The organism is Catenovulum agarivorans DS-2, assembly GCF_000568405.1.
GTDB classification, from domain to species: domain Bacteria; phylum Pseudomonadota; class Gammaproteobacteria; order Enterobacterales; family Alteromonadaceae; genus Catenovulum; species Catenovulum agarivorans_A.
In genome coordinates, this window is the sequence record NZ_ARZY01000038.1 from 1 (window position 1) to 44,666 (window position 44,666).

A 44,666-nucleotide genomic window follows, 5' to 3' on the forward strand; every position below is an offset into this window, starting at 1 on the left:
TATCGCTATTTATATTGATTTAGCTCTATTGTGTTGGATATAGTGTTTTTAACATTTATAATCCTGCACCAACTACCGGACATATTTTAATAAAATTCAAAGCAAAAGGGATTTATGACGTACTCTTCGCGCCTGCATTTTATTGCCCTATCTATTGTATGCATTTTATATAGCAACCTGGCCCTAACAAATAACATTACTAGCCAACTGCGTGGTGTAGTTGATGATGCCAATTGCCCATGTGAGCTGATATTAACTAACTCACAGCAACAGCTTAAATTACAAAAAAATGTTAATGGCCAACAAGTTTTCAGCTTTAACAACCTAGCTGCGGGGCAAGAATATCAACTGACCGTACGCAACCAACAGCATGTAATCTTCGAAGAAAGTTTTACCCTAGAACTTAATCAGGATAAGTGGTTAACCATAGCCCCTTCTAACAAGAAAGAAGTCATTCAAGTAGTGGGCCGGCAAACAACCAATCCAAACCAATTTAATGCTCAGCAGCTACACAATTTAAGTGTATTTAATCGCGATATTAAACAAGCATTAAATCAGTCTGCTTATGTTATTAAACAACTTGGGGCAGATGCGCCTTTGTCTATTGCAGGGCAACATCCTAACATGAATCAGTTCTCGGTTGATGGTTTAGCGCAAAATGACAATTTTGGTTTAAATTCTAACGGCTACCCAACCCAAAGATTGCCAATACCATTTGCAGCACTGGCCAATGTCAGCGTCAGCCCTGCACCATTTGATGTACATTTTAATAATTTCACTGGCGGTGATATTAATGTCACCACCAAATCAGGCGCTGAAGACTTTTCTGCAGGGGTATTTTATCAATATGGCAATGAACAATTATCAGGTAAATTAATTAAAGACAATGGCAGCAAAGCTGAATTAGATGATTTCGCCCACACATTTTTTGGGTTTGATTTCAGTGGCTCATTGTCCGAGCAATTATATTACTTTGTCGCTTTTGAGGCTTTTAATAGCCCAAAAACTGCAACTTGGGCACCCACAGGAGCATATGGCGCAAACAATGCAGATATAACACTCGAAGATGTACAAAAAATTCAGCAAATTGCATTAAATACCTACCAGATAGATATTGGTGATTGGCACTCACAACCGCAAGAACAAGATGAAAAATGGCTTATCAAACTTGATTGGTTTGCCAACCAACAACATAAACTATCCACAACGTTACAATATAACGAAGGCAACTTAACCCGCAATTCAGGTTGGAGCGCAAGTGATTTGTATTTAAGCAGCCACTGGTACGATAAAATTGAAACGCTCAAATCAGCCACCAGTTACTGGCATGCTGACTGGTCAGATAATTTAAGCAGTGAATTTAAACTAGCTTATAAAGATGTCACCACAGAGCAGAAATCCTTATCAGATTTTGCTGATGTTACCGTTTATAGCCAAATAAATAATAACCGCCCAACTGCAGCAGTTTCTTTTGGCTCAGACATTTATCGCCATGCTAATCAATTATCCAATCAAACATTTATTAGCCAATTTAGTTTTGACTACCAGTGGTTTGAACACTCATTGTTAGCTGGTATCGAATGGCAGCAACAGCAAACTAAAAACTTATTTGCGCCAAATTCTAAAGGGAGTTGGCAGTTTAATTCGATTGAACATTTTGCTAATCAGCAAGCGAGCAAATTTAGCTATGCCAATGCTTATACTAACAATCCAGCAGATGCGGCAGTGGATATAAAACTAGATACCCTCAGTTTATTCTTGGCCGATAACTTGCAAATAAACCAAGCACTCAATGTAGAATTGGGTTTGCGTTATCAAAAAATGTATATGGCGAATGCACCCAAATTAAACCAAAAATTTGTCCAAAGATTTGGCTTTAATAACAACCACACACTTGATGGCCTTGACGTGTTATTACCGCGTGTTCAACTCATTTGGCAAATTAACCCTCAACACAAATTGAGTTTAGGCGCAGGTTATTTTAGTGGTGGCCAACCTTTGGTTTGGCTGGCAAATAATTTCAGCAACGATGGCATCACTTATACCCAATTTGATCCAGCAAGTGTCGATAGCGAAATTTATCTAACCGATGTCAATTTACAAGTACCTAACCAAGTAAAAGCCAGCTTACAGCAAGCGGATGGCTACACAAATTCACTATCACCTAACTTTAAATTACCTTACAGCGTAAAAAGTTCAGCAACTTACCAATACACACCACAAAACACTTGGTTAGGTGCGAATTGGCAACATCAACTAGAGTTTCTCTACCAACAAAATCGCCATGATGTTATTTGGCAAGAATTGATCCGCACACCCCAAACAAATACGGATGGCTCGGTAAAAACCACTCAAGATGGTGGTCGAATTTTGTATCAAACTTTAGATCCATTAACCGGCGAACACACCAGTAGATACGATATTGTGCTGACAAATTCAGTGCAAAATACCCATAGCCAGATATGGAGTTTATCTAGCCAAGCGAACTGGATGGATAAAATAAAACTGTCTATACAATATGCCAATCAAAACATTGATGAAATTCAACCAGGTTACGGCTCAACCGCAGGCTACAACTATACAACGGCGGCAACGATCAACCGTAATAATCCATCTGTTGGTACCAGCACATATCAAGTTAAACATAAATTCGCGGTTAATCTAACCTATCAATTTAACTGGTTAAAACACTATGCCAGCGAACTTAGCTTACAGTTTGAACGCCGCAGCGGCACGCCATATAGCTGGACGTTAGAAAGTTACTATTCAACAGACTTTGGCGACCAAAATGATCTGTCGTATTACTCAAGTTACCTAGCCTATATTCCAACAAAAAACGATGCCAATGTTGTTTATCAAGACTTGAATTATGCTGAGTTAGCTGAATACATGCAGCAATTTAATCTTGAGCAATATGCTGGCGGCTACACAGCTAAAAACCAACATTTTGCGCCGTGGCAAAGTTATTTAGATTTAAATTTTCGCCAGCAACTGCCAGCCTTTAGCAGCAACCACCTAGCTGAAGTTTATCTGACTATCAAAAATCTACTTAATTTTTTCAACTCTGATTGGGGCAAAATAAAGAATAGAGGAGATTCCGACAGGCCATTAGTTGCATTTAATGTAGATGAGCAAGGGCGATATGTTTATCGTAAACCTTATTATGGATTTAGTGACAACTCATGGTTTTATGCCGACCTCAACGCATCCGTTTGGCAAATGCAAATTGGCCTAAGTTATAGGTTTTAAACTATGTTAGCCAATAAACAAGCCGTTACCAGAAAACTGCTTATCTCAACTTGTTGGTTGATGATAATTATTGGAGTAGTTGAAACATTGCAGGGTAGAGTATTTTACCATACTCTGCGGCCTCACTTAGAAATAATCTCTTTTTTAACTCAACCCTGTTACGCAATACTCTGTTATTGGATTATGCCGCGTGTATTTTGGCCTCAGCAGCAAAAATTACTGCATAAACTCGCGACACTAAAACAAAACTTATTATCGAAATACACCTTAACAGCAGTCATTAAACAAATTGTGGTTTGTGTGCTGTACACAGCAAGCTTTTACCTACTGTATTTTTTTGCCAAAAATTGGTTTAGCTTTGAACACAAAATTACTTGGTTTTTTCCAACCGGTTTACAATTTATTGCACTACTTTTATTGCCATATAGATACTGGTTTGCCGTTTATCTTGGTACTTGGGCAGGCTACCAACAAGTACATTATTTTTACCAAGGTGAATATTGGCCTTGGTATTCGTTACTTTACAACTTAGTCAATAACTTTGTATTCATCTATCTACCCATGTATATAGGTCGCAGAATAATAGCGCACAATTGGTTATGGTCGGTGCGTGGTTTATTAGTATTTTTTCTATTCGTAATTAACTATCGCTGTATAGACGCAGCTAAATACGTTTTTTGGGACAATTACAATGTAGAAATAGTTACTTTAGGCTTTTATTTATCCGCAGTCGTGGGTGGATTAGTGGCTATTTTGTTAATTACCCCAAGCAGTTTTTTAGTTATCTATCTTGTGCAGTTATGGCGTACCAATAAAAGTGCGCTTAAATACGTTAATTTTCAATCAATAAAAGTACCCCTCTTGGTTGTAGCTAGCCTAGTTGTTGCCTCTAGTATTATCTACAAATTGCAACCTAACTTAGTCAGCTTTTTATATTGTTTGTCGTTTTTACCCATAATTTGGTTTAGCTATCGTTATGCTTGGGTGGGCGCAGTTGTTACCACCAGCTTAGCCAATGTGCTTATCTTAGTTAGCACCTACCAACAAGCGCCTGAAGTTTTACAAAACGCGCAGTTTTATTTGTTGGCGGTTAACCTAACAGGTTTGTTTATCGGAGCGGTTATCACAGAACACAAACGTGTAACCAATGTCCTAACCCATAAACACTCACAACTATTGCAACACAGTGAAGACTTAAAAAAACTCGCAAGAAGCAATGCAAAACTGGCTGGCAAAGTAGTTGCAGTACAAGAGCAAGAGCGCAAACAATTATCGCAAGAATTACATGACGAAGTTGGTCAAAGTTTAATCGCACTAAAAACGGAACTAGAAATTATGGACAGACAATACAAACGTGGATTAATCCAACCCGAGCAAGTAAAAGAGCTAAACAGCAGCGCAGATAAAATTTATCAGTCAGTTTATCAACTCATGCATTGGTTGCGCCCTCGAGTGCTTGACGACTTAGGTTTGCATAAAACCATTGAAGGCAATTATTTTGCAGGCCGACTTCACAAACAGAATGTGCAATATTGCCCAAATGTGGTTGGCGATATCAATCAACTAGCTGAGAAATATCAAATAGCGGTATTTCGCATAGTGCAAGAGGCCATCAACAACTGTATTAAATACGCCAACGCCAAACGAGTGCAAGTATTTATCTGTTTGGAAAATAACCAACTACATTTGCAAATTCGCGATGACGGTGTTGGATTCAACCTAGATAATCAATCAGCGGGTTTTGGCCTAGAGGGCATAAAGGACCGAGTAGCTAGTTTGCAAGGTAGTTGCGACATCAGTAGTAACAGCCAAGGCACCCAAATTATTGTCCATTTTGATTTAGTAAAAGGGAACAACTGAACATGAATATCGCGATAGTGGAAGATCACCAATTGGTTTTAGATGGCTTCAGTCGATTATTAACCAGCGAGGGTTATAAGGTAATTGCAGGCTTTATCGACTTTCATAGCGCCTTAGCACAATTGCCGAAAACACCAGCTGATATTTGCATTGTGGATATTTCACTACCTGATGGTAATGGCATTAATTTAGTTAAACAGCTCAGTGCTAAAATGCCAAACTGCCAATTTATTATGGTGAGCATGTACGACTACAACCCATATATAAGTGATGCACTAGCCGCAGGAGTTGCTGGTTATTTATCTAAACGTGTTGCCGCGGCTACTTTAATTGATGCAATTGAATCGGTTGCCAATGGCGATAATTATTTAAGCGCCGACATCCAAAACAAATTAGAAATATCCAGTCAACAACGCCCAACTCAGCTAACTAGCCTAACCGAGCGAGAATTTGAAGCTTTTATATGTTTTGCCCGCGGCTTCAACCCAAAACAAGTTGCCAGCCAGCTAGACATGATGCCTAAAACCGCGCATGTGCATCGCGCCAACATAATGCAAAAACTCAAGTTGAGAAATCAATTCTCTATGCTCAAAATAGCTTTAGAAGCAGGGTTAATTAGTTGCAATGAAATAGCTATGAGTTGATAAATAACAGAATAAACGCAACCACACCACATTTAGATCACATGTTTGCCTTGATTAAACATTTTGGGAGTGCAAAAATAGTCTCGTTAAATTTAATACAACAAGGATTTTTATGAAAAAGGCGCTATTAGTTTCAGCTATTATTTCAACTCTAACAGCATGTGGAAGCTCAGGAAATTCCGCCACTTCAATAAACAATTACCAGTCAGTCAAAATAACCAGCTCTAACTCAGCGGAGGTCGCTTCAGCAAGCGCAGCTATTGTATTTGATAGCTTGGCATCAGAGTTTGCTGACATAGTAACAGCGGTCAAGCAAAGTAAAAAAGTTAACTATCAAAGCTTTGTTAACACTAACAATATTATTCACTTAACAAAAACAGCATTTGAGCAGCAAAATAGTGACTTTGTCTCAGGCATAAAAAGATCAGACACATTAACGTGCAGATTATCAGGCTCAATGGACATTGAAGCATCAATAGCCTCTCCCTACAAAATAACGAAAGGCGACTACATCACAACGAAGATGAGTAACTGCAACCAAGGTTTTGGAACAAGTTCGGGTTTAATGACCATGACCTTTCTGTCTGACTCATCTCAAAATTTTTTTATAGGGTCGGGTGATTTTAATACAAAGATTCAAATATCATTTGACCAATTTACTATGTCTGAAAGCGGTGCAAATGCTGTTGCAAACGGAGAATTTGTATTGGAACTTAACCAGCAAAGCCAAGGATATAGCTCAAAAATGACCACAAATCAATTCAGTGTCACTTCGATTGATAGTGGAATAGAACAGGTATTGGCCGATTTTACCACTGTAACCAATTTAGATTTAATACGACCGTTAGTACAATGAGTACCACAGGGGAAGTTGCTGACTCAACTCTTGATGGCAAAGTACATTTAGATACAGTTACAAAATTCAATTTGTTTGAAAATCAATCCATTAATCCTTACTCTGGCAAGTTAAAAATTACAGGGCAAAGCTCTATACTTTGGTTAACCGCACAGTCAGAGACAAACGTATTAATTGAGTTAGATACGAATGCTGATGGCACTATCGACAGCAGCGAAACATTAAGCTGGAGCGAACTTTATTAAGCCGTTTAATGCTCCGTCAATCTCAAAAGAGCTATCGATTATTAGCTCTTTTTTGTTGATTTCATTCCTCTATCTACCAACTCAATTATTAGCCAAAACCAATAATTACCTAGGTTTAAGTGCATCCCTAACCAACAGCCGGTTTTCCGAAAAAGATAACCAAAAGACCTTAAATACTGAACAAGGCCAGTTTACTGGTTTGGGCTTAGACTGGGGTTATGTAATACCGGGTAACTGGCTAATATCAGGAAAAATAACCCAACAAAACACCAAACTGAATTACCAAGGTTTTAGCCAAAATGGTTTGGCGATTAACAGCCACACTCAATATCAGCAACAAGAATTTGCAGTAGCAGTACGTTATACATACCTGCCATATTTTGCATCTATTGGTATGAGCCATAACCAACACCAACGAGATATTAAAAGCGTGGGTGAAATATCTGGCTTAAACGAAAATTATCAGTTCAATTATGCAATGCTCGGGCTTGGTTTTCAGTATAATTTAACTCAACATCTGCAACTCGAACTTTCGGTAGACTATGCCTATTCAATAAAATCTAACCTAAGTGTCGATTTTTTTAATTTATACGACTCAAACCAAAAACCTCTCAACAAGGTTACACGCACGCAACTTTTCTCCCAATTAGCCTATACCCTATCGCAATCGCACCAGCTCTTATTTTCACACTTCAACATCAAGAAACCTATATAGCAACAAGCGACCACTTTGCTTTAACCGAGCATGGCAAACATAAAGGCTTTTTTTATCAACCTGAACGACAGCTAAAACAAAATTCTGCGATATTCAGCTATCGCATTAACTGGTAAAAGTAACTTGTTGAATACGTATTCATATGATTGCTGCCAAAAGCTCTGGTGATTAAACTCCATACCGAATTAACGTCCATAAAATTACACACAAAATAAAGGTAAAGGAAATCATGTTTAAAAAATCTCTTTTGGCACTTGCGTTGTCATTCACTAGCATTGGTGCGAGCGCAAATTGGGTGGGTGGAGTCAACTATGCATCTTTTAATGAAGACGTAGGTATTGGAGATGTTAATGTAAAAACACTCAACCTTGAACTTGGCTATAAATACAACACTTCGGAGCAGTTCAAGTTTATACCTAGCCTCAGATTTGGCTTTGGCATTGATAACGACAACATAGACACCTATTGGGGTAGCTTTGAGTTTGCGGTTGATCAGTATTATGTATTGACTATACGCGGCCAATACGAATACAACAGCGGTATTTATTTATACGCAGCACCTAGCTTTGGCAGTTACAAACTAAGCTTAAATGACCACAGCGAGAATAAAGATGAATTTGCCTATGGTGCAGGCATTGGTTTTAAAGCCAACGATACTATGGCTTTTGAATTGAGTTTAGAAAGAGTTGACGATGCAGATCTGGTCAGTGCTGGTATTAAGTTCGGTTTCTAAAACCACTGCAAAATTATAATTTATAGCGCGGCACAGCTGCGCTAATGCTCCACCTAATCGACAGCCAAAAAATTTCCATTTTTATGCAATTTTTTATTTGTATTTTGCAAAAATTGCGATAAATTTCGCTTCGCTAACGTGTGCAAAATCAGCCCTTCTGCATTTCTCTGGCCCTCCACTTTAGCTTCCAATTAACACTTTGTTTGTATTTACATTTTGGAGATTTAGCGGTTGAACGATTCAGTTGCTTTATTACAGCTGCGTGGGCTGGAAAAGTCTTACGCTGGGCACTCGATCCTGTCTGGCTTCGATTTAACTATTTTTGATGGTGAATTTTTTACTTTATTAGGCCCGTCTGGTTGTGGCAAAACCACTATTTTGAACATGATCGCCGGCATGGAAATGCCTGATGCGGGCAGTATAGTATTGCTCGGTAATGATATCAGCCAAGTGCCTGCCGAAAAACGCCCAATCAATACTGTATTTCAAAGTTACGCACTATTCCCGCATATGACGGTATTCGACAATGTTGCATTTGGTTTGCGTATGCAAGGTGTGGAGAAAAAACAAATTAAACCACGTGTGCTTGAAGCATTAGAAATGGTACAACTCGCCCATTTGGCGGATAGAAAACCAGCTCAACTATCTGGCGGTCAGCAGCAACGTGTAGCTATTGCCCGTGCAGTGGTTAATCAACCTAAGGTGTTGTTATTAGACGAATCTTTATCTGCACTCGATTATAAATTGCGTCAACAAATGCAGTTAGAGCTTAAGCGTTTACAACGCAAACTCGGTATTACTTTTATTTATGTAACACACGACCAAGAAGAAGCTTTATCTATGTCTGATCGCATTTTAGTTATGCATCAAGGCAAAGTGCAGCAACTTGGGACACCTAGACAAATTTACGAAAACCCAGCCAACCTGTTTGTCGCGCGCTTTATTGGTGAGATTAATCAGCTCGATGGTGAAATTGTTAGTGTTGATGGTGACCACACTTACGATGTTAAAGTTGAAGGTTTGCAATGGACATTAAAAGCACAGCACAACTTCACAGCCGGTGATAAGGTGCATGTGTTGTTGCGCCCAGAAGATTTACGTGTTGAATATATTGACGATTTTCATGCTAGTCAGTACCTAGTCGGCACTGTGGTTGAGCGTAACTACAAAGGCAAAACCCTAGATTCATTAATTCGTTTAGGCTCAGGTATAGAGGTACTTGCCAGTGAGTTTTTCAACGAAGATGATCCATCATTTGATTACAGGCCAAATCAAAAAGTCGCGTTAAAATGGGTGCCCGGTTGGGAAGTAGTTATGCCAGCTGAAAAAAGTGAAGTTGCAGCATGAAGCTGAATAACTTCACCTTCAACTGCGGCATCTTTAAATGCTTAGCTATTGGTTTAGCCAGTTTATGGTTAACCCTGTTTGTGTTTTTTCCAAGTGTATTGGTGATGATCACCAGTTTTTTAACCCGTGATCCACAAAACACAGTCGCACTACCAGTTAATATCGCCAACTACCAAAAAGCTTTTGATCCTCTGTATCTACAAGTGTTTCTCGACTCACTGACTATGTCGGTACTGGCGACTATCTGCTGTTTGTTAATAGCCTATCCGTTTGCTTTAGCAATCAGTAAGTTAGATAAACGTTTGCAAGCCATAGCACTGTTTTTAATGATAGTACCGTTTTGGACCAATTCTCTAGTGCGCACTTATGCCATTCAATTTATTTTGGGCAAACAAGGGTTAATCAACAAAGCTTTATTAGCACTTGATGCGATTGATAAACCTTTGCAACTTATGTACACCCAAGGCGCTGTGATAATTGGCCTGTGTTATATCTTGCTGCCCTTTATGGTGTTGCCACTGTTTTCATCATTAGAAAAACTCGACAGCAAGTTACAGTTAGCTGCTCAAGATTTAGGTGCAAATGCTTGGCAAAGGTTTTGGCACATCACTATTCCACTGACTATGCCTGGCATAGTCGCGGGCTGTCTAATGGTGTTATTGCCTTCTATGGGCATGTACTACATAGCTGATTTATTGGGTGGGGCGAAAAATTTATTGCTCGGCAACGTAATTAAAACCCAGTTTTTAAATACGCGCGATTGGCCATTCGGCTCTGCCTTTAGCGTATTACTTATGTTGTTATTGGCCTTTATGTTGTGGCTGTATTTTAGAGCGGCGAAGTTTGCCAACAAACAAGGAGGTTTAGGTGATGCGAATTTTTAGCAAATTGTATATCGCGCTCATTTTAAGCCTAATTTATCTACCTATGTTTGTTTTGGTGATCAACTCATTTAACCAATCTAAATACGGGATTAAGTGGGGTGGCTTTACTACCAGCTGGTATACAAAACTATTTAATAACGATGGGCTTATTCAAGCAGCGCTAAATTCATTAACCGTGTCAGTTATTGCAGCGACAGCCGCAACTGTTATTGGCACCTTAGCCGCGGTTGCTTTGCATAGGTATCAATTTAAAGGCAAAGCATTATTGTCGTCTATGGTGTTTGTCGCCATGTTAACGCCTGAAATAGTTATGGCGATTGCACTGTTAATTGTCTTTATCAGCTTAGGTATCACTTTAGGTTTTATCTCGCTGGTCATCGCGCATATTACCTTTTGCCTACCTTTTGTCATTGTAGCTGTGTACGCGCGCCTTAAAGAATTTGATATGCGCATGCTCAATGCAGCCAAAGATTTAGGCGCAAGCGAGCTGCGTATATTTATTGAAATTATCCTGCCATTAATTTTACCTGCGGTGATTTCTGGTTGGTTGCTAAGTTTTACCCTGTCGCTAGACGATGTGATAGTCAGCGCATTTGTCACAGGGCCGGGCTATGAAATATTGCCGTTAAAGGTGTATTCCATGGTAAAAGTGGGTGTCTCACCCGAAGTTAACGCCATTTCAACGCTACTGTTGGTGGTGTCACTGACTATTGTCATTATTTCTCAACTACTTATTCGTAAGGATAAAACCCAATGAAAAAATTACTTTCAGTAATGATGGCAGCAGTTATCGGTGCAACAGCTTGCTCTGAAAAACCGGCTTCTGAACAAACTGCAGCTGCTAAAGCTAAACCACAAGAAAAAGTGGTTATTTACAACTGGACTGAATACATTCCGGCAGATGTATTGGCTCAATTTACCGAGGAAACAGGCATTGAAGTTGAGTATGCTACATACGAAAGCAACGAAGCTATGTATGCCAAAATCAAGTTGTTAAAGGGTGAAGGTTACGACATCGCTGTGCCTTCTACTTTTTACGTGGAAAAAATGCGTGAAGAAGGTTTATTACAGCCAATTCAAACAGCTAAGTTAAGCAACTATGCAAACTTAGATGAAAACATGTTGAACAAAGATTATGACCCAAATAATCAATTCAGCATTCCTTATTTATGGGGCAGCACAGCTATTGCTGTAAACAGTGAAGTAATCGACCCAGCGTTAATTACTAGCTGGCAAGATTTATGGCGTCCTGAAGTCGCTGGCGAATTAATGTTAATGGACGACGTGCGTGACATTATGGGTGTTGGTTTAGCGGTTAAAGGTTTTGATGACAACACCACCAACGAAGCTGAAATTGAAGCAGCTTACATGGCGTTACAGTCGTTGTGGTCAGGTGTAAAAATGATCAACTCTGATTCACCAAAAACACCGTTAATTCAAGGTAACGTGAATATTGGTGTTATGTGGAATGGTGAAGCTTATATGGCGCAACAAGAAATGCCGAGCATTGAGTTTATTTACCCGTCTGAAGGTGCAATAGTGTGGGTTGACAGCTTTGTTATTCCTAAAGGTGCGGCAAATGTTGAAAACGCACATAAATTTATCGACTTTATGTTACGTGCAGAAAGTGCAAAAGCCGCTATTGAAGAGTTAGGTTATGCTGCACCAAACAAAGCAGCTATGGAGCTATTAGCACCTGAGTTGCGTAACAATAAGATCATCTTCCCTGATGCTGAAGATATTCAAAAAGGTCGTATTCACAAAGATTTAGGTGAATCGATTTTAGTATTTGAAAAATACTGGGAAAAATTAAAAGCGGGTGTTTAATACTCGGTTTTCTACAAGGTGGCTGAGGGTTTAACCTGAGCCACCTTTTATTTTATCGCTGCTACTGGGTGCTCTGTGGGTCGAAGCTAAATGGGGTATTACTCACAAAAACGCTTCAAGGCTGTCCCTAGCTCGCTCGCACAATATATCCCTATCTTGTGAAGTTTTGTTCGCAACACACCCATTCACCTTCTCGGCTGTTGAGTCGCTGCATTGGTTTTAGTTTTCTTAAAATGAGTAAAGCAATAAAGCTGTCGGGAGAGATGATTAGGATTGTTTTTCGCAAAACTTCCAATCGGTAGGGATACCGTTTGAGAGCGGGTCAGGATGACCTTGAAGCGATTTTGCGAAAAATAGCCTAATCAGCGTGACCTTCTCTGCCACAAACCTTGCAGCGTTTGTAAATTATATGTAAACCCACTCCTACCCCAATATGCAACCACCAATTTCAGTGGTATAAATCGCACCAATAACCAAGCGCGATCACATCAATTCTGGTTAGATTTTTAATACCACACAAATAGGTAAATCTAATGAAAAAAGTAATTTCTAGTTTAATCGTGTTAACTGCTTTATTTAGTCAAACAGCTTTCGCTGGTGAAAAAATTAGCAAAGAAGAGCGTCAAGCATTATCAAAAGAATGCCGTGCTGAATTAAAAGCAGCAGGCAGTGACATGTCTGACAAAGAAGCGATAAAAGCCCAAGTTAAAGAATGTGTAAAAGGCAAAATTAAAGCAAAACAGCAGTAAATTGATTTTACTAACGGTTTATTTCAGCCCAGAAAACTGGGCTGAACACCCCAACAAAACTCACCCAATTCAAACCAACCACTAACAAGCATTTAAACATCCGAGGTTAGCTCCACCTTCTCAAACTTGACAGAATCAATTCAACTCAAGATAATTTTGTCTACATTTAACAAAATAAAGAATAAATAATGACTAAAGGATTAATTTCAACTATTGCGGCAAGCCTAATTGCACTGATTACTTCTGGTTGTGGATCAGACACTTCAATTGAAACCGAGACACCAGCTAATACACAAAGGTCTAGCCAACAACTAGCACTGAAAAACATTGAAGATGCGGCATTAGCTAACGTTGATAAACAAACAATGCAACAAACCTTCAGCTTGTTTGAGCAACAAATAACACTTAGAAGCCTGCATCAATTAGTCTATAGCGCAGCAAATATAGCGGTTAAACAACAAGCAGATAAATTGATAACTGCAGATAACAACACTCAGGCAAACGATTATTTAACCGACCAACGCAACACAGCAAGCCAAACAGAATTACCATTTAACACGGCAAATGATTGGTGGAGCATTCCACCATCAGAGGTAACAGGAATTGAATTGCAGTGTGCTTTTAAAAACTTACATTCATCATTTCAATACGATTATGGTGTTTGGGGTTCAAGCCAAACAGAAGATATTGATTTAACTGTTTGTGAGCAAAACCAAACGCTACCGAAATTAAATTTAGACGTTGCGTTAGCATGCGACAACTACGGCACGGTGCAAATTAAAGGCCAATGGGATCTGTCAGCACCATATAACAATAAACTCGAATATGTTATTAACAACTGTAGTGCCGATATTCAAGCAAGTGGAGGATTAAGGCTAGCAAAAGAAACGACCCAACAATTAGCACTCACAAGCTTATCAACAATATTAGATATAAAAAGTTTGAGTTTAATAACTGATACACAAGATATATCTATTGTTGGTCAATACGCACTTGGCAATCATAGTGAGCACAATCAAACCGTTATAACTGACAACAATAGTCAAATTGCCACGAGTTTCGACTTGAGTTGGGAATATGAAGATCAGTACACAACCGCAGTGCCAACATGGATTTCTTATAAGAGTAAAAAAGTGTTCGCGAGTGGTTGGATTAACCCGCACAACAGCAAATATCAGCTCAAAGTATCCAACCTTTACCCGAATCAAATTAAATCTGACGATTCAGCATCAATAGAGTTAATTGGGCAAAACAGCGTAAAACTAGATTTTCGACCTATTGGTTGTTCATCAGAGGCAATCAGACAATTTCAAACGACAGACACTGGACAAGACGAATTTTGGCAAGCTCTAGGCTACACTAAAGAGACGGACACAAGTTCGTATTATTGGCGAACGACAGATGGAAGCAGATTGGTACAAACAACGGATTTAGTGCAACCAACGGACTGCAACACAGCCCCTACAGGCGACAATGCCAAGGCTATCGTCTTTTGGCCAAAATCAGCTGGTGACACCGACTACAGCAACCCAGTTTATTTTGATTCACTTGCTGACTTTTTAAATGACGACGATAACTAAATTTCATCGACAAATTTGCTGCAAAAAGCAACTATTTCTTGTCTGAGGGTCGATTGTATGGTATTTATACGCCCTCAAATGCAAATCGTCTCTTTTGCAGGTATCGAATTAAGATGAATTTCCGAATTATGATTAAATTAGTCGTCGTCAGCGTGGTGGTGCTTCTCACTTCACCGCGGGGGTATGGCTCGGTTTAATTATAATTAACCAGACTAACATAAACCCTCGCGTCGCAAGACTCGGGGGTTTTTTGTTTTAGTCGTTATTTAAAAGATAAAGGGTAAGTTATGACCGGCGCTGAACTGGTTTTAAAAGTTTTACAACAACATGGCGTTAAACACGTATTTGGTTACCCAGGTGGTGCCATCATGCCAATCTATGACGCTTTGTACGACTCAGACGTACAACACTTTTTATGTCGTCACGAACAAGGTGCGGCATTCTCAGCTATTGGTTATGCACGGTCTACCGGTAAAGTAGGTGTCTGTATGGCGACTTCAGGCCCAGGCGCAACCAACCTAGTAACTGGTTTGGCCGATGCTATGATGGATTCAGTTCCAGTTGTCGCCATTACAGGTCAGGTATTCAGCAGCCTGATCGGCACTGATGCCTTCCAAGAAATGGATGTTTTGGGCATGTCGTTGTCTATAACCAAACACAGCTTCTTAGTACAAAGCTTAGATGAGTTGGCTGATGTGTTGCATCAGGCGTTTGAATTGGCTCAGTCTGGCCGCCCAGGACCTGTGTTAGTCGATATTCCTAAAGACATTCAAATTGGCAGTGTTGATTTTGAACCTTACCCAATTAATGAAAAACAATTCCCAGCAATTGACCAAAATGCAGTAACGGCCGCACGCGATTTAATTGGCGCAGCGAAAAAACCACTATTCTATATTGGCGGTGGTGTAGGTTTAGCCGATGCGATTGACGAGTTACAAGACGTATTGGAATATAGCCAAATCCCGGCAATTTCAACCTTGAAAGCTTTGGGTACAGTACCGGGTGATTATGCCTACAACTTAGGTTTTGTTGGTATGCACGGCAACCAAGCAGCTAACCATGCGGTACAAGAATGTGATTTGTTAATTTGTACTGGCGCGCGTTTTGATGACAGGGTAACAGGTAAGTTAGATACCTTTGCGCCCAATGCTAAAGTTATTCATTTAGATATAGATCCAGCAGAAATTAGCAAATTGCGTACCGCTGATGTAGCGATTTTAGGTGATTTCAAACAAATACTACCTCAGTTAAAAGTTGCACCTCATACACCGGAATGGTTAGCGCGTGTTAGCAGTTTAATCACTGAATTTGCTTGGCGTTACGACTATCCTGGCGAGAATATTTATGCGCCTAAACTATTAAACCAATTAAGCAAAGCGTTACCAGAAGATCATGTCGTCAGCTGTGATGTTGGCCAACACCAGATGTGGGTTGCACAACATATGTTATTTAGCTCACCGCGCAATCACTTATCTAGCGGTGGTGCTGGTACTATGGGCTTTGGTTTACCTTCTGCTATTGGTGCACAAGTAGCGCGCCCAGATGCAACTTCAGTTGTGGTATCAGGCGACGGTTCATTTATGATGAACGTGCAAGAATTAGGTACAATTAAGCGCTTTAACTTGCCAGTTAAAATTGTGTTATTAGACAATCAACGTTTAGGTATGGTTAAACAGTGGCAAGAATTATTTTTCGAAGAGCGTTACTCAGAAACAAATTTAAGCGATAATCCAGACTTTATAACACTGGCTAAAGCTTTTGACATACCAGCGATTAGCATAAGTAAAGGTGATGAAGTTGACCAAGCTATCGAGCAATTTGTTCAAAGCAAAGGGCCAATTTTATTACATGTACAAATTGATGATAAAGATAACGTTTGGCCGTTAGTTCCGCCAGGTAAAGCAAACCACGATATGATAGAGGGCAACTAAGATGACACATACCATTAATTTGATCGCACAATCTCGACCAGAAACAATGGAACGCGTGTTACGAGTCGTCCGTCACCGTGGTTTTGCGCTAAACGCAGTTGAAATGAAAAACTGCGACCAAAGCAATACAGTCAACATTCAATTGACAGTATCGGGCGAGCGTCCTATCAGCAATTTAGAACATCAATTGAAAAAATTATACGATGTGACTGAGTTAGAATTAAACTCTGCACTTTCACAATCAGCCGTAGCAATGAATGCGTAATTTTCAGGACATTAACAATGAGCAAATCTAATTATCCAGAACTAATTTGGTACAATGGCAAGGTTATTCCATGGCAAGAAGCAACTGTGCATATTGTTTGTCATGCAATTCATTACGGTTCATCTGTATTTGAAGGTGTACGCTGTTACGACACACCAAAAGGTCCAGCGATTTTCCGTTTGAAAGAGCATACACGTCGCTTGTTCGATTCAGCTAAAATTTACCGCTTTGAAATTCCTTTTACTGAAGAAGAAATTAACCAAGGCTGTAAAGACATAGTCAAAGAGAATGGTTTAAAAAGCGCTTATTTACGTCCATTTGCATTTATGGGCGCGCATGGCTTAGGTTTAAATCCACCAAAAGTACCATTAGAAACATCCATTATGGCGCTGAACTGGGGTTCATATTTAGGTGACGAAAGTTTAGAAAACGGTGTAGATGCTGCAATTACTTCTTGGAATCGTCTAGCACCTAACACTATGCCAACAGGTGCAAAAGCCGGTGGTAACTACTTATCTTCAATCTTAATCACTACTGAAGCAAAACGTCATGGTTATGTTGAAGGCATAGGTTTAGACCAAAATGGCTGCATTTCTGAAGGTGCAGGTGAAAATATATTCGTAGTCCGTGATGGTGTAATTAGCACACCACCATTAACCAGTGGCATTTTGCCAGGTATCACGCGTAACACCCTAATCACATTAGCCAACGAGTTTGGTTACACTGTGCGTGAACAAGCAATCCCACGTGAAGCTTTATATTTAGCGGATGAAGTCTTTATGTGTGGTACAGCGGCAGAAGTTGTCCCTGTACGTAGCGTCGACCAAATTACAGTAGGCAATGGTAAGCGCGGTCCAATTACTGAAAAGATTCAAAAAGCTTACTTCGACCTAGTTAAAGGCGTCGGTGATGACAAGTGGGGTTGGTTAGATTACGTAAACGAATAATCGTTTACTGCTAGCTTAACAACCCACTTATCAAGCAGGCACGCGCCTGCTTTTGCATATTTAAATACCCAACCAATAATGGGAGACAGAACAATGCCAAAATTAAGATCAGCCACTACAACTCAAGGCCGTAATATGGCAGGTGCTCGTGCGTTATGGCGCGCAACCGGTATGAAAGACGAAGATTTCAACAAACCAATTATTGCCGTAGCAAACTCTTTTACTCAATTTGTACCAGGTCACGTACATTTAAAAGACATGGGCCAATTAGTTGCCCGTAGCATTGAAGCAGCAGGTGGTGTTGCCAAAGAATTTAATACAATCGCAGTAGATGATGGTATTGCTATGGGCCACGGTGGTATGTTGTATAGCTTGCCTTCTCGCGACTTAATCGCGGATTCTGTTGAATATATGGTTAACGCGCATTGTGCTGATGCATTAGTCTGTATTTCCAACTGTGACAAAATCACCCCGGGCATGCTGATGGCGGCGATGCGCTTAAACATTCCAGTGATCTTTGTATCTGGTGGCCCAATGGAAGCGGGTAAAACTAAGCTTTCAGACCAAATCATCAAACTCGATTTAGTTGATGCGATGATCCAAGGTGCCGACCCAACTGTTTCCGACGAACAAAGTAACGAAGTTGAGCGTTCAGCATGCCCTACTTGTGGTTCATGTTCAGGTATGTTCACTGCAAACTCAATGAACTGTTTAACTGAAGCTCTAGGTCTATCTTTGCCAGGCAATGGTTCAATGTTAGCAACTCACGCTGATCGTGAACATTTATTCAAACAAGCGGGTTCACGCATCGTTAAATTATGTGAGCAATATTACAAAAATGATGATGACTCAATTTTGCCACGCAACATTGCAACTTTCGAAGCATTTGAAAATGCCATTGCATTAGATATTGCTATGGGTGGCTCAACCAATACAGTTTTACACTTATTGGCGGCTGCGCAAGAAGGTGATGTTAACTTTACTATGGCCGACATCGACCGTATGTCGCGCAAAGTGCCAAACCTAAGTAAAGTTGCACCAGCAACTCAAAAATACCATATGGAAGACGTACACCGTGCAGGTGGCGTTATTGGTTTATTAGGTGAATTAAACCGTGCCGGCTTACTGCATGCTGATACCAACCACGTTTTAGGTGGCAAGTTAGCAGACGTACTAGCTAAATGGGATATTATGGTAACCGAAGACGAAGCGGTTAAAACTTTCTACCAAGCTGGCCCTGCAGGTATTCGTACCACTAAAGCCTTCTCGCAAGACTGCCGCTGGCCTTCGTTAGACAACGACCGTGCAAATGGTTGTATTCGCAGCAAAGAAAACGCCTATAGCCAAGACGGTGGTTTAGCCGTATTAGAAGGCAATATTGCTGTTGATGGTTGTATTGTAAAAACGGCGGGTGTAGACGAAAGCATCTTAAAATTCTCAGGCCCAGCAATTGTATTTGAAAGCCAAGAAGATGCAGTAGACGGCATTTTAGGTGACAAAGTTAAAGCCGGTGACGTGGTAGTCATTCGTTACGAAGGCCCCAAAGGTGGTCCGGGCATGCAAGAAATGTTGTACCCAACCACTTTCTTAAAATCTAAGGGTTTAGGTAAAGCTTGTGCATTAATCACTGACGGTCGATTCTCTGGCGGTACATCTGGTTTATCTATTGGTCACGTTTCGCCTGAAGCGGCAAGCGGCGGTACTATTGGTTTAGTAAAAGATGGCGACATCATTGAAATTGATATCCCGAACCGAGGCATCTCATTAAAAGTCGATGAAGCTGAACTTGCAGAGCGTCGTAAACAACAAGATGCAGCTGGCTGGAAACCTGTTAGCCGTGAGCGTGAAGTTTCTTTTGCATTAAAAACTTTTGCTATGTTTGCAACCAGTGCCGACAAAGGTGCTGTGCGTGATCGCAGCAAATTAGAAGACTAATAAAATGAGTGACAACCAAACTAAACATTTATCTGCGCAGGATTACCTGCGCAAAATCTTAGTCGCCCCTGTATATGATGTGGCCAAAAATACCGACCTCAATTACATGGGTGGGTTGTCGCAACGTGTGCACCAGGATATTTGGTTAAAACGCGAAGACCAACAACCGGTAAAATCGTTCAAGTTACGTGGTGCATACAATAAAATTGCCAACCTCAGTGACAATGCCAAAGCCCGTGGTGTTATAACCGCATCTGCGGGTAATCATGCGCAAGGCGTAGCGCTTTCTGCCAATCGCATGAAAGTAAAAGCGACCATAGTCATGCCAGAAACCACCCCTGATATTAAAGTGGAAGCGGTGCGTAACTTTGGCGGCGACTGGGCGGATATTATTTTAATTGGTCGCAGTTTTGATGTTGCCAGCAACCATGCGCAAGAGCTAGCAAAATCAGAAGGTTACACTTATGTACCACCTTTTGATGATGAAGATGTTATTGCAGGTCAAGGCACAATCGCTAAAGAATTATTTGATGCTAAACGCGATTTAGACGTGGTATTTGTTGCAGTTGGTGGTGGTGGTTTAGCTGCAGGTATCGCGGTTTATCTAAAACAGCTAAAACCTAATATTAAAATTGTTGCGGTTGAGTCAGACGAATCAGCCTGTTTAAAAGCGGCTATGGAGCACAACCAACGCGTGATGCTCGACCAAGTTGGCATATTTGCTGATGGTGTTGCCGTTAAAATTATTGGCGAAGAAACCTTCAGACTATGTCAGCAATATGTTGATGAAATTATCACTGTGAACAGTGATGAAATATGCGCGGCGATTAAAGACATTTTTGATGATACCCGTGCAATTGCTGAACCTGCTGGTGCTTTGTCTGTCGCTGGTATAAAAAAATGGTTAGCGGCCAATAAACCAACTGAAAAACTGCAACTTGCGGGTATTTTATGTGGTGCCAATATTAACTTTCATACACTTAGGTATGTGTCTGAGCGTGCTGAGTTAGGCGAGAAAAAAGAAGCAATTATTGCTGCGACTATCCCAGAAGAAAAAGGCGCATTCCGTAAATTCTGTGAAATTTTAGGTGGCCGCGCCATCACAGAATTTAACTATAGATATGCACCCAGCTCAGCTGCCCATATATATGTGGGGTTAAAACTTCGCCGCGGTGAAGACGAGCTACAAGAAGTGTTAGCAGAGCTTAAACAAAACAATATAGATTGGTTTGATTTATCTGATAACGAAATTGCCAAACAACATGTCCGTCATATGGTCGGGGGTCGAGCACCTGAGTTAACCAATGAAAGACTGTTTAGTTTTGACTTCCCTGAATACCCAGGCGCGTTACTTAACTTCTTACAAACATTAGGTCAGCGTTGGAATATCACCTTATTCCACTACCGCAACCACAGTGCCGCCAGTGGTATGGTGCTAGCTGGTTTTGATGTTAGCGAAGCCGAATTAACCGAATTCACTAGCCACTTAGACAAAATTGGTTATCGCTATAAAGACGAAAGTAATAACCCTGCTTATCAATTCTTTTTGAAAAGTTAGAGTTGAAATTTTAAACATAAAAGTGCGGATTCTTTTGTTTTCTGGCCAATTATCTTCTACTCTTAACAGGTAGGCATGCAAACTTGGCTCAGGGATAAGATGACCGCACTTCCTCTAAAGACAATTGCTCGAACACTCCATACCTGGCAGCAACGCTTGGCGGTAACCATTAGCTTATTTGTAATATTTTTCGCAGCGATCTGGGGTTTTACTATCGCACAAAGTGCCAAACAGCATAGTGATGAGCTAGTCACCAGTATTTTGCAATCTAAACCTGATGTGAAACTAACTCAGCTGCCAAAACTATTAACTGCCAGCAATTCTATCGTCGCTGTTGTCAACATAAAACTAGCAACACCAACTTATATCAGACCCAACGTATGGCTCAATTGGACTGGCACTACACGCACTTTCCGACTGCAAGACGGGCAAACATTTAAAATCAAATACCTTATTTTAAGTGGTAAGCATATCATCTTGTTGATAACCATTACTGGGCTATTTTGGTTGTGCGCCCTGCTGCTTGCTTGGGCGGCCAGTAAAAACATTGAAAAGAAACTTTACCAGACAGAGCGCAAAGCGCGTCGATTATTTCAAAGTAATCGCAACCAAAACAACAATAAACATCCCAACCTATTTGATGTGCTCGACGTTTTGTTAGATGAATTAGCCATCGCGAGAACTGAACAAAATCGCGTTGATAAGTTTATTCGTGCGCAAACTTTTTTAGACCCAGAGCTAGGTATAGGCAATCGAGTATTCTTCGAAAACAGGTTAGAAGCTTTGCTTAATATTGAAGAGCAAGTGGAGCAAGGATTTGTTATTGGCCTACGAATAGATGATTTTGATCAGCTGGTTGAGCGCAACAAAAAATCAGCCAACGAAATGCTCGGCCAATTTACTCAAATACTAGAGCAGAGTTTAAAACGCCACCCAACGGCATTGTTAGCTCGGTATTCACAGCGTGATCTAGCAATTTTATTAACCAATGTCTCGGTCAAAGATATTGAGCTATTGTGCAAGCATATTTTACGGGCGTTAGCTCATGTACGTGTGCCACCTCCACTCGATCCCGAAAGTTTGTACCATATGGGGGTCGCGAGTTTTCGTTCAGGTGATCAGCTAACTCAAGTTTTGCTCGAGGCTGATATGGCAATTCGAGCTGCACAATTGCAAGGCGGTATCAACTGGTTTATGTACCAAGAACAAGATAAAGTTAAAACTGTCACTATGGGCTCTTTGCAATGGCGTACACTATTAGAAAGAACTCTGATGCAGAATGGCTTTATTCTTTATTTTCAGTCAGTTATCCAACACCAACCCAGAACAGTTCATCACCAAGAAGTTTTAGTTCGGGTAAAAGACAATGATGGCAAAATTCTCAAAGCCAGCTTATTTATGCCGATGGCGCAAAAATGCGGTTTAATCACCCAAATAGACAAACAAGTTGTGCTAAAGCTAATTCGGTTATTCGAACAAGATACCACCAGCGAAGCTAGGTACAGCATTAATTTGGCACAAGAGTCTCTACTTGACCATAAATTCAAGCAGTGGTTTTTAAACGAGCTATCACAAAACCCTAAACATGCTCAGCGTCTGATGATAGAAGTATCTGAATATACCATAGTAGAACACTCGGAAGAGCTATCACTGTTTTTACAACAACTAGATAAATTACATGTTGGCATTTTAGTCGATCAAGTGGGTCAATACGTATTAAGCTCTGAGTACATTAAACATCATCCAATTTCTTACCTAAAATTGCACAGCAGCATAGTGCGCAATATTCAAAGCAAAAGTGAGAATCAATTGTTTATTCGCAGCTTGCAAGGCACTTGCGCCGACACCTCGGTTAAGATTTTTGCGTTTGGATTAGAAACCGAAGCAGAATGGCAAACGCTGAAACAACTCAATTTAGCTGGTGCACAAGGACAATATTTTAACTTACCTGAGGCAAACCTATCTCTGTCAAATACGCCTGGGTGACTTTATTTTGCTGCAAGTACCCTCGCCAACCTTGTACTCCGCCTGTATGCAATAACAAAACTTTTCCGCCCTTGGGAAAATAGCCCTTGTCCACAAGAGCGTGAAACGCAAGGCTCATTTTGCTGGTATACACAGGATCTAGTGTTATTTGATGATGTGTAAAAAACTGCTGAGCTTGCAGTAACACCGACTCAGTTAATTTGCCAAAACCTCCACAATGAAATTCAGTCAGCAATTGCCAGTTTTTGCTTTTAGCTTGCTCACCAATTAAGCTATGTACTCGCTCACGTAAATAGTCTGCCTGCTTCAACGCTGCAATGCCAATAACACATTGGTTTGGGGCTGCCGCGGCAACTAAACCAGCCAATGTGGTAGCAGAGCCCACAGGGCAAACTATATAGTCAAAGTCATTGGTTTGTTCAGACAATATCTCTGCGACACCTTTTAGCGCGATCTGATCACAGCCACCCTCAGCAACCCATAAAGTCCGATTGGGATAGTTAGCTAAAATTTGCTGTTTAAACTCAGCGTCATCTTTTAACCGATAGGTTTTTCGGTCTAAAAAATTTAACATTGCTTGATTTTGCATGCAGTCACGCAATGTCGGGCTTAACTGCTGAGGCTTGTCTAGCCAGCTTGCTTCCCCCCTGATATACAGGCTCAGTGGGATATCGTAATAATTCGCCACATAGCTCAACGCATGTATATGATTGCTATAAGCACCACCAAAACTAACCATATGTTTAGGCATGTCTGCATCGTTAAAAAAATATTTAAGTTTGCGCCATTTGTTGCCACTTACAATGGGATGAATTAAATCATCTCGTTTAATAAATACATCTAGCTCGGCATCTGCAAACGATGAGTGCGATAATTGTTGAATCGGTGAAGGTAAATTGAACATTAAAGTTGGAAAATACACAATCTTAGTTGATAATTAAGTATCTGATTTTACTAAACCGTCGGGTTGTCTTCTATAATTTATAGTAAAGCGGTGGTGTAAACACACTTGATAAATGAGACCAATGCTTAGTCTAAAATCAATACAACAAAAATTCTCCAAAAACAAACAGAGCCGCTATCATGCATCTTTAATGATGACCAGCACAGCAGCTTACCTGTTGATCTATCAGCCAGGACAAAAAACACCGCTGCATACAGCAGATCAACCGCTCGAAAGCAATGAAAACTGGCACAATTGCATTAAGCAACTTCTTGAAACTTCACCTCTGATTAAACAAGCCAGCTTAAATATTGTATTACCTGGCTCGCAATACCAACTTTTTGTTGCCGACAAGCCAGATGTAACAGAAGATGAACTCGCATCTGCAATAAAATATGCCGCGGCAGACTATATCAATGTACCTTTAGATGACGTGGTCACTGAGTACTTTGATATCCCAGTGCAGCAGCATGGCCAAAATAAAATCAATTTAGTGGTGGCAAATAAACGTTTTGTGCAAATGGTTATCAAAGAGTGTAATCAAAAATGTAACTTGCTCAATAGAATAACCATTGACGAACTGGCTTACGAAGACTTATTTTTGAGCGACAACGATGCATCACTGTTAGTTGTTCACCACCCAGATGAACAACTACTGCTACAAATTGTCAAAGAAGGCAAAATATACTTTTTCCGCCGAGTTAGAGGCTATGACAAGATTGACACATTCGCCGAGCTCGAAATCAAACATGGCGCGGCCGATGGTTTAAGCTTAGAAATCCAGCGCTCGCTTGATTATTTTGAAAGCCAACTTCGCCAACCTCCAGTTAAAAGAATTTATATTTCTATTCAAAATAAACACGAAAAACAATTAATTGACCAAATTGGTGAAAACTTTGACGTGCCTGTTTTGCCATTAAAGAATCGTTTGGCTGACGAATTACCAGATTCAGATAATCACGCCTATTTCCCTGCAATTGGTGCAGTGCAAGAGTTATTGAATCCGCAACCGCAAGGTAACGGAGTGGCGAAATGAAACGTGACATCAACCTCTACCTCGAAGAGTTTCATCCAAAACCAGATCCGTTGAGTCTAGGCAAAATTTCGAGTGTTTGGCTGATTTTACTGCTGAGCTTGTCGGCAATCGCTTGGTGGGTTAATTCACTTGCCGCAACAACCTCAGCTGAATACAACAAAGTCAGTCAAGCAATTGCGCTGCAGCAAAGTTTGGTAGACGAATTCGAGTCAGCACTAGCCAATCGCGCTGAAGATCCAGCGCTCAAAGACACTATTGTCAATCTCAGCCGTGAGATTTCACAAAAACAAGCAGTTAAGAACCTGGTTGAATCACGCCAACAAACAGGCTTTCAATTTTCACCATTAATGGCTGATCTCGCTAACTATCACCATACAGGCATCTGGTTGGAAACCATTGTTTATCAAAATAAACAAATTGTGCTAAAAGGCGGGTCGAGTAAAGTTTCAACTATTCCACAATGGCTCGCTGGTTTGAGTCAATCAGATTATTTTATCGGTAAAACCTTTAAAGATTTAACCTTGAATGCTTCCGCCAATGGCTTATACACACAATTCAGCGTTGCGACCAACAAACTCAGTGAAACAGACTCTTTGGCAGGGCAATTATGAAGCAGCAGTGGCAACAACTTGAAGATAGATATAGTCAGATAACAAAACGCGAAAAGCTAATCATCTTTTTTAGTGGCTGCGGTGTATTAATCTATGTATTTGTTATGTTATTTATTGAACCCGCCTGGTCACAATATTCTCAACAACAGCAAGAGTTAGACATATTAAAAACACAAATTGTTGAGTTAGAACAAAGTTCAACCGAGCTTAAACAAGCACTTAGAATCGATATTAACTTGCCATTAAATGAGCAAATTAGCCAACTCAAACAAAGACTAGAGTCGGTAGATGCTAACTTAGAGCAAATTTCGGCTGAGCTTGTCAATACCGAGCAAATGACACAGCTGCTGCAAGACATGCTAGCACAAAGTGACAGAGTAAAACTGGTTAGTCTACACGCGATGCCAGCCGTTGATTTAATGGCGGTCAATCAAGCTGCTGCAGACAAACATCCAGCGATGAACGTTAGCCTATACCAACAGAATTTACATATGGTGATAGAAGGTCGCTACCAAGATATATACGAGTTTTTACACAGTGTTGAATCATTGCCATGGCAATTTAACTGGCAAAACTTTCAATATCAGGTAAAACAGTACCCAAGTGCCCAACTAAGCATTGAAATTGCAACCTTGAGTTTAACCGAGGATGTATTAAAACTATGAAAAAATACATCAACTATTTAATAGGGTTTACCTGCATTATTATCAGCACAATTTGTAGTGCATTACCTACAGATCCGACTCGACCTAATTTTAGTTTGCTCGGCACAGCTGCTGTCACCGCAACAACCAAAACGGCCAGTAGTCAAATCAATCTGCAAGCAATTATGTTTAATAATCAGCAAAAGTTTGCCATTATTAATAACAAGTCATATAAAGAGCAGCAATGGCTTAACGCAGACACTCAAGTTATAAAAATCACACCGCAAGCCGTTACTCTGAATAAAAGCGGTGAAAAACAAACCATTAATCTGCAATCAGTTCAGGTTAAAACAGCAAGTAAATTGGATGGCCATTAACCTATGCGCATAAAACTCAGCTTCAGCTTTGTTGTCACATTATTCCTTTTGGTCGGATGCCAGTCTCGTCAATTGTCACCAGACATTGAAAAGGCACTTAACAGCCCAAAAAAAGCAGCCCCCGAAAAAATTCCAGATGAAGTTTGGGCAGATCTCACACCACAATTAAGTCAACTCAGCCAAAACCCATTAGATGATGACAAAAGATACGACATTGAAGCACAAGCTGTCGCGATAGAACCCTTTTTCCGCAATTTAGTTGCAGGGACCGCACTCAATTTAGTGGTTCACCCAAGCGTAACTGGTGAGCTAACACTTGCGCTAAAAGGCGTTACGCTGGCTGAAGTGGTTGAAATCGTCAAAGATATTTATGGCTACGATATACGTTTAAAAGGGCGTTTGTTGCAAATATTCCCAGCGGGCATGCGTACTGAAACTATATCTGTTGATTATTTAGCCATGCAGCGTTTTGGCGCGTCCTTCACTTCAATCACCTCTGGAGGTGTCAGTAACTCACGAGATGCAAACAGTGGCGGCAATAACTCAAATTTAGGTTTAGCAGGACAAGAAGCCAACCAAAATTCAGCCAGTGGTTTGTCTAGTAACACAGCCAATGGCACCACTATCGTATCCAATACACAAAATGATTTTTGGACCGAATTAAAAAGTGCGTTAAATACACTGTTAACCGCGCAGGAAGGCCGCAGCATTATCGTCAATCCACAAGCTGGGTTAGTTACTGTACGTGCTTTTCCAGATGAAATTCGTAGCATTCGCCAATTTTTATCGGCTACAGAACAACAAATGCAACGCCAAGTGATACTCGAAGCCAAAGTAATCGAGGTCAGTTTAAACGATGGTTACCAACAAGGTATAGAGTGGGAAACCGTACTCGGAACCGTTGACACAACAACAATAGGCTCAATTCGTACAGGTGGTTCAATTGGCGATACCATCACCAATGTCCTTGGCGGCATTACTAGCTTATCTTTTAACAATGGTGATTTTGCTGGGCTCATTCGTTTGCTCGAAACCCAAGGCAATGTACAAGTATTATCAAGCCCAAGACTAACCGCAGCAAATAACCAAAAAGCCGTCATTAAAGTGGGTACCGATGAATATTTTGTAACTGAAGTTTCAACCACAACAGTTACAGGTACAGCTACGACATCCACACCAAATATTGAGCTTGAGCCTTTTTTCTCAGGCATAGCGTTAGATGTAACACCACAAATTAATGCAGATGGCCAAGTAATTCTGCATGTCCACCCATCGGTAATAGATACCAGTGAACAGGTAAAAGTTGTCACCTTAGATCAACAAAATTTTACCCTACCTCTGGCTCAAAGTAACGTCCGAGAATCAGACACCATTATTAAAGCTAACTCAGGTGAAATAGTGGTTATTGGTGGTCTAATGCAGACAATAGAGAGAGATAACGATTCTAAAACGCCTATTTTGGGCGATATTCCGGTGTTAGGTGAGTTGTTTAAATCAAAATCAACAACGCGCCAAAAGAAAGAGCTTATCATTATGATCAAACCGACTGTTGTAGGCAAAGGTACCTGGCAAGAACAATTACAACGTTCTTCAAACCTGCTAAAACAATGGTATCAAGCGGAGTAATCTGTGTACTTATATCATTTTGGTTTAAAAGAGCTGCCATTTTCACTGACGCCAAATACGCAATTTTTCTTGGGGCTACCAAGCCACCACGAAGCTTTGCAAACCTTGATAACTGCGCTAAAAATGGGTGAAGGTTTTGTTAAAGTAACAGGCGAAGTCGGCACAGGTAAAACCTTGTTGTGCCGAAAACTAATGAACGACTTGGGCGACGAATTTGTCACGGCCTATATTCCCAACCCGTATTTGAACCCAGATGAATTGCGCCATGCGGTTGCGCAAGAATTAGCCATCGACAGCGAAAACTGCGCAAGCGCTGCGTTAACACAAAAAATACAACAAAAACTCATAGATATATGCGCACAAGGCAAACAACTGGTGCTCATTTTAGACGAAGCGCAAGTGTTACCCGATGAAAGCTTAGAAGCACTCAGACTGTTTACCAATCTAGAAACAGAAAACAGTAAACTAATGCAACTAGTTTTATTTGCTCAGCCCGAACTAGATAACAGACTAGAACAACATAATTTTAGGCAAATAAAACAACGCATAACCTTTTCAATTCGCTTAGACCAATTGCAATCAGAGCAAATTCAAGCATATTTGCACCATAGAATGACCATTGCAGGATACCAAGGCATGCCAATATTTACCTTGCCAGTGTGTAAATTATTATTTCAAGCATCGCAAGGCACACCAAGAATCATAAATATTTTGGCGCACAAATGTTTGATGCTAGCTTTTGGTCAAGGAACCAGCTCTATAACCACAGAGCACGCCAAACAAGCAATCAATGATACCGAAGCGACTCACCGCCAATCGGCCATTGCAACCCCTACAGCTTTATTTGCTCGACTATTAACAGACAAAAAGGCACAAAGAATTATGCTAAGCCTCGCAGCTGTAATTGCGATTGCCACGAGCTTTTGGTTAGGAGGCCAAGCATGAGTGTCATCAACCAAATGCTCAAAGATTTAGACAGTCGCCAACAGCAAGGCCAAGCATCCGCCGAGCAAGATTACCCACAGATACCCGCACAAGCGAACAAAGTAACCAACAACAGTAGGAAAATAATTTGGGCGGTAGTTGCACTTTTGCTTGTTATATATGCGCTATGGATGTATTGGCCAGATATACAAAAGCAGCTGGAACCCACAACAACAATGGCTGTACCACAACAAGCTACATCACCTAAACAACAAGAATCATCAGAAGCTGAGCCAACAGCAAAAATAATTAATGCTAATTTAATTGCCCCAACACACCAAAATGAAAATACAACAACTGCTCCGGCAGATAAAAGTCTAGAACAATCATCCACTTCTCAACAGGCCGTTGCCAGTGTTTCAGCGCCAACACAATCACAGCGCCAAGCATCGAGCCCACCAACCGCAGACGTACCAACTTCTGCAGATACGCCAGTTGAACCAGTAGCAAAAAGCAATCAAACAGACAAGCCATCAAGCGAGCAACCAACTCAACAAGCCGCGCAACCTAGTGGTAAATTGCGAATTCAAAATACGCAAAAATCAGCAGAAGAAATTGCCTATAGTAAATTTGAACGCGCTCAAGATTTATTAGATAGTGGCCAATTTATCCCAGCCGAACAGCATATTTTATCCGCACTAAAGCTCAAACCTGACTTCCATCAAGCCCGTATCTTATTGGTCAGTATCTTTTATGGCGGGCAAAATACCGCCAAGGCTCTAGCAACACTTAAACAAGGTATCCACCAGTATCCCAAGCATTGGGATTATTATTTTATTGCAGGGCGAATACTAAATGAACAAAACCAGCTACAGGCCGCATGGCAAGTACTAGAATCTGTGCCAAATAGCCCAGAAGTAGCTGGCTACCACACCAATATGTTTCAATTTAAAGCCAACTTAGCCCAACAACTTGAGTACTGGCAAGCTGCTTATCAAACCTGGCAAACCTTGCTCACTCTAAACCCAAGCCATGCCAAATGGCATTTAGGAGCAGCCATTAACGCTGAAAAGTTAGGTGAAAAACAACTGGCATTAAAGCACTATCAAACAGTTGCAAATCAAGGAGGTGTCAGTACTGCATCGCTTAAATTTGTAGAGAACAAAATCATGGAGCTACAACCATGATCAAACCAAAGTTAAAAAAACGCCTAGGTGACTTACTCGTTGACGAAGGAATTATTAGCGAAGGCCAGTTAATGGAGGCGCTTAAGCAACAAAAAGAAAGCGGCCGTAAACTGGGTGCAACGCTTATCGCATCGGGTGCAATATCTGAACGCCAACTGCTAACGTTTTTAGCGCAGCAGCTCAATGTCCCCTATTGGGATATTTCGCAAAAACGCCTAGATGCAAACTTAGCGCAAAAACTGCCCGAAGTATTTGCTCGGCGAAACCGAGTACTCATAGTCGAAGAAGAAACAGAACATTACGTACTGGGCATGAGCGATCCTGCCGACATAAATGCAATTGACTCGGTGGCCTCTCGACTGACCGACAAAGAGCTTAAAATTGTTGCAGTAAAAGAAAGCCAGTTGCTTGAATCCTTTGATGCGTTATATCGCCGTACCGCAGATATTCAATCATTTGCCTCGCAGCTAGAAACTGAATATGCCGAAACCGAAGATTTTAATGCGGCAATGTTCGCCACAGATGGTGATGAAGAAGAAGCCACAGTGGCAAAGCTGCTCAACACTATTTTTGAAGACGCGGTACAGGTGAAAGCGTCGGATATACATATTGAACCCGATGATAGGGCACTGCGCATTCGCCAACGAGTGGATGGCGTATTGCAAGAGTCAATATTAAATGAAGTACATATAGCACCCGCACTAGTATTGAGATTAAAACTCATGGCTGGTTTAGATATCTCAGAAAAACGCTTACCGCAAGATGGGCGCTTTAATATCAAAACCGCAGGCAAAAGTATTGATGTACGTATGTCAACCATGCCAATTCAGCATGGTGAGTCTGTGGTCATGCGTTTATTAGATCAAAGCGGTGGGGTGCTGAGTCTTGAACAAACAGGCATGCCAGAAGATATTCTCAAACGCTACCGCAATGTATTGCACAGACCAAATGGCATGATCCTGGTCACGGGTCCAACTGGTTCAGGTAAAACAACAACTCTGTATGCATCTTTAAGTGAGCTCAACCAAGCTGCATCAAAAATAATTACCGTTGAAGACCCAGTAGAATACCGTCTGCCGCGGATTAACCAGGTACAAGTAAATAGCAAAATAAACTTATCTTTTGCCAGTGTACTGCGTACAGCGTTACGACAAGACCCAGATATCATTATGGTGGGTGAGATGCGTGATCAAGAAACCGTCGAAATTGGTTTACGCGGCGCACTCACCGGTCATATGGTGCTATCGACTCTACATACAAACGATTCAATTAGTAGTGCCGTGCGTTTATTGGACATGGGCGCACCAGGATTTTTAGTCGCAAGCTCATTAAGAGCGGTAATTGCTCAGCGTTTAATTCGCAAAAATTGCGACAATTGCACTATAGACTACCAGCCAAGCGATAATGAACATATATGGCTGTCGGCACTCGCCGGAAAGTCATGTAAAGATGTAGCGTTTAAAATTGGTCAAGGGTGTCAATCTTGCAACTATTTAGGTTACCGCGGACGTATTGGTGTGTTTGAATTTTTAGAGCTCAATGAAGCTATGGTAAATGCTTTAAAACGCAGCGATATAGAAGACTTTGCCATCCAAGCGCGTAAAAGCCCATCATTCCAAACTTTGGCGCAAGCAGCGCTCGCTTACGCACAGCAAGGTATCACATCGATAGCAGAAGTGCTGCGACTGGTTGAAAATATGGCTGAACTTGAGCGCATGGCACAAGCGCTGGAGGAGAGTTAATGGCTAAATATAGTTATCAAGGCAGCGCAGCAGGCAGCAAAGTGGATGGTACCATTGAAGCTGCCAATGAGAGTGAAGCAGCAATTGCTTTGAAGCGCCGCAATATTGTGCCTTTGTCGATAAAACGCATTACCGTTGAAAACGCAAAAAAAGCAAGTAATGACGCGTCATCTCAGCAAAGCCTAATGCAAATGCAATTATTTGTGCCCCAAGTAACGCTGTCGGACCTAGTGATGTTTTCCCGACAAATGTACTCATTATTAAAAGCAGGCATTCCAATCATTCGCGCGATACAAGGCCTAGCAGAAACAACCACATCGATAAAATTAAGAGATGCTTTAACTCAAGTAGGTTCTGAGCTTGAAAAAGGTCGCCCAATCGCCAATGCCATGGCATCTTTCCCAAAAGTTTTTTCAAAAATGTTCATCAGTATGGTCAATGTGGGTGAAAATACCGGTAAATTAGACGCCGCTTTTTTGCAACTAGCACAATATTTAGAAGACGAACAAGAAACACGCAAACGGATACAGTCCGCCACCCGCTATCCAATATTCGTAATCCTCGCCGTTGTCGCAGCCATTTTTTTAATGAATATCTTTGTTATCCCAACCTTTGCAGATATGTTTGCTAAGTTCGATGCCGAACTGCCATGGACAACTCAACTGCTCATAACCAGCTCTCACTTATTTGTAAACTATTGGCATATCATTATCCTTGCCATTGTCGCAACTGTTTACGCGTTAAATAAATATGTCCAAACCAGCAAAGGTAAATTGTTGTGGGATCAATATAAACTGCGCCTACCAGCTGTCGGTTCAATCATTGAGCGCTCAACCTTGTCGCGTTTTGCTCGCTCATTTTCCATGATGTTAAGAGCAGGTGTGCCCTTAACGCATGCGTTACAAATGACATCCGAAGCCGTCGACAATGCTTATGTCGGCAGCAAAGTTGTGCAAATGCGCCGCGGTATCGAAAAGGGTGACAGCATGTTACGCACAGCTAACGCAACCAAGATGTTTACCCCGCTCGTTATGCAAATGATCGCCGTTGGCGAAGAAACCGGGCAAATAGACAATATGCTTGAAGAAGTTGCCGACTATTATGAGCGCGAAGTAGACTATGATTTAAAAAGCTTAACGGCCAAAATTGAGCCTATACTTATTGCAATAGTAGCGGGCATTGTCATGATATTAGCATTGGGTATCTTTATGCCGATGTGGGATATGATGAATACGGTGAAAGGTTAGATCGAATATGATTGGGCAATCTCAGAAAGGGTTTTCTCTTGCTCAATTTATGATTGTTTTATCCATTATGCTGATGTTATGGACAATATGGCTGGTATATTTAAAAAAAACAGATAGAGAGTCAAACACGGTGGCATTTAGTATGGCAGCGAATCAGTTTAATGAAGCCGTACACTTAACCCATGTAGAGTGGTTACGCCAAGCTAGGCCTGATTCAGTCAACCTATTAAGTGTCGTGGAAACCAAGTCGTTAGAAAAACGCCAGTTTCCTCAAACACAGCCAAATAGTATTCAAATGACACAAAAAGGTTGGCCAAAAATAACCAGTTATAACGCCCAAGGGTGTAAACAACTATGGACAGATTTATTGGATAAATCGACTAAACTTATTACAGAAAAGCAGCGGCATTATTTCGAACGCATCAAAGGGCGAGCTGCCTGTGTGTATAAATACGGCAAAAAGACTCTGCTGTATTTTGAAGCAAACGGCGAAGTAATGAGCCGGCTAACGGAGGAATAGAGTGACCACACAAACACATAAAGCTAAACAACAAGGCTTTTCATTAGTCGAGTTAGTTATCGTAATTATCATTTTAGGGTTATTAGCAGCAACGGCCTTACCTCGCTTATTAAGCGTGACAGATGACGCAGAAGATGCAACGGTGGAAGGTGTCGCTGGTGGTTTTGCTACCGCTGTAGGTTTAGTTCGCTCGCAGTGGGAGTTGGATGGCCGCCCAACTAACAATGGTGGAACTAATGTCGCATTAGTAAACTTGGATGGGGTCAATGTTGCGGTTGACCCGAACAAAGGTTATCCGACGGGAGGCGAGAATGACAATAACTCAAGTGCAGACTCGTTAACAGCCGAAGATTGCCAACAGATATTCGTTCGAATATTACAAAGTTCACCGAAGATAACCACAAGTTTTGTTGGCAACAATAATACCAATTTTGCAGAAAACGATTATTACACAACCACCAGCAGCAGTGATGGGCAAAGCACCTGTTTATACTATTTGGTGCAAACAATAAAAAACAGTAGTGGCGCACCCAATGGAACAGGTTCGGGCAATGGTTTTGAATATTTGCCGTTAACAGGGCAAATCAGCGTGTTTAGCAATAACCAGTAAAAATGCATCTATCTGAATGTTTTTTGCGCAAAGTCACATATTGTCAATAAAGATTCACAATATCAGTGTTTTTCTAATGGCAAACAATCAAAAAATAATCTAAATTTAATTTATACGTTTAAGACGAGGTAAAACATGAAACGATCGCAACAACAAGGCTTCACGCTCATAGAGCTAATAGTCGTTATTGTCATTCTAGGTATTCTAGCTGTGACAGCTGCCCCAAGATTTATTGATGTGCAAGACGAAGCAGAGTTATCAGTAGCAAAAGCTATTGAAGGCTCGATTGTCAGTGCTGTAAATATGGTTCATGCAAAAGCATTGGTACAAAATACCCTAGGCAACAATGCAGAAACGGCTGTAGCAACAACAGTTGTTGCAGATGGCCATGTTGACACTGATTACGGTTACCCAGAAAGCACAGCCCAGGGCATTGGTGCTATCATTGATATACCAAGCGATTGGTCTATTGCATACTCGGGTAATACCGCAACCTTTTCTAAAGGCGACTGTAGTGTAGTGTATACACAACCTACTAGCACCGCAGAGGTTGGTCGAATTACGACATCAGCAGAATGCGATCCGTAGGCCAATAGATTGCTATCGAGGCTCATTTTTGATGAGCCTTATTCCCTTCCCCCAATCGCAAATCATAACTTTATGTCAAAGCCACATTGCAATACAGGCTTTACCCTAGTAGAACTTATTGTAGTTTTAGTGCTAATCGGCATTATTGCAGTCGCGGCGTTTCCCAAAATCGGCTTAGTGCAAAGTGATAGCTACACAACCGAGTTTCGAGACCGTTTACTAAACGTCTTGCGGCACAGCCAACTGCAAGCGATGCAAAATACCACTGGCAGCTGCCATCAAGTAATTATTGTTAGTACACGCTTTGGTCAACATGACTGCAGCAACAATGCGCTTGCCAGCAGTTTTACCAATGACTTTTTAGGAGTCAGTGAGACAGAAGCAACAAATGCCAATCTAGCCATATCGGCGAACGGCCAAGCCATCACCAATTCGTTTGATATCCGATTTAATGCATTAGGACAGCCAACCCATGGCTGCACAGGCGGCTGCACAATTGAAATTGCCGGCACGTTAACGGCCACAATAACCATTGAGCCACAAGGATATATCCACAGATGAAACGATATATCCAACAAGGTTTTACTCTAATTGAAATTGTAATCGGCATTGTGGTACTTGCGATTACCTTTAGCTACTTCACGCATGTATTAACCAATAGCAATAAGTTTGTCGCCGACCCTTGGTATCAAGTCAGGGCGTCTGAGCTAGGTTCATCCTTGTTAAATGAAATTTTGGCAAAGTCTTTTGACGAGAATTCAGATAGAGTAAGTGGTTCAATTCGCTGTTCAAGTGCCGATGCAGGGGCACCAGCATGCACAGCGGCGGCAAATTTTGGCGCGGATAATGGCGAATCAAGCCGAGACGATTATGATGATGTAGATGACTATCATGACCTCAATACCACAGGTGGAGACATAATAGAGCTCAGCATGCCCAACAATACAGCTCTAGCAAATAACTACGCAAATTATCAATTGTCGGTGAGCGTTATTTACGATAGCGATTTTAATGGTACTGCAGATGCTAATATTGGTGCTCATAAACTCATCCAAATCAGTATCACTGACCCTATAGGCAACGAATCTGTGTTTAGTGCTTACAGGAGTAACTTTTAATGCAAGTTCAGCACATCAACAACAAGGGATTCACGCTTATCGAGCTCATTTTGGCAATCGTCGTACTCGGTATTGTTAGTGTTACAACCAGCAAATTTATTGGCTGGGGGGCGACTTATTATGTAGATGTAAGCGAGCGACAACTGGTTCTTGACGACAGCCGTTTTATTATAGAAAGGTTAACGCGAGAACTGAGAATGGCGGTCCCCTACAGCTTACGCACATTAAATGATAGTAACAACAATACAGCTTGTCTTGAATATGTTCCGGTCGTCAATAGCGGCAAATATCTAACGGCACCTATTTCACCCGCTAGTGACAGTCAAATAACATTAGTCAGCCCAACTGTTGGAACCATTTCCTCAAATAGCCAACTTAGTATCTATCCCACCCAAACGGCAGATATTTATACTGTTGCCAATCAGCAAACCTTCACGATTGATTCAGTTAATGCTGTACAAGGTGACGGCTCTCAAGTCATTAATTTTTCGTCGAATATTAGTATCGCTCAAGGCTCGCCGGCCAAACGCTATTATCAATGGACAACCCCAGTTAGTTATTGTTTAGAAAACAGTAATATATACCGCTACCAAAACTATACTGCGACCACCAATCAACTTAACCCAACTCAATTGAAAGCGGCTACAAACGTAAACTATAGTTTAATGGCAGAGAATGTTTCGAATGCAGTTGCAACTGAAGCACCTTTCCATGTAGACACTCATGCAAGCTTATTACGCCATGGTCAGGTAGCAATTTACCTAGAGTTTTCGCGGTTAACCGATAATAATGAAAGTATGTTCTTTCACCATTTAGTGCAAATACCTAATGCGCCATAATATTAGCCAAAAACTACAGAGCCAGCAGTTAAAACGCAAACGGCAAGGCAGTAGCTTAATAATAGCTCTGTTTGTATTGGTATTTTTGTCAATTTTATTGGCTGGGGTTATGCGCTCTCTGAGTGTCGCTAATCTAAACATAGCTTACGAAGTAATTGGTTTGCGGGCACTTAGTAGTGCACAAAGTGGAATTCAAATCGCTTTGAGCCGCTTGTACCCGACAACCTCAACCTCTACGACTGATTGTGCAACCATTACCGCGAGCCCAATTACCTTACCAAACACTACGGGTTTTAGAGGTTGTAGCGTTTCGCTCAACTGCAGCACACGCTCAGGTGTTATCAATGGCAATGATTTATTAACTATCACGAGTACTGCGCAGTGCACAGTCAGCGATTTAATTACCACACGCTCAATCAGTGTCGAGGCTGTAGATTTATGAAGTATTTTCGCCTTTTATTAGCTTTTAGTTGCCTAATACTGGTTAACCTACAACTCCAAGCTGCGACTTGTGATGAGGTATTCCCTAGTGCTATCAGCTCAAATTACAATCAAGGTCAATTGACTATGAATAATACGGCTCACATTTCCAATGAGCCAACTCCTAATCAATTACCCTTTAAAAAAGCTGGACAAATTGTTAGCAATAGCTGTGGCGCGGGTGTCACGTGTGATATTAGTGGGTCGAGCGCAAGCTCAATCAACATGCCTAATTTTCAAACCTCACCAAGCTCCACTTATGTGGGCGTACACAGTAGCTTAAGCGTCATTTTTGGAGCAAACAACGGCAGTTATAACTATCAGAATAAATATGATTATGGAAACGTTGGTTTTAGTAGCGAAGCTTCTGGTAGTTTCTCAGCCGCCAATACCAGTTACCGTTTCAAAAATTTTGCGTTGAGTAACAACACCGAGCTGACTATTCCGCCAGGTGATTACTATATTGAAAATTTGTCGTTGTCGTCGAATAGCAAAATTACTTTAGATACCAGCAAAGGTAGCGGCAGCGTGCGTTTTCATATTTTGAAAAGCTTATCAATCCACAATACAGCGAGTATCAATTTAAATGGTGATCCAAATCACTTTGTTTTTTTTATTCATGCACAAAATACCAACACGGGATTAAACTTATCGAGTAACGCAAAATTATTTGGGCTAGTCTATGTAAATGCCAGTAAACAAGGGAACAATGTTTATGGTTCAACATCGATGCACAATACTGCTTACTTAAAAGGCAGGTTATCTACTGCCAATTTACATATGACCTCTGATGCGCATGTTGAGTTTGCAGGCGACCCAAACCAAGCAACATTGGGCGATGTTTGTAGTCAATCCGTCAGCTACACCTGCCCAGACTTAAGCTCAGATAGTAGTCTTGTGACCATCAACGAGTTTCATATTGAAAATGGCAATAACTGGATTGAGCTTTATGTGAGTGAAAACGCCTCAAGTGCTATCAATTTGAATAATTGGCAATTGCAAGCAAATGGAGCTGGTGCACCAAATCAATTTTCTTTTGAGCTGTTTTCGAGCAACACGACCTACCAACCTGGCGAATATATTGTTTTTGCCGAAAATATCAACAACCCAAACTTATCTCATGTGCCCAACAGCAACTTAATTAGTAAACCTGACGTTGATTGGCATAATAATTTTCAAGAAATACTCCTTCTAGACACCAATAATGAATTTGTCCACTACTTACGCTACCCGCCCAGTGGTCACAACGGCAATGAGTGGACAGACTGTGAAAGTGAATACCCTGCTTCCAGTACAATTATCGACGCTCCCGGCAACAACTCAACCGCTTGTGCGTTAACTGATGGCTCAAAAGCCAGCAATCAATGGGACAGCAGCTGCGGCAATTCGACACCTGGAGCTTCAAACGCCTCTCCAACCTTAGTTGCCCATTACCAGTTTGACACCGGTAGTGGCCAAACAGCTGTTGATTCTAGTAGCTATAGCCGAGACGCTATATTAGGCAATTCCAATTCAACGGATAGCCAAGATCCGAACTGGATGTGTGAAAATACGGGTTATTACCTCGATTTTAACAAGTCGGCAAATCAACGGATCACAACCGCTAGTTTTACTCCCCCTGCAGATGGCGTAATCACTTTCTGGATGAAAGTCGATGCACTACCGACCAGCCGCAACCGAATATTTGGCTTTAATGACGGCTTTGAAGCGAGGTGGGAGTCTGGCAATACTATCTATTGGGACATCAATAAAACAGGCTCTAACAACTCAATCAAATCAACAATAACCAATGATGATTTGGGGCAATGGACGCATATTGCAGTAAGTTACAGCGCAAGCAACAATACTTGGGCTGTTTATAAAAATGGAACACAAGTTGCCAGTGGTAGTGAGACTTTAACAGCACAGGCAGCGGACGTTTTCACGATTGGGGGCAGTACTTGGAAAGCCGGTTCACAATCTTTCAACGGTGCAATAGACGATTTTCGTTTATATTCAGGTAGCTTAACCGGCCAACAAATTGCTGATTTAGCAGCAACAGCGCCAGTAGATTGTGTACAAGTAGATCACTATGAAATCACCCATGACAGCAGCGCACTAACCTGCAGCACAGCCTCAGTAACAGTCAAAGCCTGTCGCAATGCCAATTGTGATTTGTACAATCAAGTAACCAACGCAACTTTAACCAAAACCATAGGCAATAGTACCAGTGTAATAGACGCCAATAGTTTCACTGGTAGTAAGAGTGTGAGCTTAAGCCAAAGCAGCGCGGCAACTATCACGCTAGGTTTAACTAACTTGTCGCCGTCAGCTCCTGTTACCTGTAATGGCAACGGCAATTGTCAACTAGTATTTTCAGACTCAGGATTTGTTGTCAGCAGCGCCAATATTGAATCTTGCACGCAAGGTAGCATTACCATTCAAGCACTAAAAACCGACCAAAGCCAAAATTGCGCCCCTGCTTGGACGGGCTCGCGCACCATTCAAATGCTATTAAACCATGTCAACAAACAGGGTAACGCATCAATGCAAGTTGGCAACAATAACTATTCGTTAGGGCAAACGCACTCTATAACAACCCAATTCGACAACTCTGCTCAAGCGACATTAGACCTAACCTACGCGGATGCAGGTGCAGTAACAGTACAAATATCCGATCCAAATTCAGTATTAATCAGCAATTCCAACACTGTCAATTTTTATCCCAATCAACTGGTGGTTAGCACAAGTTCAGCAACCAATAACATGGCGGTTAATACTGACTTTAACCTTGAAGTTTCAGCACAGTGTAGCGATACAACAGTCACACCAAGTTATCAGCCCAGTCAGTTACAATTTGATTTAGTTAGGGCCATACCAGATCCTAATTTAGGGGGTGAAGAAGCCAATTTATTTTATAGTGCCGCGGGGCAAGTGACCTCGCAAGCAGGTTTTACCGACTCTATCGCAACCACTTTTAGTAACGGTGCCTATAGCTATAATCAAAGTAAAATTGACGAGTATGGCCAATATCAACTACAAGCACGAGATGTAAACTATTTAGGCCTAGGTAATATCAGTTCCAATACGATTACGTTAGGCACATTTATACCTGCGCAGCTAAATATCTATGCAGCAGATGAAATCTACCCGAATGGTTTTACAGACAACCGCTCGCAGGGTCAGTACCAAAATGTAAATTTAATCAATACTTACTTAGGGCAAAGTTTTTCGTATGCAAGCCAACCCGCGGTTGCTGTAATTGGTATAGATGCTTTAGGTAATGCTTTACATAATTATACGTCGGCTCTAGGTACCGCCAATTTGAGTGCAGATTTAGCAAAAATTACAGCCAGTACAACAGACAACAGCATAATTTTAACCAGCAATTTAAACGCGGGCAGTTTGACCGACAACGCTGACGGCAGCTTCACCTATCAATTTGCAGCAGCAGACAGCTTTCAACATCAAAAAAGTGCAGCCAATCAAACAACAGCTCCGTTTGATACCAGCATCAGTTTATCCTTTGCCACAGGTGCTTTTTTTGATGCAAACAATGGCTTAATTGCTAGCACAGCTGACAGCTTTATACCCAGCCCTGCCAATATTGTCAGTGCGCGTTTACTGTTAAGTAACAACTTTGGTCCAGAAACAGACAACCTAACTTTGCCGATTGCCATAGAAAGTTATAATGGCAGCAGTTGGACAACCGCATCGACTGATAATACAACTGTGTTGCCATCCGTGATATTTACTTTCGGAGGGCAAAATCACAGCAATGGGCAAACTTGGCTAAATCAATATCCAATTTCTGGCGGTACCAATACAAGCTTGTTATCTCCTGCGACAAACAGCAACAGCATCACCGCACAATCTGGTCTATTAAACTTCCTATTCGCCGCGCCAGGAGAAGGTAATCAAGGCACAATGACAGCGCAAATAAACTTAGCGACTTATCCTTATTTACAATATGATTGGGATGCCGATGTCAGCCTAGACAGTAATATTACAACTGAATTAATTTGGGGCATATTCAGAGGTAATGATCGTATTATTAATTGGCGGGAAATATATTAGCCAATAAACAATTGCTGGACATACCAAATGGGTCAAAGTCTGCTATTGTTAATTGATACACGGAAGGAGTCGACAATGCCATTAACGCAATCGAGTTTGGCCACCTCTACCAGAGATATTGAGTTTCTTCAGCGCAGTATATCGCTTATGTTGGCTTTGACTAAGCAATTAGATTCTCTATCGTTAATTGATACCTTGTTTTTACGGTTATTCCGCTCAAGGTTGGTTTATCACGCCTGTATGTACGAAGTACATAACAAACAAGGTTTAGAAATTAACCAAGCAGCCGATGGCAAACAATTGCTTTTTAGACAAATTGTCGAAAAGCCTTGGCAAGCAAGAGATTCAAACGAACCACCTCAAATCGTTATCGAAAGCTTTTTGGCACAGAAACCTATGAGCCAAGCAATCGAAGGTAAACGCACCAAATATTTAATATTTCCAATCGTGCCCAGCGCAGGCAAGGTCGGCCATGCATTGGAATTACAGGCCATAGATATAAAAGCCGTTCATAATTTTCTGGCTGGCAATGTCATTTCTGTATTTACCAATCTGTTGAAAATATTTGAAAATATGGAGCGTGATTTACTTACAGGCTTGTACAATAAACAGTGTTTAGAGGTGTCGTTAATTCGATATGCGCAACATGCACTTACCTGTGCCCATGATGCCAATCGTATGGATAAAAAAGAGTGGCTTACTTTTATTAAAATAACGCCAGCTGACACACAAGGCTCGGAAGAGCTGCAAATTATGTTCGGTCATCAGATCCTCACAACATTTCGCAATACAGATCTCGTATATAGATATGGCGAAAATGAGTTTGTCGCACTACTGATATGCAATGAAGAATCTGGCGTTAAAGCTGCAGTAAAAAGATTAGCTCAACATACTTTAGAGCACGACAACGAGCTTATCCAAAAACTACAAATATCTATGGCCAGTGCTGAGTTTGAAGATGGCATGTCGGTTAAACAGACCATCAACAGTGTGCGCGATTCAATGAACTAGCAGCTAACCGCCAGCTAGTTTGACTTTATAACCCATTTTCTCAAGTTCAGCTTTAATGACATCTCGCTTATCACCTTGAATTTCTATAACGCCGTCTTTGACAGCACCTCCAGTGCCACACTTCTTTTTTAGGTTCTGCGCAACTTTCTTAAGCTCAGCCCCAACCAAAGGTAAACCAGCAACTGTAATAACCCCTTTGCCTTTACGTCCAGCCGTTTCGCGACGAATGCGCACTGCGCCGTCAGCAAAAGTTTGGGCTTGCTCTTGTGGTTTGTCTTCAGTTATTCGACCTTTATCTGTGCTATACACCAATGCCATGGTTTACTCCTAGCCTTTGCTATAAAATACATGCCTCAATCTCATTAGTTTACTCACTCGGTTAACAAGTCACAACATGGTTTCATTGCAACAAAACACAGAATTCGGCAATCAGGTTATTAATTGGTATCACCAACACGGCCGCAAGCACTTACCTTGGCAACAAAATAAAAGCCTATACAAAACTTGGTTGTCAGAAGTTATGTTGCAACAAACCCAAGTGACCACAGTGATCCCTTACTTTGAACGTTTTATTCAAACATTCCCAACCGTTGAAGCATTAGCGGCTGCTGAGCAAGATCAAGTTTTACAACTTTGGACCGGCCTAGGTTATTACGCTCGTGCACGTAATCTACACAAAGCTGCCAAACAAATTGTAGAAATACATAATGAGTTTCCAACTAACTTTGAACAAGTATTAGCTTTGCCAGGCATAGGCCGCTCCACAGCTGGTGCAATATTGTCTTTAACCTTGCAACAACCTTATCCAATTTTAGATGGCAATGTTAAGCGTGTCCTCTGCCGTTATTTTAAAATTGAACAATGGTCGGGTGAAAAGAAAGTGCAAGACAAACTGTGGCAATTGAGCGAACAAGTCACCCCTGCACAAGGGGTAGACTACTTTAATCAAGCCATGATGGATCTAGGCTCTGCAATTTGCACCCGTAGCAAACCAAAATGTGATAGCTGCCCTTTGCAACAAAGTTGCCAAGCTTATCAAGCTAACTGTGTTAGCCAATTGCCCGTGCCTAGACCCAAAAAAAACAAACCCGTTAAACAAACTTTTATGTATTTGCTTAAGCACGGTCAGCAGGTGCTATTAAACAAACGCCCGCCTACTGGTATTTGGGGCGGTTTGTACACTTTGCCAGAATCGGAACGCCAATTAACCTTAGGTGAAATTGAACACCTGTTTGCATTAGATGGCAACAAGCAAACCGAGTTAGCGCCATTTAGGCATACCTTCACCCACTATCATTTGGATATTCAGCCAATTTTAGTTGAGGTTGAACAAGTTCACTCAGCTATCAAAGAATCTGAAGATGTTTGGTTTGATTTAAATAGCGAAGCTGAATTTGGTATGGCGACCCCGACTAAAAATTTGTTAGCAGCAGTGATAGCGGGCAAGTTTTAGCTTATCGAATTGGGTAATTGATGTTGGTTAATAAATAAGCTAACATCAGACCAAAAAATGTAAACGTTATCAGGAATTATGGTAAATAACTCGTCTTATAATTCAAGGTACAAATACGTTGCAAGTTAAGTGCAATATAATCGAGTTGCAGCGATAAAAATGCCGAGAAGGTGAATGGGTGTGTTGCGAACAAAACTTCACAAGGAAGGGAAGCCTTGTGTGAGCGACTCATGGACCGAGCTTGAAGCGTTTTTGTGAGTAATACTCCATTTAGCTTCGATTTATGTAGCACCAGTTAAATAGCGCTGACGAATGTGTGCAACTGAGCCCACTCGATGTTCAA

40 protein-coding genes are annotated in these 44,666 nt (G+C 41.1%); 38 read left to right on the forward strand and 2 right to left on the reverse strand.

Annotation, left to right across the window (positions count from 1 at the left end; genetic code table 11):
• Positions 1-114: 114 nt before the first annotated feature.
• The 19 genes from DS2_RS15855 (at position 115) to DS2_RS15945 (ending at position 23,311) form a co-directional block, all read left to right on the forward strand.
• Positions 115-3,249, forward strand: coding sequence for a TonB-dependent receptor (locus DS2_RS15855; RefSeq protein WP_035015848.1), 3,135 nt, complete (start codon positions 115-117; stop codon positions 3,247-3,249).
• A 3-nt stretch (positions 3,250-3,252) separates the two neighbouring features.
• A complete protein-coding gene (locus DS2_RS15860; protein ID WP_035015850.1) occupies positions 3,253-5,109 on the forward strand; it encodes an ATP-binding protein in 1,857 nt (618 codons plus the stop codon).
• 2 nt (positions 5,110-5,111) lie between these two features.
• Positions 5,112-5,753 carry a response regulator transcription factor gene (locus tag DS2_RS15865; RefSeq protein ID WP_035015851.1) on the forward strand — a complete coding sequence of 214 codons (642 nt, stop codon included), beginning with the start codon at positions 5,112-5,114 and terminating at the stop codon, positions 5,751-5,753.
• Between the two features lie 112 nt (positions 5,754-5,865).
• Complete coding sequence (locus tag DS2_RS15870; protein ID WP_035015853.1) at positions 5,866-6,609, forward strand: hypothetical protein; 744 nt, start codon at positions 5,866-5,868, stop codon at positions 6,607-6,609.
• Entirely contained in the window at positions 6,606-6,854 is a 249-nt protein-coding gene (locus tag DS2_RS15875) for a hypothetical protein (RefSeq protein ID WP_035015855.1), read from the forward strand. The genes DS2_RS15870 and DS2_RS15875 overlap by 4 nt, the downstream gene beginning before the upstream one ends.
• 52 nt (positions 6,855-6,906) lie before the next feature.
• Positions 6,907-7,569, forward strand: coding sequence for an outer membrane beta-barrel protein (locus DS2_RS15880; protein WP_160168582.1), 663 nt, complete (start codon positions 6,907-6,909; stop codon positions 7,567-7,569).
• 229 nt (positions 7,570-7,798) lie between these two features.
• On the forward strand, positions 7,799-8,302 hold the full coding sequence (locus tag DS2_RS15885) for an outer membrane beta-barrel protein (RefSeq protein WP_035015858.1): 504 nt from the start codon (positions 7,799-7,801) through the stop codon (positions 8,300-8,302).
• Between the two features lie 231 nt (positions 8,303-8,533).
• Positions 8,534-9,649, forward strand: coding sequence for a spermidine/putrescine ABC transporter ATP-binding protein PotA (potA, locus tag DS2_RS15890; RefSeq protein ID WP_035015860.1), 1,116 nt, complete (start codon positions 8,534-8,536; stop codon positions 9,647-9,649).
• Positions 9,646-10,533 (forward strand): spermidine/putrescine ABC transporter permease PotB, encoded by an 888-nt coding sequence (potB, locus tag DS2_RS15895; RefSeq protein ID WP_051479942.1) that lies wholly within the window; start codon positions 9,646-9,648, stop codon positions 10,531-10,533. Before potA ends, potB begins: the two co-directional genes overlap by 4 nt.
• Positions 10,520-11,290 carry a spermidine/putrescine ABC transporter permease PotC gene (gene potC, locus DS2_RS15900; protein WP_035015862.1) on the forward strand — a complete coding sequence of 257 codons (771 nt, stop codon included), beginning with the start codon at positions 10,520-10,522 and terminating at the stop codon, positions 11,288-11,290. Before potB ends, potC begins: the two co-directional genes overlap by 14 nt.
• Positions 11,287-12,360 carry an extracellular solute-binding protein gene (locus DS2_RS15905; RefSeq protein WP_035015863.1) on the forward strand — a complete coding sequence of 358 codons (1,074 nt, stop codon included), beginning with the start codon at positions 11,287-11,289 and terminating at the stop codon, positions 12,358-12,360. The genes potC and DS2_RS15905 overlap by 4 nt, the downstream gene beginning before the upstream one ends.
• Positions 12,361-12,893: 533 nt before the next feature.
• Positions 12,894-13,109 (forward strand): hypothetical protein, encoded by a 216-nt coding sequence (locus DS2_RS15910; protein ID WP_035015865.1) that lies wholly within the window; start codon positions 12,894-12,896, stop codon positions 13,107-13,109.
• A gap of 188 nt (positions 13,110-13,297) precedes the next feature.
• Positions 13,298-14,689 (forward strand): hypothetical protein, encoded by a 1,392-nt coding sequence (locus DS2_RS15915; RefSeq protein WP_035015866.1) that lies wholly within the window; start codon positions 13,298-13,300, stop codon positions 14,687-14,689.
• Positions 14,690-14,976: 287 nt separating this feature from the next.
• Positions 14,977-16,620, forward strand: coding sequence for an acetolactate synthase 2 catalytic subunit (gene ilvG / locus DS2_RS15920; RefSeq protein WP_035015868.1), 1,644 nt, complete (start codon positions 14,977-14,979; stop codon positions 16,618-16,620).
• A 1-nt stretch (position 16,621) separates the two neighbouring features.
• A complete protein-coding gene (gene ilvM, locus DS2_RS15925; RefSeq protein ID WP_035015869.1) occupies positions 16,622-16,885 on the forward strand; it encodes an acetolactate synthase 2 small subunit in 264 nt (87 codons plus the stop codon).
• 17 nt (positions 16,886-16,902) lie between these two features.
• The gene (locus DS2_RS15930) at positions 16,903-17,832 is read left to right on the forward strand and encodes a branched-chain amino acid transaminase (protein ID WP_035015870.1); all 930 of its coding nucleotides are present in this window, start codon (positions 16,903-16,905) and stop codon (positions 17,830-17,832) included.
• Between the two features lie 93 nt (positions 17,833-17,925).
• Positions 17,926-19,767, forward strand: a complete 1,842-nt coding sequence (gene ilvD, locus DS2_RS15935; RefSeq protein WP_035015872.1) for a dihydroxy-acid dehydratase — start codon at positions 17,926-17,928, stop codon at positions 19,765-19,767.
• Positions 19,768-19,771: 4 nt separating this feature from the next.
• A complete protein-coding gene (ilvA, locus tag DS2_RS15940; RefSeq protein WP_035015873.1) occupies positions 19,772-21,325 on the forward strand; it encodes a threonine ammonia-lyase, biosynthetic in 1,554 nt (517 codons plus the stop codon).
• 99 nt (positions 21,326-21,424) lie between these two features.
• A complete protein-coding gene (locus DS2_RS15945; RefSeq protein WP_035015875.1) occupies positions 21,425-23,311 on the forward strand; it encodes an EAL domain-containing protein in 1,887 nt (628 codons plus the stop codon).
• Here DS2_RS15945 and DS2_RS15950 read toward each other — a convergent pair.
• Positions 23,265-24,215, reverse strand: a complete 951-nt coding sequence (locus DS2_RS15950; RefSeq protein WP_051479943.1) for a 1-aminocyclopropane-1-carboxylate deaminase/D-cysteine desulfhydrase — start codon at positions 24,213-24,215, stop codon at positions 23,265-23,267. The two genes, DS2_RS15945 and DS2_RS15950, sit on opposite strands and share 47 nt — an antisense overlap.
• A 121-nt stretch (positions 24,216-24,336) precedes the next feature.
• Between DS2_RS15950 and DS2_RS20040 the strand changes: the two genes are divergently transcribed.
• From DS2_RS20040 to DS2_RS16040, 18 genes are all read left to right on the forward strand, one after another.
• Positions 24,337-25,290: a hypothetical protein gene (locus DS2_RS20040; protein WP_152537628.1), complete on the forward strand. Its 954-nt coding sequence runs from the start codon at positions 24,337-24,339 to the stop codon at positions 25,288-25,290.
• A complete protein-coding gene (locus DS2_RS15960) occupies positions 25,287-25,901 on the forward strand; it encodes a PilN domain-containing protein (RefSeq protein ID WP_035015877.1) in 615 nt (204 codons plus the stop codon). The genes DS2_RS20040 and DS2_RS15960 overlap by 4 nt, the downstream gene beginning before the upstream one ends.
• Positions 25,898-26,566 (forward strand): type II secretion system protein GspM, encoded by a 669-nt coding sequence (gspM, locus tag DS2_RS15965; protein WP_035015878.1) that lies wholly within the window; start codon positions 25,898-25,900, stop codon positions 26,564-26,566. Before DS2_RS15960 ends, gspM begins: the two co-directional genes overlap by 4 nt.
• Positions 26,563-26,922 carry a GspB domain-containing protein gene (locus DS2_RS15970; RefSeq protein WP_035015880.1) on the forward strand — a complete coding sequence of 120 codons (360 nt, stop codon included), beginning with the start codon at positions 26,563-26,565 and terminating at the stop codon, positions 26,920-26,922. Before gspM ends, DS2_RS15970 begins: the two co-directional genes overlap by 4 nt.
• A 3-nt stretch (positions 26,923-26,925) precedes the next feature.
• Positions 26,926-28,548: a pilus (MSHA type) biogenesis protein MshL gene (gene mshL / locus DS2_RS15975; RefSeq protein WP_035015881.1), complete on the forward strand. Its 1,623-nt coding sequence runs from the start codon at positions 26,926-26,928 to the stop codon at positions 28,546-28,548.
• A 3-nt stretch (positions 28,549-28,551) separates the two neighbouring features.
• Positions 28,552-29,493, forward strand: coding sequence for an ExeA family protein (locus tag DS2_RS15980; protein ID WP_035015883.1), 942 nt, complete (start codon positions 28,552-28,554; stop codon positions 29,491-29,493).
• The gene (locus tag DS2_RS15985; RefSeq protein WP_035015884.1) at positions 29,490-30,659 is read left to right on the forward strand and encodes a tetratricopeptide repeat protein; all 1,170 of its coding nucleotides are present in this window, start codon (positions 29,490-29,492) and stop codon (positions 30,657-30,659) included. Before DS2_RS15980 ends, DS2_RS15985 begins: the two co-directional genes overlap by 4 nt.
• Complete coding sequence (locus tag DS2_RS15990; RefSeq protein WP_035015885.1) at positions 30,656-32,401, forward strand: GspE/PulE family protein; 1,746 nt, start codon at positions 30,656-30,658, stop codon at positions 32,399-32,401. The genes DS2_RS15985 and DS2_RS15990 overlap by 4 nt, the downstream gene beginning before the upstream one ends.
• Positions 32,401-33,648: a type II secretion system F family protein gene (locus DS2_RS15995; RefSeq protein WP_035015887.1), complete on the forward strand. Its 1,248-nt coding sequence runs from the start codon at positions 32,401-32,403 to the stop codon at positions 33,646-33,648. Before DS2_RS15990 ends, DS2_RS15995 begins: the two co-directional genes overlap by 1 nt.
• A 7-nt stretch (positions 33,649-33,655) precedes the next feature.
• Complete coding sequence (locus DS2_RS16000; protein WP_035015888.1) at positions 33,656-34,168, forward strand: hypothetical protein; 513 nt, start codon at positions 33,656-33,658, stop codon at positions 34,166-34,168.
• 1 nt (position 34,169) lies between these two features.
• On the forward strand, positions 34,170-34,778 hold the full coding sequence (locus DS2_RS16005) for a type II secretion system protein (protein ID WP_035015892.1): 609 nt from the start codon (positions 34,170-34,172) through the stop codon (positions 34,776-34,778).
• 135 nt (positions 34,779-34,913) lie between these two features.
• Entirely contained in the window at positions 34,914-35,366 is a 453-nt protein-coding gene (locus DS2_RS21000; RefSeq protein WP_035015893.1) for a type II secretion system protein, read from the forward strand.
• Positions 35,367-35,438: 72 nt separating this feature from the next.
• Positions 35,439-35,927: a prepilin-type N-terminal cleavage/methylation domain-containing protein gene (locus DS2_RS16015; RefSeq protein WP_035015894.1), complete on the forward strand. Its 489-nt coding sequence runs from the start codon at positions 35,439-35,441 to the stop codon at positions 35,925-35,927.
• Positions 35,924-36,484 carry a type IV pilus modification PilV family protein gene (locus tag DS2_RS16020; protein ID WP_035015895.1) on the forward strand — a complete coding sequence of 187 codons (561 nt, stop codon included), beginning with the start codon at positions 35,924-35,926 and terminating at the stop codon, positions 36,482-36,484. Before DS2_RS16015 ends, DS2_RS16020 begins: the two co-directional genes overlap by 4 nt.
• Positions 36,484-37,323 (forward strand): prepilin-type N-terminal cleavage/methylation domain-containing protein, encoded by an 840-nt coding sequence (locus DS2_RS16025; RefSeq protein WP_035015896.1) that lies wholly within the window; start codon positions 36,484-36,486, stop codon positions 37,321-37,323. Before DS2_RS16020 ends, DS2_RS16025 begins: the two co-directional genes overlap by 1 nt.
• Entirely contained in the window at positions 37,313-37,765 is a 453-nt protein-coding gene (locus DS2_RS20045) for a hypothetical protein (RefSeq protein ID WP_051479945.1), read from the forward strand. The genes DS2_RS16025 and DS2_RS20045 overlap by 11 nt, the downstream gene beginning before the upstream one ends.
• Positions 37,762-41,859 (forward strand): DUF6701 domain-containing protein, encoded by a 4,098-nt coding sequence (locus tag DS2_RS16035; protein ID WP_035015897.1) that lies wholly within the window; start codon positions 37,762-37,764, stop codon positions 41,857-41,859. The genes DS2_RS20045 and DS2_RS16035 overlap by 4 nt, the downstream gene beginning before the upstream one ends.
• Positions 41,860-41,934: 75 nt before the next feature.
• Positions 41,935-42,870: a diguanylate cyclase domain-containing protein gene (locus DS2_RS16040; protein ID WP_035015899.1), complete on the forward strand. Its 936-nt coding sequence runs from the start codon at positions 41,935-41,937 to the stop codon at positions 42,868-42,870.
• 3 nt (positions 42,871-42,873) lie between these two features.
• On the opposite strand, the gene yciH is transcribed toward DS2_RS16040, so the two are convergent.
• Positions 42,874-43,188 carry a stress response translation initiation inhibitor YciH gene (gene yciH, locus DS2_RS16045; RefSeq protein ID WP_035015900.1) on the reverse strand — a complete coding sequence of 105 codons (315 nt, stop codon included), beginning with the start codon at positions 43,186-43,188 and terminating at the stop codon, positions 42,874-42,876.
• A 76-nt stretch (positions 43,189-43,264) separates the two neighbouring features.
• Between yciH and mutY the strand changes: the two genes are divergently transcribed.
• On the forward strand, positions 43,265-44,323 hold the full coding sequence (mutY, locus tag DS2_RS16050; RefSeq protein WP_152537630.1) for an A/G-specific adenine glycosylase: 1,059 nt from the start codon (positions 43,265-43,267) through the stop codon (positions 44,321-44,323).
• The last annotated feature ends 343 nt before the right edge of the window (positions 44,324-44,666 follow it).

What these genes read in the sequence shown, in the direction of transcription:
- DS2_RS15855 (WP_035015848.1), top strand. Translation starts at nt 115, where the DNA reads ATGACGTACTCTTCGCGCCTGCATTTTATTGCCCTATCTATTGTATGC.
- DS2_RS15860 (WP_035015850.1), top strand. Translation starts at nt 3,253, where the DNA reads ATGTTAGCCAATAAACAAGCCGTTACCAGAAAACTGCTTATCTCAACT.
- DS2_RS15865 (WP_035015851.1), top strand. Translation starts at nt 5,112, where the DNA reads ATGAATATCGCGATAGTGGAAGATCACCAATTGGTTTTAGATGGCTTC.
- DS2_RS15870 (WP_035015853.1), top strand. Translation starts at nt 5,866, where the DNA reads ATGAAAAAGGCGCTATTAGTTTCAGCTATTATTTCAACTCTAACAGCA.
- DS2_RS15875 (WP_035015855.1), top strand. Translation starts at nt 6,606, where the DNA reads ATGAGTACCACAGGGGAAGTTGCTGACTCAACTCTTGATGGCAAAGTA.
- DS2_RS15885 (WP_035015858.1), top strand. Translation starts at nt 7,799, where the DNA reads ATGTTTAAAAAATCTCTTTTGGCACTTGCGTTGTCATTCACTAGCATT.
- potB (WP_051479942.1), top strand. Translation starts at nt 9,646, where the DNA reads ATGAAGCTGAATAACTTCACCTTCAACTGCGGCATCTTTAAATGCTTA.
- potC (WP_035015862.1), top strand. Translation starts at nt 10,520, where the DNA reads ATGCGAATTTTTAGCAAATTGTATATCGCGCTCATTTTAAGCCTAATT.
- DS2_RS15905 (WP_035015863.1), top strand. Translation starts at nt 11,287, where the DNA reads ATGAAAAAATTACTTTCAGTAATGATGGCAGCAGTTATCGGTGCAACA.
- DS2_RS15910 (WP_035015865.1), top strand. Translation starts at nt 12,894, where the DNA reads ATGAAAAAAGTAATTTCTAGTTTAATCGTGTTAACTGCTTTATTTAGT.
- DS2_RS15915 (WP_035015866.1), top strand. Translation starts at nt 13,298, where the DNA reads ATGACTAAAGGATTAATTTCAACTATTGCGGCAAGCCTAATTGCACTG.
- ilvG (WP_035015868.1), top strand. Translation starts at nt 14,977, where the DNA reads ATGACCGGCGCTGAACTGGTTTTAAAAGTTTTACAACAACATGGCGTT.
- ilvM (WP_035015869.1), top strand. Translation starts at nt 16,622, where the DNA reads ATGACACATACCATTAATTTGATCGCACAATCTCGACCAGAAACAATG.
- DS2_RS15930 (WP_035015870.1), top strand. Translation starts at nt 16,903, where the DNA reads ATGAGCAAATCTAATTATCCAGAACTAATTTGGTACAATGGCAAGGTT.
- ilvD (WP_035015872.1), top strand. Translation starts at nt 17,926, where the DNA reads ATGCCAAAATTAAGATCAGCCACTACAACTCAAGGCCGTAATATGGCA.
- ilvA (WP_035015873.1), top strand. Translation starts at nt 19,772, where the DNA reads ATGAGTGACAACCAAACTAAACATTTATCTGCGCAGGATTACCTGCGC.
- DS2_RS15945 (WP_035015875.1), top strand. Translation starts at nt 21,425, where the DNA reads ATGACCGCACTTCCTCTAAAGACAATTGCTCGAACACTCCATACCTGG.
- DS2_RS15950 (WP_051479943.1), bottom strand. Translation starts at nt 24,215, where the DNA reads ATGTTCAATTTACCTTCACCGATTCAACAATTATCGCACTCATCGTTT.
- DS2_RS20040 (WP_152537628.1), top strand. Translation starts at nt 24,337, where the DNA reads ATGCTTAGTCTAAAATCAATACAACAAAAATTCTCCAAAAACAAACAG.
- DS2_RS15960 (WP_035015877.1), top strand. Translation starts at nt 25,287, where the DNA reads ATGAAACGTGACATCAACCTCTACCTCGAAGAGTTTCATCCAAAACCA.
- gspM (WP_035015878.1), top strand. Translation starts at nt 25,898, where the DNA reads ATGAAGCAGCAGTGGCAACAACTTGAAGATAGATATAGTCAGATAACA.
- DS2_RS15970 (WP_035015880.1), top strand. Translation starts at nt 26,563, where the DNA reads ATGAAAAAATACATCAACTATTTAATAGGGTTTACCTGCATTATTATC.
- mshL (WP_035015881.1), top strand. Translation starts at nt 26,926, where the DNA reads ATGCGCATAAAACTCAGCTTCAGCTTTGTTGTCACATTATTCCTTTTG.
- DS2_RS15985 (WP_035015884.1), top strand. Translation starts at nt 29,490, where the DNA reads ATGAGTGTCATCAACCAAATGCTCAAAGATTTAGACAGTCGCCAACAG.
- DS2_RS15990 (WP_035015885.1), top strand. Translation starts at nt 30,656, where the DNA reads ATGATCAAACCAAAGTTAAAAAAACGCCTAGGTGACTTACTCGTTGAC.
- DS2_RS15995 (WP_035015887.1), top strand. Translation starts at nt 32,401, where the DNA reads ATGGCTAAATATAGTTATCAAGGCAGCGCAGCAGGCAGCAAAGTGGAT.
- DS2_RS16000 (WP_035015888.1), top strand. Translation starts at nt 33,656, where the DNA reads ATGATTGGGCAATCTCAGAAAGGGTTTTCTCTTGCTCAATTTATGATT.
- DS2_RS21000 (WP_035015893.1), top strand. Translation starts at nt 34,914, where the DNA reads ATGAAACGATCGCAACAACAAGGCTTCACGCTCATAGAGCTAATAGTC.
- DS2_RS16015 (WP_035015894.1), top strand. Translation starts at nt 35,439, where the DNA reads ATGTCAAAGCCACATTGCAATACAGGCTTTACCCTAGTAGAACTTATT.
- DS2_RS16020 (WP_035015895.1), top strand. Translation starts at nt 35,924, where the DNA reads ATGAAACGATATATCCAACAAGGTTTTACTCTAATTGAAATTGTAATC.
- DS2_RS16025 (WP_035015896.1), top strand. Translation starts at nt 36,484, where the DNA reads ATGCAAGTTCAGCACATCAACAACAAGGGATTCACGCTTATCGAGCTC.
- DS2_RS20045 (WP_051479945.1), top strand. Translation starts at nt 37,313, where the DNA reads ATGCGCCATAATATTAGCCAAAAACTACAGAGCCAGCAGTTAAAACGC.
- DS2_RS16035 (WP_035015897.1), top strand. Translation starts at nt 37,762, where the DNA reads ATGAAGTATTTTCGCCTTTTATTAGCTTTTAGTTGCCTAATACTGGTT.
- DS2_RS16040 (WP_035015899.1), top strand. Translation starts at nt 41,935, where the DNA reads ATGCCATTAACGCAATCGAGTTTGGCCACCTCTACCAGAGATATTGAG.
- yciH (WP_035015900.1), bottom strand. Translation starts at nt 43,188, where the DNA reads ATGGCATTGGTGTATAGCACAGATAAAGGTCGAATAACTGAAGACAAA.
- mutY (WP_152537630.1), top strand. Translation starts at nt 43,265, where the DNA reads ATGGTTTCATTGCAACAAAACACAGAATTCGGCAATCAGGTTATTAAT.